The sequence below is a fragment of the Rhizobium sp. 10N414 genome, from assembly GCF_056394785.1.
Genome location: NZ_JBFTIN010000048.1, coordinates 1 through 42,144, shown reverse-complemented (window position 1 = coordinate 42,144; position 42,144 = coordinate 1). Strand labels below are relative to the sequence as shown.

The following is a 42,144-nucleotide window of genomic DNA, read 5'->3' as shown; positions in this document are numbered from 1 at the left end:
CGACGGCAGGACGGAAACCCTGCACCAGGGAGGCAGCTTCATCGTTCCCCCCGATCTGGTGCATGGGGTCAAGGCTCTCGAGAAGGGCCGCCTGATCGATACGTTTACGCCACATCGCGCCGAGTTTCTGAAGTGAGCCTGCTATGACCATGTTCGATCTTTCCGGGCAGGTGGCGGTCGTCACCGGTGCGAATACCGGCCTTGGCCAGGCAATCGCCGTGGCGCTGGCGGCGGCCGGCGCCTCGATCGTTGCCGTTGGCCGCTCATCGATGGACGAAACCGAGGCTGCAGTTCGCGAGATCGGTGCTGGCTTTCACGCCATCAAGGCCGATCTTGGATCGATCGAACCGACAAAGGCAATCGTCGACGAAACGGTAGCGACCTTTGGCAAGCTCGACATCCTGGTCAACAATGCCGGCATCATCCGCCGTGCCGATGCCATCGACTTCACGGAGGCCGATTGGGATGCGGTCATGGACATCAACCTGAAGAGCGTCTTCTTTCTGTCGCAGGCTGCCGCCCGGCATATGCTCGCGAGTGGCAGGGGCAAGATCATCAATATCGCCTCGCTATTGTCATTCCAGGGCGGCATCCGCATTCCCTCCTACACGGCCTCGAAGAGCGGGCTTGCCGGACTGACGCGTCTCTTGGCCTGCGAATGGGCGGGCAAAGGCATCAATGTCAATGCCATTGCTCCGGGCTATTTCGTGACCAACAACACGACCGCGCTTCGCGAGGATCGTGAGCGCAGCGCCGGCATTCTTGCCCGCATTCCGGCCGGCCATTGGGGCGATCCCGCGCAACTCGGTGGCGCAGCCGTGTTCCTGGCATCACAGGCGTCCGACTATGTCCACGGCATCGTCTTGCCTGTCGATGGCGGATGGCTGGCGAGATGACCGCACGACGTCCTTCGTGCAACTCACTGATCGGAGCGCTACGAGCGCGTCGACACGGACCTTAAAAGGTGTTCGAAAATTAGGGATCGCGGAGTTCCTTCCGATCGCTCGGTATAGTGGCGCCGATGCCGTCGAAGCCAGCGCGCCCGTTGACCGTAAGGTTGAAGCTGGTGGAAACGGCTGCGGTTTGATCGTCGGAGACCAATTCAGTTGCGAGAGTAATTCTATAGCTCCGACAACTCGAAAGCGTGTTAACTTCGCCCAATTGCAGTGATCCGAAGTTTCCGAGGAAGCCAACTTGCGGCGAAATGGAATTTTAGCGATTGCGTTCGGGCTGGCAATTTGCGCCGGAGCATTACCGCTATTGGCGGCCTTTTATATTTCTCGGGAACGCGCATTCGCACTGGAGCGCCAACACTTGGCCGATTACGCCGACTGGACGCTGCAGCGCGGTGACCTGAATATTTCCCGGGCTCGTGCAGCGTTGGACCTGCTCGCCTCTGAGCAGCGACAGACCTGCTCGCCTGATGACATCGCCCGCTTGCAGCAGTTGACGACGGATGCCCTCTCGGTGGAGGAAATCGCCATAACGAGCAGTGGGCGCGTGATCTGCAACACCTGGGGACTTGTTCGCAATGAGATGCGGCTCACTGAAAAGAGCATCCCACTGTCGGACGGATATTCCTTGCGTCTGAATGGAGGAGGCATCTCGACGCCCTCAAATGGCATGGTTGTTGTCAGCCACGGTGACTATCACGCACTGCTGAAGCGGGCACGACTGGTCGATGTCCTTCACGACACACCCATGCTGCTGGGTATTGCATCCCTGGACGGACAACCGATCGCTCTTTCTGGCGATGCCGACCCGGAACTTGTCTCGCGGCTGGTCAAAGAAGAAACCAGCGGCTTTAACGAAAGTGAAGTCTTTGCCTCCCGTCGAGGCAAGGATTTTGCCGCGTTTGCAATTTCCAACCGGAGCGTCGCCGACTGGCGTACCGACAGCGAACTCTGGAAGATGGTCCCGATCGGCGTCGGAATATCACTTGCTCTGATCGCTCTGATCGTTTGGGTATCGCGCCAGCGATTGTCACTCGCAGGCGAGCTTGCGACGGGTCTTCACAAGAAAGAGCTTCTCGCGCATTATCAACCAATCATCGAACTATCGAGTGGTCGATGCATCGGTGCTGAAGCCTTGGTACGGTGGCAAAAGCCCGATGGCACGTGGGTCAGACCAGACCTCTTCGTTCCTTTCGCAGAACAGAACGGAATGATCGGTCAAGTCACGGCGATCATGATCCAAAACGTCATCTTGAACATGAAAACGGCGCTCGCCGAGCATCGCGACATGCATGTTGCGATCAACATATCGCCGCAGGACCTGGAAAGCGGTCAGTTCCTGACATTGATCACCGACGAGATTCATGCGGCTGACGTGCAAGCGTCGCAGGTCTGGCTGGAGGTGACGGAGCGCGGCTTCATTCACGCCGACATTGCCCGGACCACCCTGGCGAAAGCGCGCGACGCCGGCCATGTGATCGCGATCGATGATTTCGGGACGGGATACTCCAGTCTGTCATTGCTCGAGAGCTTGCCCATCACGGTACTCAAAATTGACAAGTCCTTCGTCGACGCTATCGGTCGGAATGCCGCGACAAGCCTGGTTACACCTCATATCATCGAGATGGCCCATAGCCTGAAACTCAAGATGGTCGCGGAAGGTATCGAAACAGCTGAACAGGAAACGATCCTGCGTCAGTCCGGCGTTCAGTTCGGGCAAGGTTGGTTATACTCGAAAGCCCTCCCGTTCGAAGAATTCATTACATTCTATGAAAAGCGCAATGCCGGGCAAAAAACGGTGAGGAGATAAGTCACATGCGGCCGGGCGCACTTCGGCAGTAGATATCTCGCAGGCTGGAAAACCAAATCTGCGTATTTGAGTGCCGGCGGCGCGCGCCGACCGCGGCCAGTGACGCAGTCATCAAAAACGGCGGCGCCGCGCAGGTCACGGGCAGCGACACAAATTATGCTTGGATAGAAACGTCATTTTATGTTTGTTGATATCAGTGTCATCAATCATGGTTAGGTGATATCGATGCCGGCAGTTACTATTCACAATATTTCTGATGAAACACATCGCGGCCCACGCGTACGCGCGGCTCATCACGGACGCAGCACCGAGGCCGAAATTCGTGACATTATCGAGGCGGCGGTTCGCCCTTCTGAACGCATTAAGCTGGGCTCGCTATTAGCGGGCATTGGGCGCGACGCACCTCTCCAATTTGGACGTCGAAGCTCTGCAGCAGAATCGCGATGAGACACCTGCAGAACCGATGACTTTCGAATGATCCTGCTTGACACCAATGTGATATCGGAGCCTTGGAAGCCAGTTCCTGACCAGACCGTGGTTCGCTGAACTTCGTTTCGGTATCGCAGCCCCCGGGCAAACGGCAAACCATTCTTCACGATCCTCTCGAAGGTGAAGTGCTCCCGCATTTTTCCGCGCGTATCCTCCCCTTCGATCTCGCAACGTCGCAATTTACTCGGAACTGATGGTGCGGGCTCGAGTATCCGGAAAGGCTATCGCTAAGGCGGATCGATATATTGCAGCCACAGCAGCGGCCAACGGCCTTTCGGTTACAACACGCGATACAAGCACCTTCGAAGCCGTTGGATTGAAAGTTATTAATCCATGGCTTCGATAGAGATGCCGTAGCCTCGGGGGAACCCGTTCTATTCCCTTTAAGACCAAGATGCCTCGGGCAATAACAGCTTTGCGCCCCGATCTCAGCCGTTCAGACACTATGGTCAGTGTCCCAAAAGCCGCCATCGAGCTGAGCGCCATAAAACTCAAAGACGACAGCAACGCCAGCCATGCGGGCATGTCGATGGCGGCAGGTGTCACCCGGCACTGCCGGGTGACAGATCGTCCGGCCGACGTTGGGTGAAGGCCGCGGTCCGGTCGATGTCGTCAAGACCTGATGAACGCGAGCAGGTCGGGGTTGAGGACATCTGCATGTGTGGTCAGCATGCCATGGGGGTAGCCAGGATAGGTCTTCAGCGACCCGTTTTTGAGCAGGTCGACCGCACGCGGCACGGAACTTGCAAAGGGGACGACTTGATCGGCCTCACCATGCATCACCAACACCGGCACGGTGATCTTCTTGAGGTCTTCGGTATAATCTTCCAGCCAAGAGTCGACAGTCGCGTAGTGAGCCAGGGCACCACCGGCCATTCCCTGGCGCCACCAGTTCGCAATGATCGCCTCCGAAGGCTCGGCTCCGTCGAGGTTGTAACCGTAGAACGGGTTCTCAGGGACGAACCGGAAGAACTGCGACCGATTGCCCAGCACGCCCGCGCGGATCGCTTCGAACCACTCCGGCGGCTGACCGGACGGGTTTTCCTCGCTCCGGTACATGTTCGGGGTCAGGGAGGCGACCAGTATCGCCTTCGCGACGCGTTCCGGGTGGCGGGCGACATAGCGAGCCACCTCACCGCCACCTGTGGAGTGGCCGATGTGGATCGCCTCACGCAGGTTGAGGTGCTCGGTCAGGGCCGCGAGGTCGGCAACCCAGTGGTCCATGTCGTTGCCGGTGCCGGGCTGGTCGGACCGGCCGTGGCCGCGCCGGTCGTGGGCGATCACCCTGTAGCCGTGGCGAAGGAAGAAGGCCATCTGGGCGTCCCAGTCATCCGCCGACAGCGGCCAGCCGTGGCTGAAAACGATTGGCTGGCCTGAGCCCCAGTCCTTGTAGAAGATGTTTACGCCGTCCGTGGTAGTGATTGTAGGCATCGAGTCGCTCCATCTGCCCTGTTAAACATTCCTTTTTGGACACAGTTGATTGCGAAATACCTCCGGTGAGGCGCGTTCGATTATATCCCAAAATTGCGACGTTAATTAAATCTCCTTCTATCAAAGACAAATACCTTGTACGTTCGAGCTATGCCTTGAAGGTATAGCGAGGACCCGATGGAACTGAGGCATTTGCGCTATTTTGTTGCTGTTGCCGAGGAGGGAAGCTTATTGACCGCAGCCGAGCGAAGGCTACACACTTCCCAGCCCTCACTCAGCAGGCAAATTCGCGATCTGGAAACCGAAGTCGGTGTAAAACTGCTGGAACGGCAGCCGCGCGGCGTGACGCTTACCGCCGCCGGTAAAGTGTTTCTTGATCACGCACGGCTGGCGTTATTGCAAGTCGAGGCGGCTGCGGAAGGGGCTCGGCGGGCAGAACGGCCGGAAAAGCAGTCGTTCGTTATCGGTTTTCTCGCAGGACAAGAGGTCGTGTGGCTACCGCATGCATTGCGCATTATTCGTGAGGAAGCGCCGGAGGTTGAAATCATACTGTCCAGTCAGTCTTCCCCGGACCTTGCTCTGGCACTGATGCGTGGCAAGCTGGACGTCGCTTTCCTTCGCCCCGAGACGCAGAGTGTTGGTGTGTCCTTCAAGTTTTTAGCCAAGGAGCCACTGATCGCCGTACTGCCGGCGGACCATCGCTTGACGTCGCGCAAAAAGATCCGGCCGCAGGACCTTGCCCGCGAAACTTACGTCAGTTCGGCCAGAATTTCTCCCGTATTGCAATCCGTGATCCAAGACTACGCGTCGAACGTCGGGATCACCCTCAAGGCAGAGTACGAGGGTGACGGCCTACCTTCAGCAATGTCGCTCGTCGTGTCTACCGGTGGAATAACGCTTATTCCGCTTTATGCGCAAAATATGCTGACGCCAAATGTCGTCGCTAGAGCGCTAGAGGGTGTGCCTCCGACAATTGATCTCACCTTAGGATACAACGATTCAAATTCCTCACCTTTGCTCCGCCGATTTTTGTCTCGTTCTGATGAATTAGTCGCCAACGTACAAAATCAGAGCATCATCCGCTATGCCGAAGTTCCATAGCAGAGATCAAGCTCATGCGATTTCTTCTTCTTGGCGTGCTCGCGAATTTTTGGCTAATGTCTGCAATCAAAGGCGAGGCCGAACGTTCCGGCCATTCGGGAGGGCCCGCCCTGAGCAAGCTTTAGCGCAAATGCTCTGCATCGGCCGGGCCCTTGAGCTCGTCTGCGATCCATGTGAGCGAAGCTCCATGCGGGTCGGTCCAGGCTACAGGAGAGCGGTTCACAGATAGGAGGAAGCGCCCGGGTGGCCAGCTTGTTCCTGCTCGCGTGGCGATGGACGGGAATGCGCGGGGGAACTCGTTCGATACCCAATACGGAGCGAGACGCATCGCCTGTTCGGCGAAAGCCTCTCTGTCTGCGAGGCGGCCTGCAGATTGGCAAGCCGTTCCGTCTGCTCTGGCCAGACCAGCGTCTCAAGCCATGCGACTTGCGCAGGATCTGACGCATCGATCGGACTCAGGTCCAACCCCGCCCGCCAGACGACATGTGGTGCGGCCGTCGGCAATGGGGTCATCTCGCTGGCGGAGCAACGGAACACGGGCGGCTCCAAGGCCATCACGGGTGCGCGGATCGCCTTGTGGCCGTAGTCGTAGCCATAGAGGTCGGGCATGAGGCAGAGCCCTGCGGAGGTCCCGACTTCGAGGAGCGCCAGCGGCTGCGGCAATCGCGCCAGGACGGGGAGCAGCGAAGCGCACCTTCCTGGTTCGTTGGTTTGTGTCGAACGCCGGAGCATCAGCGAACGGACAGCGTCGGGATGGGCCAGGAGCACCTGTCGGAACTCGGTCCAGCCCGTCGGCGTGCCGAACAGGTGACGCACCGCCGCAAGCAGAAGGTTCGGTTGCCTTTTCATGTCCGGCAGGGTCGATAGGAAGCTGAGGGTCTCCCGGTCTGCCGCAACCGCACGAGCTAACGCCTCGTAGAGCGGCGAACGGCCGAGGGCTTCTGCGTCGGCGAAGCGAACATACCGAGCTGAGATCTCAGCCAAGCCCTCCTCGTCCATATCAGCTGATCCTCGATTTCGACGTCGGGCACAGTACATGACCTTCGGATCTAATGGCAGTCAAACATGGACTACCGATACGCGGCGGTCGAATGACCAAGGCTCTTCTCGTGTGCCTAAAGCCGCAAGGAAGTGTTCGCGCTAAAGGTGGAACCGCTATAAAGCCAGTTCCACTGGGACAGGCTGCGCTGTCGGCTGACTCACCCACCCCCCGACACGCGGCGGCATTGCGGCGGCGGCAGTGGGGAATTTTACTTTGACACTTAGGAGGTGCGGACGAATTCTTGGACCAACAGGAGATAGTTCATGTATTCGTACGAAGACCGTATGACGGCCGTGCAGCTCTACATCAAGCTTGGTAAACACGTGAAGGCCACGATCCGTCAGTTGGGCTGCCCGGCGAAGAATGCACTCAAGCATTGGTGTCGCGAGTACGAACGTGGTCACGACTTGCCGGCGGGCTATCTACGCACCAAACAACGGTATCCGGATGAGCAGAAGCGGATTGCCGTCGAGCACTATCTGAGCCATGGCCGTTGCCTGGCATGGACGATGAAGGCGCTTGGCTACCGTTGCAGTCGTCGAACAATCTTGAAAGCGTAGTCTTGCCTGAGCCATTTTCGCCGAACACGACATTGAAGCGCTCGAACGCGGGTAGCCCGGCGTCCCAGGCGTAGTCCGAGAAGACACCCAGGTTTTTGACGCGGTTGATCTTTAAAAACACTTCGCCTTCTTTTCGTCTTCTTCATCACGCGTGGCTTAGTACTCGCCGATTCCCAATACTGTTGCCAGTCGTTCGGTCAGTCTCGCTCTTGTACTACCATTGAGCTTATCAAGATTTTGTTGCTTGAATCTCACCGCCGGCAAGTCTGCCGCCCCGGCCAGTCCGAGTTTGTCCCAGTCTGGCGCGCCCTTTTTGAATCCGACCAAAAACTCGCGGTGCGGCATCGGCATTGCGCCGATTAGGGTTTCAACGAGTTGCGCGCGCGCATCGAGAAGGTCGGCGAGCGGAACATCATTCACGGCCATGCCTTCAAAATTCTTCTCGTATTCAGCCGTGATGTCCTTCTGGCCAGACGTGATCACTTCGGCGATGGGTCTCCCATGGCTGATGAGATAGACAATAAAGCCTTGGCGCAGTTCGTCGCTGATCCCTTCATTGACCAGCAAATCCCTGATATCGAAAAGATCGCGCGGATGCTGCCGGTCGAGAGCCGCCATTATCTYGCCGGCGTATAAGTCAGCGAACGAAACGACCTGGATTTCCGCAAAACCGAACTCCTCTTCGACTGCTGCTGACACAGTCCTCATCCCGGGCGCAAAGACGCAGCCGCGCAGAACGGGCGTGACTTCGATCTTGATCTGCGTACGGTTCCTGTCCTGAACGACAAGGCGCGTCAGGCTGCCGTCGTTCTGGCGGCTTTCAAAGACGCGCAGGCTTGCAACCGAATCTTCGACCCGTTTCTTGATCCGCAGGAGCGCGGATTCGATGGCGGCCAGCGATTCATCGCGCGGCATGACCGGCAGGAATGTAAGGTCGATATCGACCGAGAGGCGCGGCATATCGCGGACAAACAGATTGATGGCGGTGCCGCCCTTGAGGGCAAAGTCCTTTTCCTCGGCAACAGCAGGGATCGTCTGTACCAGCAGAGCGACCTGCTGGCGGTACCGTTCATTGACCGGCATACAATTCCTCCGGAACGGTGATTAGATAGGTCGGATCCAGGCGTCCGCCCGGCACGAGCATCCGCTTGCCGGTTCCCAGATTGATGGCCTCCTTATTGAGGTGCTTTCGCCACGGATGGTTATGGCGGTCCGCGAAGAAGAAGAACAGGCGCTTCACCTTGATGCTCTTGCAGTCAAGCAGCAGCTTTTGCAGTCTCCGGGGGCTGAGGGTTGTGAGCCCTTCCATGATTTTGTCGGCCCGATCAAAACTCTCGTGGCTTGGCAGTCCGTCCAGCATTTCAAGGACGGCCCGCTCGGGGGTTGATAGCGTCAGTGGCCAGTCCCACTGCCCCCACGGCATGACGCGGAATGACCGGCCCTGCGGGCTTTCGTCGCCGGTTTGGCTGCTGTCTTTCAGATTCCAGCCAAGACTTGTCAGTCCAAAATGGATCGGTTCATTGCGAAACAGCGCGCCACTATTGTGAGAGACGAATGCGATCTGCAGCGGCAGCTTGTTGAGCCAGGTGGGCGAGTCTTCCGGGCCGTATAGATGGACCTCTTGCTCGTCCCGTCTGAGATAATGGGAGAAGCCGTGAAGCGTGAGTGCCGTCCCACCACCGACCAGGAGGGGCTTCATGAGCAGGGTTTGCAGCGAAATGACGACGTGCTCCCACAGGAGTTTGCCGCCGGGCTTGCGATAGACGCCGTGCGTCAATCGCTCCAGCCAGCCATTCGTGACGTACTTGCGGCACAGCTGTGCGGAGTAGCCCCGTGCCTTCAGCCACGCCGAGTCCACGACAAGCCCCTCGGGTAACTCACGCTGCAGATGGTTTAGCTTTCCCGAAAAATCTTTACTCATGGTTTATATTATAGGCAATATCCAAACCATCAGTCAAGTTTAGATTTTCCCTGATTTATAAACCAAACGGCCTGCAGATTGGCAAGCCGTTCCGTCTGCTCTGGCCAGACCAGCGTCTCAAGCCATGCGACTTGCGCAGGATCTGACGCATCGATCGGACTCAGGTCCAACCCCGCCCGCCAGACGACATGTGGTGCGGCCGTCGGCAATGGGGTCCGTAGTCGTAGCCATAGAGATCGGGCATGAGGCAGAGCCCTGCGGAGGTCCCGACTTCGAGGAGCGCCAGCGGCTGTGGCAATCGCGCCAGGACGGGGAGTAGCGAAGCGCACCTTCCTGGTTCGTTGGTTTGTGTCGAACGCTCGAGCATCAGCGAACGAACAGCGTCGGGATGGGCCAGGAGCACCCGTCGGAACTCGGTCCAGCCCGTCGGCGTGCCGAACAGGTGACGCACCGCCGCAAGCAGAAGGTTCGGTTGCCTTTTCATGTCCGGGAGAGTCGATAGGAAGCCGAGGGTCTCCCGGTCTGCCGCAACCGCACGAGCTAACGCCTCGTAGAGCGGCGAACGGCCGAGGGCTTCTGCGTCGGCGAAGCGAACATACCGAGCTGAGATCTCAGCCAAGCCCTCCTCGTCCATGTCCGCTGATCCTCGATTTCGACGTTTGGCACAGTACACGGTCTTAGGATCTAATTGCAGGCAAATATGGACTTCGGATGCGCAAGGCAAAGGCCCGCCGGCTAAAAGATCGCCGATGCAAAAACTCCAGGTTCTTCGAAAAGGAGGTTTCCTACCTGATGTGATCGCCAGACTTGCTGCGCAGTTGGCGGGACGACTCCAGTCGGCGGCAGGCGAATTTTTGCAGGCTGTAGTGGCAACTGCTTCTAATCCTGCGGACACTCAGACGGCGATCGCGGTCGGAGACCGAAGTTACGGCAACGGCGACCGCTCGGATGGTGTCGCCGAGGATAAGTGCGCGACAACCGTTCAACACGCGTAACGCTCGGTCATCGAGGACGGTGTGGGTGCATAATTGGATTTAGAAGAGGACAACGTTCTTTCCGAATTCGAAGCGCTCGTCCGCCAAGCACGACAACTTGAAAGAAAGCAGCAACTCGAGGCTCAGAGCCATGGTGCTTGACGCATCTTATGAAGCATCCGTAAATCGGTAGTTCACTCTCGAGTAAATCTGTTCAAATCCGGTTGCGATGAGATTCGCGTGAGAGATGTTCGGCTCTTGGGCCGACGGCTGGGCGGTTTCGACGACGAATGTCTGGACGCCCTGACGGGCGCCATGATTTAGACGCGCAGCAATAAGAGCCTTCTGCGCGCCGCGATTACGAAATTCGGGAACTGTCGCGCCGCCGCCGAGCCATGCAAAGTTGCCTGACGCGTACATCGCACCTGTCGCTATCGGCTTGCCGCCTAGCTCAGCGAAAAAGCAAGTCCAACCTTCTTTCCCGACGATTGCAGACCAGAGCGGTATCAGCTTTACTGGAAAGTTAAATCCGGCACACATCATCGAACCGAAAATTTCGGCTTCGTCTATATTTACCTCTCGGGTGGTGACTTCTCCAGCGTGGGCGAGCGGAGCGGCTGGAGCTGCTCGTCGCAGCTTTGCCCATCCGTTCCCCTCAGGAAACAGGCCTCGTGTCCTTATCCAATCGAGTACCTGAAGAGGAACGACGTCGGTGTTCATTTGCAAATAGCGGCGGCCTGTCTTTTTGGTCATCCATTCGTAGGCCTTTTCGACGTCATCGAGCGCGGCAAGACCAAGAATGCGGTTGAGACCAATTGCGGGCGCTGAGGGCAGCGATATTGCGCAACCTGCACCCAGCTGCATGCAACAAAACTCAGCCTCGTCCACGACCGTCTGCGGTGCGATCATGAACAGGTCAACAAATGCTCTCACCTCAATGATATCTTCTTCGGGCACAAGTTGGCGCGAGTTTATTAGACGATCCATGGCAGTGTCCTTGAAAATTTCGATAAGACAGCGAGGAGGCGCCGCGGTTCGGCCAGGCTGGGGACGAACGCCGGCTACTGCAACGGCAGCTAGGTGAGGAAATTCACGATCGCAGCGGCGACTTCAAAGGCATGCGTCTCTAGTGCAAAATGCCCTGTATCGACGAAGCGAATCTCGGCATTCGGCAGGTCCCGTTTGAAGGCTTCTGCGCCGGCAGGTAGAAAGAATGGATCCTTGTCGCCCCAGATAGCCAAAAACTTCGGCTGGTTCTGGCGTAAATAGCGTTGGAACATCGGATATAGAGCGACATTGCTCGCGTAATCGAGTGCAATGTCGAGCTGGATTTCTTCAGCGTCCGGGCGCGCCATGAAGAAGGCATCGAGCGAATACCCGTCGGGAGACACCGTTGATAAGTCGGAAACGCCGTGTTCGTATTGCCAACGAATGGCGGGAGGTCTCATGATTTCCCGTAGTGCGTCCCGATTGGCCTCCGTCGGCTCGGACCAGTATCGCTTTATCGGGTTCCAGACGTCGCTCAACCCTTCTTCGTAGGCATTGCCATTTTGGGAGATAATCGCGGTCACCCGCTCGGGATACTCCATCGCGATGCGGAAGCCGATCGGTGCACCGATATCGAAAGCGTAGAGCGTAAATCGCTCGAAGCCCAAAACCTCAATGAACCTTTTTACGCAGTGGGCAAGATTGTCGAAGGTGTAGGCGAAATTTTCACGCGAGGGCGCCTGTGACTGACCGAACCCCGGTATATCCGGCGCGATCAAGTGGAACCGATCGGCGAGCAGTGGCATGAGATCACGAAACATGTGGCTTGAAGACGGAAAACCGTGCAGCAACAGCAGGATCGGTTTTGTTGGCTCCCCGGCTTGCCGATAGAACATCTCGCAACCGTCGATATTGATGCGGTGGTAGGTCGAACGCTTCATCTTGTCCTCGCTTTAAAAGCTAAAATCGCTGAGGCAGGGGTGTTCATCCGGTCGCCGGCCAAGCGGCCAGTGGAAGCGTCGATCCGCGGCAAGGATCGGCAAATCGTTGATGCAAGCGAAGCGTTTTTGCATGAGCCCATCGGCTCCGAACTCCCAATTTTCGTTCCCGTATGACCGAAACCAACTACCGCTGTCGTCATGCCATTCATAGGCAAAGCGAACCGCGATGCGATTGCCGGTAAAGGCCCAAAGCTCCTTGATCAGTCGATATTCGAGCTCGCGTTGCCATTTCCGGGTTAGAAAGCCAACGATCGCTTCGCGGCCGGTTACAAATTCCGAGCGGTTGCGCCACTGGCTGTCCTTGCTATAGGCCAGCGCTACCTTTTCGGGGTTGCTACTATTCCAGCCATCCTCGGCAAGTCGAACCTTTTCTGTTGCTGAAGCCGTTGAAAACGGAGGCAAAGGTGGACTTGTGGCGTCCATTATTTTTCTCCCAAGGCGGCGGCGAGCCGGGCACGCAGCTCTGTATTTTCCGATTCCAGTTGACCCAAACGCTCGCGCAACGGTGTCACCGCTTTCTCCACCTCGCCTTCGGTGTAGCGGGGGGTGATGTGCTGAGGGCAATTCCAGTCGAAAGCCTCCAGGCGTAGCCGTAAAATCCGCTCGGCCTTCGCCCGGTAGCCAGCATCGAAAACAAGGTCGGTCAGTGCCGGGTCGGCATCGAGTGCCAGCGTCTCGACATGCATATAGATCTTGAGACGGGCGCGTCGCGGATAATCGACTAAAAAGAGACAGGCCCGGTCGTTTGCGACAAAGTTGCCGGTGCTGATATATTGGCGGTTACCCCGGTAGTCGGCGAAAGCCAGCGTCTTGTTGTCGACGGCTTTGAGAAAGCCCTGCGGTCCACCGCGATGCTGGACATAGGGCCAGTCGGTTTCCGACACAGAGGCGATATAGAAGCTGTCTCGTGCGGCGATGAAGGCAAGTTCACTCTCGGTGAAACTATCAGACGCGCAATGGTGCTCGCCTAACCATATCTGATCAGCACCCATTTCAGCTTGGGCCTGCCGCACATTCGGAGTGATTGCAACTTCCAAAAAATGGTAAGGCATGGGTGCCTCCAAATTCGAAATATAGTATCCGCTATTCAGCGGTGCGACCTCGATTTGGCGGAGCTTCGGTCACGCCGCCGGCGACCATGGCTAGTCACTTCTTGGCGACGTTGCGATCCAGGAAGTCGTTGATAAGGGGAGCAGCGACATCCAACTTTTCTTCGAGCAAAAAATGACCTGAGTTCAGGATATGGATTTCTGCATCCGGTAGATCCTTGAGGTAAGGATGAGCGCCTGCCTCGGGAAAGATAAAATCGTTCTTGCCCCAGACGATGAGCGTGGGTGGCTTGCGCTCACGAAAGAAACGTTGGAAGTCAGGATACAGCGGCACGTTGGTTCGGTAATCGTACAGCATATCGAGCTGGATGTCCTTGTTCCCAGGGCGATCCAGAAGGGCTTGGTCGTGAACCCAGTTGTCCGGGCTAATGCGCGACACGTCTTCCATGCCGTCGGTGTACTGGAACTTGGTGGTTTCGAGCGTGAGCAAGCCGGAGAGCGCTTCGCGGCTCTTTGCTGATCCATCGGACCAGTAGGTCTTGATGGGATCCCAGAATTCCTTCAGTCCTTCATCATAGGCATTGCCGTTCTGGATGATCAGGCCGCTGACCCGTTCCGGATGCTTCAGCGCCAGGCGATAGCCGACGGGCGCACCATAATCCATGACGTACATCGCGTAGCTCTTGGCTTCCAGACGAACCATCAGCTTGTCGACGATGTCAACGGTCGCGGCAAACGTATAGGCATACGTACTGCGATCGGGAGTGGCGCTTTGCCCGTAGCCCGGATAATCCGGCGCGACGACATGGTACCGGTCTGCAAGAAGCGGAATCAGATTCCGGAACATATGAGACGATGTGGGAAAGCCATGAAGCAGCAGCACGACCGGAGCGTCGGCCGGACCGGCTTCCCGGTAGAAGATATCGAGGCCATCGATCTTTGCAGTTCGGTAGTGGATGGGAACCAGAGCCTCGCGAACATCTGTCGTGGCCTGCGCGGGAAACGCGGACACAACTGTTGCGGCAGTCATGCTGGCGGTCGCCAGCATCAGGCACATAATCAAGCTACGCATGATAGTCTCCTCATAAGTCGAGATGAAACGAAAATTCTGAATGAGGGTTGCTTTGGCCGTACTTGCCGAGCAATTGCCCGCGATAAACAACGTACCGGAGGCGACAGCCCCAGGTCGGACGTGTCAGTTGTGTGGAATTCGATGCACGTAAATCTTGGGTATGAACGCGCGGGCGGACCGGCCGTCGTCGTCGTTAATTAAGCGCCTCGATGGATAGGAGTAGGCTGGTTTTCGACTGCGCTCAATTGCGATCTAGGTCACTCGCAACTAGACAATGGCATTGCCGTCCTAGACCTTCGTCTATTGATTTGTCCTTACGCAACCCGCAGAAATCCCGTAACTATTTCCGGCGGACGATTGACCATCCTTCTACATTTCCTGACAGGAAGTCGTCCCGAACTCTGAACGGAGAGGGTTGTGGAACGAGAGCCGGAAACCGATCCCATTATCGACCTGATCCCCGCCATGGTGTGGTCAGCAACCTCGGAAGGCATGCTGGATTTTGCCAACCAGCATTTTCTCGAATTTATCGGTGCGCCGCTTGAGGAAATTTCCGGAGAGGGCTTCTACAAGTTGTTTCACCCTGACGACACGGCACATCTCGCTTCTGAATGGCATGCTATCATGGCCTCGAAGACTGCCAGAGAGGTCGTGGGGAGGCTCAAGCGCGCAGATGGCCAATATCGCTGGTGCACGCTTCGGCAGAAACCTCGGCTCGACGCCGAAGGAAATGTCACAAGATGGTATGGCGTCGTCCTGGATATCGAAGACCGCAAGCAGGCCGAAAACGCATTGAAGGAAACCAAGACTGCACTTGCGGCCAGCGAAGAGAACCTCAGCCTGATCATCAATTCGCTTCCGGTTCTCGTATGGTCTGCAAGACCGGATGGCAGCGCGGATTTTGTCAATAAAAGCTGGTTGGACTACGCAGGTCGCCCCGCTGATCAAATCCTCGAATGGGGTTTTTTGGACTTATATCATCCTGACGATATCCCAAGCATGGTGGACATTTGGAAGAGAGACCTTGAGCATTCCGACCACACCGTTCTGAAGGGACGCATCCGCGGAGCCGACGGCAACTACCGCTGGTTCTATTTCGCGGGCCGCAAGCTGGTTGATGCCAACGGAATCGTGCGTTGGTTCGGCTGCAATATCGATATCGAAGACCTACAACGTGCGGAGATTGCTCTCCGGGACAGCGAAGCTGCTCTTAGGGAAAGTGAGCATAAGCTGAATCTTATCATCAACACCATACCCGCGATGGCCTGGTCCTGCACCCCGGATGGACGGCTTGAATATTTCAATCGCAACTTGATCGATTATGTCGGTATGCCTTTTGATGAAATTGTCGGCTTCGGCTTCTATCGCATGTTTCATCCTGATGACGTCGAGCCGATGCGTGCGGCATGGGACGAGATTGTTGCTTCGAAAATAAGTCGCCCGGTCGATGCTCGTATCAGACGCGCCGATGGCGAATATCGATGGTTCAACTTGCGACAAAGCCCGCTGTTGGATGCAGACGGAAATGTTGTGAGATGGTACGGCGTCGTCGTTGATATCGAGGATCGCAAGCGGGCTGAAGAGTCCCTGCGGCAGAGCCAGAGTGACCTCGCGCACGTGACGCGGATGACGGCCACAGGGGAGCTTGCCGTTTCGATTGCCCATGAAGTCAACCAGCCACTGATGGCAATCGTCACGAGTGCTGGCACATGTCTGCGCTGGCTGCAACCGGGCCACACTGATCTGGAGCAGGCGCGGATGGCCGCCGAAAGGGTTGTTCGGGACGGACATCGCGCGGGCGATATTATCACGAGTATCCGCGCAATGGCTCAGAAATCACCAGCGCGAATGGAGCAGACGGATTTACAAGGTGCCCTGCATGAGGTGTTGAGTCTTTTGACGGGCGAACTGCAAAGGCGTGAGATAGAGGTCGGCCTCGATATGGGGGAATTGCCTATCGAAGTCGTAGGAGACCGGACGCAACTGCAACAGGTTGTTCTCAACCTGGTCATGAACAGCGCTGAAGCGATGACAGCTTCGCCAAGGGCAAAGCGCATCGCCATCAGATGTGCGGTTCAGAAACAGCGTGTAATCGTGAGTATCTCGGATACAGGCCGTGGGGTACCGGTCGGTGAGTTGGATCGGATTTTCGAAGCATTCTACAGCACGAAGGCCGATGGTATCGGAATGGGCTTGTCGATTTGCCGCTCCATCGTCGAAGCGCATGGTGGCCGGATCTGGGCTTCAGAGGCGGAAAATGGGGGAGGATCAGTGTTCTCATTCACCTTGCCAAGGGCGGAGGATACAGGCGCCGTATGATGGATGATCGCAAAAGAGGCCGGCCGACCGTCATCATCATCGATGATGACGAAAGTGTCCGCGAAGCTCTGAGAGGGCTTTTTGAATCTGTCGAATTGACCGCCGAAACCCATGGTTCGGTGACAGAGTTTCTTGCTGCGGATGATCCGGATCGGGCTGGCTGCATTGTTCTGGATATTCGCCTGCCGGGTCAAAGCGGACTGGAGTTTCAAGAGGCGCTCGCGAAAAGCCGACACCCCAGGTCTGTCGTGCTGATAAGTGCTCATGTCGACGTGGCGATGGCTGTCCGCGCCATGAAGGCCGGAGCAATCGATGTCCTTACCAAGCCAGTACGCGAACAGGACCTGCTCGAAGCCGTGAACCGCGCTTTGGCGAGTGATAGCGCCCGACGGGAAGAGGCAAATCAAACGGCAGCAGTGCGCCTGAGGTATTCCAAACTCACCGATCGAGAGCGGCAGATTATGACTTTGGTTGTTGCCGGGAAGCTGAACAAGCAGATCGCCGCTGAGGTTCAACTTGCCGAGGCCACCGTGAAGCTTCATCGCGGCCACATGATGCGGAAAATGCACGCATCCTCAGTTGCAGATCTGGTTAGGATCGCGAGAATTCTGGAGGGCTGAAATTAAGCTCTAGGAAAGAACGTGGGATAGACTGAAGGGGCCGCGGTCTTTCCTCAACTGGTGGCGATTGAATGATCTCGTCGAGGACGCCGTAAGCTGCCAGTCCGCCACCGGCCCCGTGAATTCTTGGGCTCACGCTTTTTCCTGAAGTGCAGCATGTTCGCTTTCCCTGCGTCGCTATCCAGAACTAGACGGTCTGAAGTCGGCCGGCCCCTTTGCTGCCGTTCGAGTTCGACCCGAGGAACGTGTGGGATATTCTAGAATGTGGTCCGAAGGCGGAAGGCGACAGACGCACACTGCGAGGGGCGCTGTAATCGCGCGCGCGCCATGAAAGGCCGCGATGGGAGATGGCTGATGACGGCCGGGCTGGTCCTTGTCCGCCAGAAGCCGGATTCGCGAAAGGTGTCATGTTCTTGACCATCGAGGACGAGGGCGGCCGGGCGAAGGTCGTCGTACTGGCAGCTTCGAGAAGCGCCGGCGCGTAGTGCTGGGATCTTCGATGGTGGCAATCAACGGCAAGATCCGGCGGGAAGGGGATGTCGTGCATCTCGTCGCGCAGCAGCTTTTCGATTTGTCGGGAGACCTGTCCGGTCAGGCGGATCGCGACATGTTCAAGCTGCCGACGGGCAGGGGTGACGAGTTCGCCCATGGTGGCGGGCCGGATCCACGCGACAAGCCGATGCCTGCGGTTCACCCTCGCGACATCTTCATGCGGTGGCACTACCGAAGGAGGCCGTCGATCCCGAACTCGTCCCATCCGATTAACCCGGTTGCGGCTTCATCGGGTCGTTCGGTTTTTTCTTTTTTCTTCAGCGAGCGCGTCAGCTTCGCCTGATACGCGGCCCGTCTGCGATTTTCCGCTTTAGCCGCAGCGTCGTCCTCGCGCCATTCGTCCACAGCGCTACGGTCGAGAAGATCTTCGACAACATGGGGGTCGAATACGTGAAAGGTGATCTTTCTTGCGCGCCCTTGCAGCCTGACCGTTCGTGTTCCAGCGCTGGGCAGGCGGCCGTCTTCGAGCCAGCGCTTCCGCTCTGATGCCGTGATGGTCAGGATATCCTCAATCTCCCTGGGAATGATCGGAAGGTCCGCGATGTCGTCGAGCGCCTTGGAAACGGCCGATGCCGTCGCTCTGAATGCTGTCTTCGAAGTCTCTGGCATGACAAGAATGAGCCCGCCTGCCTGCATGTCCAGCGATTTCCGGACTGGGGATGGTAGCCGGGAGCGGATTTCCTGTAGGATCCCTTTCACCCTGACACCAGATCCCAGGGTCGCCTCCACGGGAAGCGGCCACTCCCTGATCAGCTCGGGATCGTCGCTTTCCTTGTTTTTCGTCTTCGTCTTTTGCATCTCGCAGCAGATGGTGTCGAAAGGGGCGCGCGTCAACGGAACTTGGGATGATTTCCAACGTTCTCGAACGCGTCGCGATTGTCCCCACCCGCTGTCACATCTCCGGCAGGCCGGCCTTTCGGAACCCGTCGACAAAGTGGTCTCGTACGGATGCATCGCGCAGCGGCTGGGAGCTGAGCCAATGACCGATCGTGAAATGAGGGTGGGCGATCAGGAACAATTCTGCTTCTCGCCTTGCCTCCTCACTGTGGCCCAACTGCGCAAGCGCAGCAGCCAGGAATTTGCGTGAGTTGGTACGATACGTGTCTTCCCTGCGGAGTGTAGCGGTTGCCGCCTCATAGTCACGCGCGGCGTATTGCGCCTGCCCAAGATGACAAAGATACCAGCAGGTTGGGTAGGGATTGAGTCGCAAAGCTTTTTCGATCTGCGCTAGTCCGTCGGCAACCCTGCCGTCCAGCACGGACATGTCTGACATGGCGGCCCAGGTGTCGGCGTGGTTGGGGTCCAGCTCCAGGGCCTTGGCGAAGGCGGCCTCCGATTCCTCCCATCGCCGCTCATAAGCCAAAATGGTTCCCAGAACGTAACGGCAGCCGGCATCGTTGGGATCCAGGTCGACCGCCTTCTGCGCGAACGTCACCGCCATCCGACGGTTAGGATCTTCAGGCTCGCCGAAATGAGTCCAGGCAAGCCAACGGTTGTAGGCGAGCAGACCGAGCGCCTCGGCATATGATGGCTCGAGCTCAACCGCGCGTTGGAGCAGCATATAGGCCTCACGCTCAGTTTGCGGCGACTCTTCCGTCAGACGGCGGGCGCGCACACACAGATCGTAGGCCTCAAGGTTCTTCGGCCGATTGCGCTGCTTCGGGATGGTCAGCCGGCCGACGAGGGCTTCAACAATCTTGGCGTTAACTTCATCCTGTAACTCGAAAACATCTTCCACCGTCCTGTCAAACCGGTCGGCCCACAAGTGCTGGCCGCCAAGCGCATCGATCAATTGGGCCTTGATGCGGACACGGCCCCTCGCGCGTCTGGCGCTCCCCTCGAGGATGTAGCGGACGCCGAGTTCCTGGGCGACCAGCCGTACGTCAACCGGCCTGCCCTTGTAGCCGTTCACGGAATTGCGCGCGATGACGAACAGGCCAGCCGTACGGGAAAGGTCGATGATCAGGTCTTCGGTCAAGCCGTCGACGAAAGGCGCGTCCGCTTCGTCCCCACTCATATTCGTGAACGGCAATACAGCGATCGAGGGACATTCGGGCAGCGGCAATATGCTCTGCGGCACATCTGGCCAATGCCACACGTGGACCGGGCGAGTGAGGTTCTTTAGGTAGCGTTCGCCTCCATCAAAGAATTGGTCGCGGATCTTGCCGACGATCTCGCCGTGAACGTTTGCTGAAATGCAGATACCTCCCGGTGCGGCCTGCGTCTCGAGTCGCGCCGCGACATTGACGCCGTCGCCGAGGACGTCTGAACCGTCGTCAATGACATCTCCCAGATTGACGCCTACACGCAAAAGCAGGCGCCGGTCTCCGGGAGCCTCAACAGCAGTGGTGGCCCGTTGCATTTCCAACGCTGCTGCGACCGCGCCTACCGCGCTACTGAATTCGATTAAGAATCCGTCTCCCACGACCTTGAAGATGCGACCGTTGTGGCGCATCACAGCCGGCTCGATAACGCCAGAACGGAGTTCCCTGAGGTTCGCCAGCGTGGCGACTTCATCAGCCTCCATCAGGCGTGAATATCCCACCACGTCGGCAACGACGATGGCAGCAAGGCGACGCTGAAGAGATTGATCCGTCATAAGAGGACAAGCCTAACGACTGAGTTAGCAAGTTATTGTTCAACCGCGGGTGAGTCAACAAGTGCTAAGAGGTAGCGCCCTGGCGATCTCCATCTCCATCGAGCCGTCATCCTTCTTTCTACAGATGGCGCCGACGCGGACGACACGGAAATGACGATCCACGGAAAGCGGACGGTTCTTGGACGTCTGTGATCGCCGGCAAGCGGGGGGCTTCGGCGCCGGTTGAATTCGGACGCTCCGCTCAACCGAAATCGGGCAGGCTCCTGCGCTCGGGCAATAACCGCTATCGCATGCTGAATACATTGCAGATGTGGCCGGACATCCAGACCACGATGTCGGCTACTGGACGCACTATAGCAATACCGGAGAGCGCCAAGCCGCCAAGCGCTGGCAGCGGTCACGATGATGCAATTGCGATCGGCGCTACCGAATTGCGCGGGCGTTTGGCGTCGCATCATCTTCGGCGTCACCGGCGGATCCGAAGCCCAAACGGTGTTCGATCGATATCCTTGGTGTTCGGCGGTAGAATTCGCGCAATGATGCTACCTGTGGTCACCGAGCGCCATGCCGATTTGCCCATGAGGATCTTATACCGCGCACTGGCATACGAATCGGATGCGTGATCAAATCAAGTTAAGGACCGACGGTTCGATTCCGTTCAAGACCCTCATTCGTTTCCACATTGTCGCGATGGCTTTTCGTCAGGCACCAATGGGGGTTCTTGCTTCCTGCGCTTGCCTCTCGGCGTAAAGTCCACCAGCAGTGATTTGAGTTCCAGTTCACGAACCCGCCGGGCAGCTTCGTCCGGAGCAAGCCAGGCCATTTGCCGCTGCCCTTTTTCCTTGAACACGTTCTTCTGGTCCGTCACCTCAATTTGGAACAGGTCGACGATGATCGGCGCGATCTCGCCATCGTCGAGGAACTTGAGGTAGGTATAGCGGCCTACGGGTGTCTTGTGCACGACGCCATTGACGCCGGCCTCCTCCCAGGCCTCGATTTCAGCTGTCTCATATGGCTTCTTCCTTTTCATCGGCCAGCCCTTGGGCACAATCCATCGACCGGAATCCCGGGAGGAAATCAGGAGGACTTCAATGTTGCCGGTGTCATCGATGTAGCGGAAGCAGACTGCACCATATTGTTGCCGGAAGGCCGCAGAAAACAATTTTTCCGGTTCCCGCGCCAACTGCGCCAAGAGGGACGGACGGCTTCCCGGCGCTTCCACCTTCTGCTTTTTTCTCGGCATCAAATCGAGTTCCATGTTTTGTCAGACCCTAATAAGTCCTATCGGGTTAAGATAGGGTCGGAGGCGACGATCAGACGCTCGCCGAGTGTGCAAATGAACCTCTCACGTCGCGATTTCGTGGCCCGGATCGACACCGTGTAACACCGCGAACGCGTGAGCAAACCTGCAAGATATTTGACGGAGAATCCGTTTGGTGCCTTGCAAAACCATTATTGACGTATTTGCACGCGTGTGCAATATGAACGCGTGTGCAATTTGGAGGGCCTCATGCGCGAAGCCGAATTCTGTGAAGCTCAAGAACGCGTAGCGCTGTGCAAGACAGTGATCCGCTCAGCCGGCGAGCTTGTTCTGCAGGGCTTTCGAAAGCGGACGGCAACGTCGTCCATGAAGGGTCCTCAAGACTATCTGACCGAGACCGACGCCGCTTCCGAGGCGCATATCCGCGCAGTGATCGCCGAGCATTTTCCGGATGATCATTTTTTTGGTGAGGAAGGTGGCGGAGTAATTGGTGACAGGATCTGGGTGGTCGACCCGGTCGATGGTACTGCGAACTTTGCACGCGGGATTCCACATTTCTGCATTTCGATCGCCTACGTCGAGGCCGGGCAAACACAATTTGGCGCAATCTTCAATCCCGCGCTCGACGAACTTTACTTCGCCGAACGCGGCAAGGGCGCCACGCTGAACGACCGATCAATTGATACGGCCAGGACCAACAGGTTCGAGGCCGCCTCCATCGAGATGGGCTGGTCGACCAGGGTACCGAATGAGACCTACCTTGGTGTGATGGGCGAGCTGCTTGCGCTTGGCGCCAATGTGCGACGGGCAGGGTCAGGTGCCATGGCTCTCGCCTATGTCGCCGATGGCCGTTCCGACGGTTATGTCGAACTCCACATGAATGCCTGGGACTGCCTGGCAGGATTGCTGCTCGTCAGCGAAGCCGGCGGGGCCGTCTGCCCGTTTTTTGAAATTGGGACCCTGGAATTTGGTGGACCTGTGCTTGCGGCGGCGCCCGGGGTGGCCAGCGGCGTCAGCAATGCGGCCCGTATTCCGATTGCCGTTGCACCAACAGCTGACAGGCTGGCTGCCTCCGGCTGATGACAGTCACGAGGCGCCGGAACAAGCGTTAGCGTACCAACCAAAGGATTTCGAGATGGATGGACCAGTCTATTCGCGCCCGGCAATCAGCCTGATCACCGATGGCCTCGGCCCCCATGGCTCATCGCTTTACATCGGCGGCAGTGACGGGGCGAGCGATCTCGGTCTGCTTCGTCGGCATGGCATTACGACCGTTGTCAATTGCGCCGTCAATCTTGACATAAACTACGTGCGAGGTGAACCGGAGAGCGAAGACGTCAGGGCCTCAGGATATGGGGATATTCGCTACTACAAGGTCGGTCTGATCGACGGGGAGGGAAGTCCCGATACGATGATGCTCGGGGCTTATTACATCCTTGATGGTGCCCTGCGCCAGACCATGCCGAAGCGGCATACGTACCCCTTCGCTGATGGCGGAAACGTATTGGTCAACTGCAGGAGCGGCCGTAGCCGTTCTGTCGCGCTCGTGGCGCTTTGCATTTATAGGCAACAGCGCGACCTTTTCCCAACAATCGAGGACGCCATTTCCCACATTCGCGAGCGCCGTGAACTTCGCCCCGAAGAATGGTTCGAGACGCCCAAACCAATGCTTTTGGCGGCAGCGAAGCGAGCCTCGAACTGGATTGATACCATCGAACAAGGAGCGACCGGCGGATGAGCGTTCGCCGTTTCTCCGACATCGCGGTGATCGCAGACGCGCATTTCCATGAACTGAACAGCGATTTCTGTCTTTCAGGAGACACTGCGGACGGTGAAGGGATGTCCCTGCGCAGCTGGGCCGACACGCGTCAATCGACGCGTGTCTTCAATGAAAGTGCTGGCGCCTTAACAGCGGCACTTGACGAGGTCGCCAAGCGGCGTGTCCGCCACGTCGTTCTCCTTGGCGACTACACCGACGACGGGCAGAAAAGCACCACCGAAGCTTTGGCCAGCATCTTGAGACGGTACCGCGATGCTCATGGAACGGCATTCTACGCGTTGCCTGGTAATCACGACATCTTCGGGCCTTGCGGACGCCACCACACGAAGGAATTCTTGAAGGACAACGGCAATACCATCCTGATATCCAGCGACGAGACGCAGGCTGGACCGGGTACCGTGATCAACCGAGCCATGTATTGCGCCGGATATCCTGAAGGTCTCGGTCCGATGGCCGAGTTCGGCTACTTCAGGCGAGCGGAGTACCTCCACTGGGAAAGTCCCTTCGGGGGCTCCGACGCCTCGTGTGACCGTCTCTATGACGCTGCATCGCCTGACGGGCGGAATCAATACCGGCTGATGGATGCCTCCTATCTTGTCGAACCAGAAGACGGGCTTTGGCTCATGATGATTGACGCCAATGTGTTTGAGCCGCTGAATGGCGCGTTCGGGCGTGGAGTAGAGGCGGCATTTACCGACAGCACTGTCGGTGGCTGGAACGCAATGCTCCGCGCCAAGCCCTTCATCCTTTCCTGGATGAACGACGTCGCGCAACGCGCGCGGATGCTGGGCAAGACGCTCCTTACCTTTTCGCATTATCCGGCGCTGGATCCGTTCGACGGTGCGGCAGAGGCCGAGCGGTTCCTGTTCGGCGAGACGAATGTCGTGCGGCGCACACCTCGCCAGCCGGTCCAGGACGCGTTTTTCACAGTCGGCATAGAAGTTCATTTCAGTGGCCATCTCCATGTCGAGGGGCTGACCCGGAGGACACGCGCCAATCGAAACTTGACGAATGTCGCGGTTCCGTCGCTTGTTGCCTTTCCGCCTGCCTTCAAGGTCGTGACGCTCTCCAGCGACGAGATATCGGTCGCGGCCATCGAGCTGGCTTCCATTCCCGTCAATCCGGCAATCCTGGATGGATATGCAAGGGAAGTGGCATTTCGCGGGGAAGAGGTCGATCGATCGTTCGCCTCCAGCAGCTACGGTGAATTTTTGCGCGCGCACAAACAGGCGCTTGTCATCCATCGCTATCTTGCGAAGGAATGGCCGGCCCAGGTTGCGGCTTCAATTGCCGTCATGAACATTTGGGAAGCGGCCAAATGCGTGACAGACGCTCTGCCCGCTCTCGATCCTGCAACGATCGAACTCGCCAAAAGTGTTCCGATGACCGAGCTCATCGCTGATTGRTACTGCCTCAGGCAGGGCTCTTGCCTGGCCTTCGGTCATGTCGAGGCCGAGAGGCTCGCACTCTATCGCATCGTTGCGGCGTGCTGCGGGCAGCAACCGCAAGCCCATGACAAAACGACAGAGGGCTTCCTGGCGATCTTCTTCGGTGCATTGGGATCCTTCCTCGATCGCGCTCAGAATGCCGGTAAATCGGTTACGATAAAGTTTGACGACGTCATGGACAGAATGCCCGCTTGAGCGAGGCAAAAGTCCGAAGCGGGTGGGCGGCGTTAAGTGGCCGCCGCGGAAATAGTGAGTGATGCTAATGGAATCGGCGATTGTCAGCGTCAATCTCTTTGGCGCAGTTGCGCTCCTGCTCTTTGGCCTCAGCCAGGTCAAGGACGGGATGACACGTGCCTTCGGCGCGAAGCTTAGGGTTGGCCTGGCAAGGGGAACGCGCAGCGGCTTTCGCTCGTTGGTCGCCGGCTTCATTGCGACAATTGCCCTTCAGAGTTCGACCGCAACCGCGCTCATGGTAGCATCATTCGTCGAGCGTGACCTGATTGTCCCGGCAATGGCCCAGATCGTTCTGCTCGGAGCCAATATCGGCACGGCTGCCACAGCCTGGATCGTGGCGCTTGGTCTTGAGTGGCTGTCACCGCTCCTTCTTCTTGTCGGTGCTGTCCTGATGCGCCGGCGCTCGACGGCGGTGCAGGGGACCGGCGTTGCTTTGATCGGCGTCGGCCTGATGCTCTTGTCGCTTCATTTGCTTTCAGCAGCGACGGAACCCTTGCGCCAATCGCCGGCGCTGAGCGTCTTCATCAGGATGCTTGGAAACGCGTGGCCCGTCGCTTTGCTGTTTTCAGCATTCCTTGCCATCCTGGCATCATCGAGCCTTGCGGTCGTCGTGCTCATCCTGTCGCTCTCGGCAAGCGGTCAGGTCGACACCGGTCTAGTCATCGTGCTGATCCTTGGAGCCAATCTTGGCGGCGCCGTTCCCCCCGTGCTAGCAACGCTGAAAGCGCCTCCAAGCGCAAGGCGGGTCGCGGTTGGCAATCTGATCGTGCGCGCTGCGGGTGTCTGCCTTGCTCTGCCATTGGCAGGCTACGGTGCGTTGCTGTTGGAGGCGTCGCCGCTTCCACATCCGAATTTTGCAGTCGATGCGCACCTTGCCTTCAATCTCGCCCTTGCGCTTGTAGCCTGGCCCTTGTCGAGGGTACTCCTCAAGGCGACGAGCTCCCTATTGCCCGACCCGAAGATGGATGACAGCCAGACCAGTTTTCTAGATCGCAGCAACCTCTCGCATCCAGTCGCCGCCATGGCGGGCGCAAGCCGTGAAGCGATGGCGGTCGGAGACCTTGTCGAGCGAATGCTGTCGCAGGCAGCCAGCGCAAATACGCGCAATGACCAGGCAGAGCTCGCAGGCATCATCAAGCTTGAAGGACAGGTCGACCGCATACAGCATGACATCAAGGTCTACATCGCAAAGCTTGGTCACGATGGCCTGAGTACGGCCGAGCATCGGCAGTCGATGGATATCGTGGAATATGCAATCAATCTGGAGCATATCGGCGACATCATCGAAAAGGGGATCGCTCCTGAAATCGCCAAGAAGATCGACCGCGGTCTGCAGTTTTCTGAAGAGGGACACCGCGAGATAACGGCTTTATTCGCCCTGACACTCGACAGTCTTCGCATGGCACAGGCTGTCTTTTCCACGCGCGATCCGGATCTTGCCCGGCGCCTTGTCGAGGTCAAGGAAGAGGTGCGTCGTCTGGAGAAGCAATCTGCTGAACGCCATTTGCAACGACTTCGTGAAGGCCGGCTCGATAGCGTGCAGACAAGCTCGCTGCATCTCGATCTGTTGCGCGACCTCAAGCGGATACATGCGCATCTGGCATCGGTTGCGCATCCCATTCTCGACGATAGCGGCCTTTTGATCGAAAGCCGCATTCGCCAGGGAGTCTAGCGTGCCGTCGTGCGTTCTACCATTGTTACGGAAACGACTTGTAGCCTCGTTTCCGCCTCATCATTGTCCAGGGCGCCAAGCACTTTGTCTGTCAGTTCCTCGAGCGACTGGGCGACAGTTGTGAGCTGGTATCCCTTCCAGCCGGCTTGTGGAATGTCATCAAAGCCGATAATCGAGACCTCCTCGGGAACCCTGCGGCCCATCTCAAGGCGAGCAGCATCGAGAAAGCCCAGAGCAAGCAAGTCGGTAACACAGAAAGCACCGTCGATCGCCGTATCGGTGAGTAGTTCGCAACCGGCCCTATATCCGCTCTCGTAACTCGTCGGGCCATCGGACCAGGCCACGACCTCGATGCCTTCAATACCCATTCGCTGGCTAAAGGCATGGGCTCGCCGTGTCTGTGCCGGTGTCTGGCTGCTGCCGGAGACAACGGCAACCTTCTTGCATCCCGCCTCAACCAGACGCATGGCCGCGAGGTCCGCCCCATGTGAATCGTCGCTGAGAACCATGTTGGTGTCCGTGCGATCGAGCCTCTGATTGATGAGAATCAGTCGGACACCATTGGCAATGCACTCATCAACAATCGATGCGGGCGGCTCGCCGGACAGGACCACGATCGCCTGCACCCTGAACTCAAACAACAGCTCAATCAGCGGCGCGATGTCCTTGCGAGCATCGGCAGCATTTAGAAGCAAGCATTGCAGCCCGCGGCGCAAAAGCCCGATACTCAGAAGATCGAGCTGCTTCGAAATGAATGGAGAGCCGAGATTGGCACCGACAACACCGATCAGATTTGACCGATCGCTGTTAAGGCCCTGGGCCAGGCGATTGACCCGATAGCCGAGTTCCCGCGCGGCTTTCAGAACCTTTCGCCTGACAAGCTTCGAGACGCTCCCACCTGGAGTGAACGTCCGCGACACGGCGGAGCGGGAAACACCCGCCCGCTTGGCTACATCTTCAGCTGTTACAAACGTTGTTGCCATATGCCACTTTCAACAAATCAGCGCGGTTATCACAGGCCACAAAGCTTCGACTTTTCCAACCGGAAAATTTCTCGACCGGTTCGCGCTGCAAAAAGTCGGGATTCGCAGGCGGCTCCAGCTTTGGTGCGGAGAAGATGCATGCGGTCGAAACGGAGCGTTTATTCCATCGCTCAATCGATTGACTGCAAGCCCGTTCGAAAAATATCATATACAGCAAAAAAGAAGCATGAAAAAACAACGACATAGACGTTGCGCACGTGTGCAATTTTCTGTTGACAAATATGCCGATTACGTGGATCATGCATTCTATAAGCAGGAGAATATGGAATATTTATTCTGTATTCTCCTGTGACAAGCACGCCGGAAGGAGCTGGCCTGCTTGGTGGGAGGCGGATCGCGACGGTCCACCTTCGGAGGACATTTTCGTAACCCTTGCTGGGCGAGACCGTGGTGTTACCGCGGACGGCTTGTTGCGCCCGAAGTGCTGGCCGACCAGCTTGGGCTGCGAACATGACGCGATGGGAGGAACGGTTGAGTTTTTACAGTGAAGCCATGAAAGCAGAAGCGTCTCATAAGAACGCACTCGCAGCACCGTCCAACTGGCAGCGGTGGCGGTACCGTCTGAAGATTGCCTTGCGCGAGCCAACGACCCTCGTCGGCATTTTTGTGGCTCTGCTCTTTACCTACCTCATAGTCGTGCCGATCATATCGATCGTGCTCGACGCGGTTAGGGTGCAGTTTGGTCACGAGCGCCGCCTCGGCAAGGAGGTTGGAGACCTAACCCTTTACTATCTCGACCGGGCATTCTTCTCGCCGGTTGCCTCCGACCTCTTCTGGTACCCGCTTTTCAATACGCTGACAGTTGCGCTTGGCGCGATCGCCCTGTCTCTTGTGATCGGGACGATGCTTGCCTGGCTGATCAGCAGGACGGATATGTTCGGCCGCCGATGGTTTGCGACCGCGCTCATCGTGCCTTACATGCTTCCCGCCTGGACATTCGCGCTTGCCTGGACGACCTTGTTCAAAAATCGCACCATCGGCGGCACGCCCGGCTGGTTCGAAGCGATGGGTATGACCCCACCCGACTGGGTCGCCTATGGACGCTTCCCGATCACGATCATCCTGGCCCTTCACTATACCCCGTTCGTCATCCTGCTTTTTGGTTCGGCCCTGCGTCGGTTCGATTCACAACTTGAAGACTCGGCCCGCATCCTTGGCGCCCGCCGGTATCAGGTCGCAATCCAGGTCATCCTCCCGCTGATGCGCCCGGCACTTCTCTCGTCGATGGTTCTGATCTTCGCGAAATGCCTGGGCGAATTCGGCGTCCCCTATGTGCTCGGCCTGCCCGTGAAGTTCGAGGTGCTCTCGACGTCGCTTTTTCGCAGCATCGCGTCACGCCAGACAGGTGTCGCCGGCGTTGTGGCTGCCTCGATTATGGTCATCGGCATCATCACGCTCATGATCGATGCGCGCCTGGTGAGGGAAGCCCGGCGGTTCGTCACCATCGGATCGAAAGGGTCGATGAACCGGCAAAGCCGGCTCGGCAACATGCGCATCCCGGCAACCGCATTTGCTGCGGCGATCTTCGTTCTGAGCGTCGGCTTGCCGATCCTGACCCTTGCGCTCTCTACAGTCATGAAGATCCCCGCGCAGTTCACCTTCGATAATTTCACGCTGGACTACTGGATCGGCACGAACCTTGACACCGTGGCGTTGCAGAGCGGCATCCTGCTAAGCCCAGACCTTTGGGCGGCGGCCAAGAATACCATGATGATTGTCGGGCTTGCCTCGCTGACATCGGGAATTCTTGGCCTCTTCGTTGGCTATGTCGTGATCCGCACACCGGTGCGTGCACTCTCCGTGTACCTTCGCCAGGTCACTTTCCTCCCATACCTTGTTCCCGGCATCGCATTTGCAGCCGCTTATCTCTCGCTCTTCGCAGTGCCTCGGGGCCCGATGCCGGCGCTTTATGGAACAGTGACCATTCTTGTGCTCGCCCTCATTGCCGACCAGATGCCCTATGCCTCGCGTGCTGGCATTTCGGCGATGACGCAGCTTGGAAAGGACCCCGAAGAGGCCGCGCAGATCGCCGGCGCCGGTTGGCTGCGACGCATGGTTTCGATCGTTATCCCGATCCAGAAGGGGTCGCTGGTAACAGGTGTCCTCCTGCCGTTCATATCAGGCATCAAGGGCCTCAGCCTCTTTGTCATTCTCGCTGTGCCAAGCACTGACGTCCTTACGACCTACTCGCTCCGACTGGTCGATTACCACTACACGCAGGCCGCCAATGCGGTGGTCCTCATCATCGCCGGCATCGCCTATTTCGGCACGCTGCTCGCTCAGAAACTCACGCGCACAAATCTTGCAGAAGGACTTGGAAGCTGATGCCCACTATCAACCTGCGCGGTGCGCAAAAGAACTACGGCATGAACTCGGCAAATGCTGTTTCCAATCTCGATCTGGAAATCCGTGATGGCGAATTCATGTGTCTCCTTGGCCCTTCTGGCTGCGGCAAGACCACGACATTGCGAATGATCGCGGGGCTGGAAAACCTCTCCGGCGGCGAGATCATGGTTGGCGAGCGCGTGATCGACTCCGTGGCCGAGGGGATATTCGTTCCGCCGGAAAAGCGGGAGATGGGCCTCGTCTTTCAGAGCTACGCACTCTGGCCCCACCTGACAATCGAGCGCAACACCGATTTCGGCCTGCGCTTGCGAAAGCTGCCGAAGGCAGAGCGTGAGGCGCGTGTCGAGAAGGTGATGCAGGCTCTCGACATTGCCAAGTACCGCGACCGCTACCCCTCGCAACTTTCTGGAGGGCAGCAGCAGCGCGTGGCGCTCGCCCGCATGCTTGCGGTCAACCCGGGTGTTCTGCTTCTTGACGAACCTTTGTCGAACCTTGATGCGAGGCTTCGTCTCGAGATGCGCGCAGAGCTCAAGCGGCTGCACAAGGAGTTCAAGACAACCATCGTCTTCGTCACTCATGATCAATGGGAAGCGATGACGCTCGCGACAACGATCGCCGTGATGAACGAGGGCACCCTTCAGCAGATGGGAACCCCGAACGACATCTATGACAAGCCGGCCAACCGCTTCGTTGCCGAGTTTGTCGGAAGTCCTCCGATCAATATCCTGACCTTCGGCAAACCCGGTGCCTCCGATATTGCCGACAAGGCCGAAGCCTATTTTTCTGCACGCTACTCAGCTTTGCGGGGCATCGGTTCGGTTGGCGTCAGGCCGGAGGCAATGGGCTACGTCACCAGGATCGAGGACGTGCCTCAAGGTGAATTTTCCGCAGAAATGACGGTTACCGGCGTCCTGCCGACGGGGGGCAGCTGGATCCTTGAACTGAGAAGCGACAACCACACGCTCTTTTTGACCACCCACGCATTGCCGCGTCTCGAAGGAGGCGAGCGCGTGTTTTTCCACGCCCCGCCAGAAGCGCTCCATGTCTTCGACGCGCAGGGAGATCGTCTCGTCGAGGCAGACATATTGCTGCGCGTTGGCGTTTTGAACTGACTGAATAACGTTCTTACTGAAGGAGGAGCAGTATGAGGCGCATGATGAAAGACAGTGCTCGCAGGTTGCTTTGCGCGGCATCAATCGTTGCGACAACGGCGGGAGCTGCAGGCGCGGGCGATGGTTTTGACCTCGACGGGCTCGTTGCAGCCGCAAAGAAGGAAAAGCCGATAACGGTTTACGACAGCACCGGCAAGATCGTGGAGATGGCGAAGAACTTCGCCAAGAAATACGGTCTTGAGGCGGAAGGTTCGAAGGTGAAGGCGTCGGCCCAGCTTGAGATGATTATCCGTGAAGCACGTGCCAACAACATTCAAGGTGACGTATCGATCATCAGCGACGCGCCTGCCGCCGTCGCCCAGCTTATCCCGCAGGGTTTTGCGGAAAGCTGGCTGCCGCCCGACCTTGCCGCCAAGATTCCCGTCGAATACCAGGATCCCTTGACCGTGGTCACAAGCGCCAATGTTTGGTCCTACAACACGGCGCTTTTCGACAGTTGTCCAGTCAGTAATATTTGGGAGCTCACCGAGCCGAAGTGGAAGGCTAAGGTGGCGATGCAGGATCCGCTCGGAAAAGCCTCCTATGTCGACTGGTTCAACCAGATGGCAAAGCACGGGGACGAAGAGGTCAGGGCGGCCTACAAGGCGCGCTACGGAAAGGATCTGCAAACAAATGAGACAAGCGCCACTGCGGCCTGGGTCAAGGCGCTCGCCGCAAACGCGCCGCTTCTGACTGATGCCGATGCCGCCGCTGCCGATGCGGTAGGCGCTCCAGGTCAGTCGCAGCCTTTCATGGGGTTGATCAGCTCTGCCAAGTTTCGCGACAATGCCGACAAGGGCATGAAACTCGGTCTCTGCAAGGACCTGAAGCCATGGCTCGGCTGGCTTTACCCGGGCGTCGGTCTGATTACCAAGGGTACTGACAGCCCGAACGCGGCCAAGCTCTTCGTCCACTTCATCATGACAGAAGAAGGCATCACCCCACAGGCGATCGACGGAAAAATGTCGACGAACAAGGATGTCAAGCTGCCGGCGGACGAGCCTTCGGGAATTGGCGCCGCGTTGAACCAGCTCCTGCCCTATTCCATGGCGACGAGCCTTGACGACTGGGATGCTCGTGAGACGTGGCAGGACTTCTGGCGAATGAACTACCAAAAATAAAACGGGTACGGGAGGAAATACATGACGAACTTGAAGAAGGTCAGGGCTGCCGGACTTGCCTATGTTGCAGCAATCTCCGTCGCTTCCATGGCCAGCGAAGCGGCCCGAGCCGCCGACGCGTTCGATCTCGGCGCAATGATCGAGGCCGCCAGACAAGAGCCGCCGATCACCGTCTACGCCGTGACCGGCAAGATTGTTGATACCGCGCAAGCCTTTACCAAGAAATATGGGGTTCAGGCGAGCGGCAAGAAGGTCAATGAGGCGACACAGGTCGAACTGTTGATCCGCGAGCGCCAGGCGGGCAATGTCGTCGGTGATGTCAGTGTTGCAACGGATGTCGCTTCTGCAATGGGCGAACTGTTGCCCGAAGGAATTGTGACGAGCTGGACGCCTCCGGACATCGAGGCAGATATCCCTGAAAAGCTTCGCAATCCGCTGACGGTCGTGTCCGACGCACATGTTTGGACCTACAATACAGAAAAATACGCTAAGTGCCCTGTCACCAACATCTGGCAGCTGACCGAACCGCAATGGAAGGGAAAGCTCGCCATGCTCGACCTTTTCGACAAGCCGCTCTACGCTGACTGGTTCAATCAGATCGAGATGCATCACGACGCCGAAGTGGCCAAGGCATACGAAGACCTCTACGGCAAGAAGCTGGATACCGGCGGTGCGACCGCCACTGCCGCCTGGGTGAAAGCTTTCGCCGAAAACGGGCCGCTTCTTTCGGATTCGACGACGGTCGCCGATGCTGCCGGCGCGCCAGGGCAAGCCGATCCGTTCTTCGTCATTACCTCGACAGCGAAGTACCGGGACAACGAGGCCAAGGGTCTGAAGCTCGGACTGTGCGCCGGGATCAAGCCATTTTCCGGCTTTCTCTATCCGGGTTTCGGTCTGATCGCCACCCAGACCAAAAGCCCGAATGCGGCCAGGCTCTTCGTCCACTATCTGATGACCGAGGAGGGAATTGCACCACAGACTGTCGACGGGAAAATCTCTGGCAATTCGAAGATCAACCTGCCGCTCGACGAGCCGTCTGGTGTTTCACGGCATATCGACGAGCTCATGGCATTCGATTCATCCACGGCGGCGGCCGATCTCGACAAGCGCGAGAGCTGGCAAGACTTCTGGCGGACGAATTACCGCAAGTAAACGCCGGTCAGAGTCAACGGGGGAGGAAAGCAATGAGAAGCATGTCAAATCTGAAGTGTGTGGTGATTGCCGCCCTCGCGGCCGCCTCAGCAATTCCGGTCGCAGCGGCCGACGAATTCGACCTTGAAGCTCTGGTTCAAGCGGCAAAAGCCGAAAAGCCAATCAACGTCTATGACAGCACCGGCAAGATCGTCGAGATGGCGGAAAACTTCACGAGGAAGTACGGCATCAAGGCAACAGGAATGAAGGTCTCGGCAAATAGCCAGCTGGAGATGATCATTCGCGAGAGCCAAGCCAACAATGTGCAAGGCGATGTCGTCCTGATCACCGATGCGCCGGCAGCGCTCGCGCAGCTTCTGCCCGAGAAATTCGTCGAAAACTTTGTCCCGGCCGACAAGGCATCGACGATACCTCCACAGTTCCAGAATCCATTGGCGATATCGACCAATGCCAATGTCTGGGCCTACAATACCGAGACCTATGAAAAGTGCCCGGTCACCAACATCTGGGAACTGACGGAGCCCAAGTGGAAGGGCAAGGTTGCGGTCATCGATCCGTTGACGAAAGGCAACTATACCGACTGGTTCAATCAACTACAGGCCCACGGCAGCGAGGCCGTGGCCGCAGCATACAAGGCTCAATTCGGCAAGGAGCTGGAAACTGGCGAGAAGAGTGCCGCTGCGGCCTGGATCAAGGCTTTCGCTCAAAACGGGCCACTTGCAACGGATAGCGATGACAAGGTCTCGGAAGCAGTTGGCGCGCCGGGTCAGAAGGACCCGTTCTTCGGGCTTTTGAGTTCGGCGAAGTTTCGCGACAACCAGGACAAGGGATACAAGCTCGGCATTTGCACCACACTCGAGCCTTGGGTGGGTTGGAACTACGTCAAGCTTGGGCTGATTGCGGCGAAGACGCAGAGTCCGAACGCCGCCAAGCTCTTCATCCACTACATCCTGACAGAAGAAGGCATCGCGCCGCAGATGAAGGACGGCAAGCTCCCGACAAGCACGGCAATCAAGATGCCCGACGATGAGCCATCCGGGTTGATGAGGATCTCGACCAAGCTGCAGGCCTACGATTCCTCCACAGGGCTCGACGATTTCGACCGGCGCGAGGAATGGCAGGATTTCTGGCGGGTGAATTACACGAAATAGCTGGAATTGGCGCCGTCTTGCCGGCGCCAGCCGACATTAGCCTCGCACATCAAGTGGATTACAGAAGATGAAAAACCGTGCCCATGGCGATCCGCCGCATTTGGACGAAAAGACAATTGCCCGATCAAAAAAGCTCACCGAGATTGCCAAGGGCGCGGCACTTGCCGTTCACGATCCCCTCATCAAGGCATTCCGTTCAAACGTTGCTGTCGACTACAAGGTCGATCTCCACGACGTCGTTACTGTCCATGACAAGCAGGCGGAAAACACGATCCGGAATTTTATCCTGGAGCACGAACCGGATTCCGCAATTATGGGCGAGGAGGGCGGACAAACCGGTTCGGGCCACATTCAATGGTATGTCGATCCGATCGATGGAACCTCCAACTTTGCAAGAGGGCTCGCATTCTGGTGCGTCTCGGTCGCTGCAGTCATCGAGGGCCGCGTTGTGGCCGGCGCTATCTACGATCCCGTGACAGAGTTCATGTTTTCCGCGGATCTGAGCCGGTCCTATCTCAATGGCAAAATCTTGCAGTCTCGCTCCATCCCGGATGAGACACATGCGACCTTGATAACCGGCTATCCGGTTTCACGAGACTTCCGGATTGACGGTCGGGATGCAGCCCTCGCCAATCTGGGGGAACTGGTCGAGACATTTTCGACATTGCGCCGTCCCGGCAGCGCGGCGCTCAGTATCGCCCATGTCGCCGCCGGCTGGGCCGATGCTGCGGCGGGGTTCGGCGTCAACGCTTGGGACGTGGCGGCAGCAACGCTGGTTCTCAGGAACGCGGGAGGCCGATACTATCCCCTGACCCTCGGGAAAGTTCCGGCCGGTTCGACGGAGTTCCTATGTCCAGGATACGTCGCGACCGGGCAGGGTGCGATATATCCGACATTGGAGCGCGTTGCGCGTCAAATCAGCGAAACAAGAATTGCCCGGGCCGCTGCCTAGCTAACACCGTGCGCGAGATCGGGGTTGCCCGTTTTCCAGGCGCAGGTTCAAACATCCAGCGGTCAAATGGAGAAAAAATGACCCTAACAGAACGCACCAGTGAAGCAGCCGCGGATACCCTTCCAAAGCTCAGTCTAATATACGAAGCCCACCCACTCTATGGCGTAGACCTTTTCATTTCCGGGAAAGAAGGAGCGAGCGATCTTGAACTTTTGAGAAGCAGGGGGATCACGACCGTCGTCAATTGCGCCGTTAATCTAGACTTCAATTTTGTCGAGAAGTCCAACCTTGTTTCGGATCATCAGGGAAGCATCTACGGGCCGGGCGAAATCCGCTACTACAAGATCGGGTTGATCGACGGGGCTGGGAATCCGGATACGCAAATGGTCGCCGCTCATTATATCTTGCGTGCTGCACTCGAGCAGGTGTTGCCTGACAAGCCGTCCTATCCGCGACGAGAGAAAGGCAGTGTCCTCATCAACTGCCGTGGCGGCCGGTCAGGTTCGGTCGCGGTCGTCTCGCTATTTCTGCACCTGACATTGCCGTCGCAATTTCCGACGCTAAAGGACGCGATCGCCTTCGTTCGGTTGCGCCGTGAGCTTCCCGTCGAAGAATACTACAAGGCGCCGAAGCCGGTGCTTGCCGAGGCAGCGGAGCGCGCAGCCGGCTGGATCAAGATGATCGAAACGGCGTCGTCGCAGGCATCGAATTGAAACAACGATCGCAACCAAAAATGTTGTCAGCATATGGTTAGGGCACAAAGTCGGCTCTGTGCCCCAAAAGATCTCGAGGCATTCAGGCAGATGATTGCTACGCGCCTGATCGTCTTTCCGGACCGGTCGGAACGGGTGGCAAGGCTTGCTCTCGACAGGCCAGAGGCTATCGCCTTTGGAACGCTGCAATCGGTGGCACGGGAATGTGCAGTCGCAAACACCACCGTCTTTCGAGCTGCTCAAGCCGCCGGTTTTGACGGATTTGCCGATTTCCGGATGATGTTCATTCGACATGTCCGGTCAAGGCATAAGGAAAAATAATGCTTTAGTCCGGAGCGATACGCCCCACACAACGAGTGCCAGGATTGGACACATCGCCACGGCCAGCCATCCAGGTGTCACACCGGCACTCCACAGCGTCCCGAAAACTCAAGGACACTCCAAGAGCCAGCTTCAAAATTCCTATCCCACAACCAAATTGCAACAGGAGTGTTGGTTCGAGAATGCAGGACGCAAATCTTATCGTGTCATCGCCCTTGATGAGCGCAATACGTGGATCACCAAGTTGCGCAGAGCCCGGAGGGATAGCAGGCTCTCACTGGGCCAGGCTGACGCCATGTCACGTGGAATCTCATGACCTGTGAATGCAAAAGGCTCGATCGAAACCTGCGCATGAGGTGTGTTCGCGAAGTAGCGGTGCCCCCGGATTGCGCCGGGCTTGTTTCAAGTCGCGTCGATGTGATCGGGGGCAACTGCCCGAACCTGCAGGATGCGGTCGATAAGGCCCCATTCCAATGCCTCTTCCGCCGTCATGAAGCGGTCGCGATCCATCGCTTGCTCGAATTCTTCGTAGGTGCGGCCGCAATGCTCGGCATAGAGCCTTGTCATGCGATGCTTTGTCTTCTGCATTTCCTCGGCATGGATCAGCATGTCCGATGCCTGTCCTTGGAATCCGCCTAGCGGCTGATGAATATGGATACTGGCATTGGGAAGCGCAGTGCGTTCGCCCGGCTGGCCGGACATCAACAAGAACGAGCCCATCGAGCGGGCGGTTCCCATACACAGCGTATGCACTGGGGCGTGAATGTAACGCATCGTATCGTACATCGCGAGACCGCTGGTTACGACGCCACCTGGTGAATTGATGTAGAGATGGATTGGCCTTTTGGGGCTTTCGGCTTCGAGAAACAGCAATTGTGCGCAGACAAGCGCCGAGACCGTGTCGTTCACCTCCCCGTTGAGGAAGATGATCCGCTCACGAAGCAGACGGGAATAGATGTCGAAAGACCGCTCTCCTCTGCTGGATTGTTCGACGACCATAGGGACGAGTTGCATTGCTTCGCGCATCGGCGAACTCCAATCATTCGAGATTTTTCGGAGGCTTGCCGCGTCAGGCGGCGAGCATGAGGGGCGGGCTGTTGCCGTTGGCGACCGTTTTCGCCAGCCGCTCGAAGGTCGCGCCGGTCAGCTCGTGGAGGATCCGCAGGCTGGTTCCGCCCGATCCATTCGGGGCAATCGTGAAGGTGACGGTGCTTTCGAGATGGGGCGGGGTATCGTCGCGCAATTTGTAGCGGATTTCCTTGCCCGGCGTTTCAGAGAGCGACTGTGGCTCGGCAAGCGCCTCCCTCGGCAGCCACTTCTCCCGGAATTCCGCGATGCTGATCGCCCGCCAGACTTTCTCCGGCGACGCGTCCAGTTCGTATCTCTGCTCGAAACCGCTTTCCGGCACTTTCGCCTGCACTTTGGCCTTCACGTCGTTCATTGATCCATATCCTTCAGCAAGAGCTTGAGAGCGTCGATGCGCGCCGGCCAGTAGGCGCGGTATTTCGCCAGCCATTGCGCGATAAGGGCCAGCCCGTCCGGATCGACTTCATAGTTCACGAAGCGGCCCTCCTTTTGTTCACGCACCAGCCTTGCCGCTCGCAAGACCGCGAGATGTTGGGACATCGCCGGCTGGCTGATATCCATGCCCTGGCGCAGCGTAGTGGCGTTCATGCTGCCGTTCGCGAGCTTTTCGAAAATCGTGCGGCGGGTCGGATCCGCCAGAGCACGGAAAATATCATGTTCGATCATGATTACACATAAGCACACACTTATGCGATTCGCAAGCCTGCCTGGAGCAGTTTGCAGTTTTATGGCAGGCTTGCCTGTCTGGTCCATGCCGAGTGACGATACTCAAACGCATGAGATTCCTGAGCGGCGGGCCAAATGAACAACTGTGTAGCCGGGGGGATTCGTTATGATGGACAGGAGGAAGGGACACTCCTTCACGTCAAACCTGTCAAATTTGGATCCGCCTGTATCATTGCGACAAGCTCCAAGCCTCGTTTGTATTTCACGGGATCTGATCCTACCACGTTGGCCTGCTGCAAATTGTCTTGGAGATCGGCGATCTTTACAGGGCAGGCGATCTTGTTTTCGACTGCTCGAATAACAAACTGATCGTCGGTTTCGTCTTTGCGGCGGGTCAGAGCGTTCACCGCATCAATGACGCCATTGCTGAAGCCCAATTGTTGAACACGTTCGAGGTTCCACCCGTCGCACTTCTCCACGATATCGTGAAGGAAAGCGACTGTCTTTTCTTTTGCACTTTCGACGCGATCAGCCACTCGCTCGCAGTGGCTGATGTACGGATTGCCGGTCTTGTCCATCTGCCCCTCGTGAGCTTCGGACGAAACCTGTTGCGCCAACTCGAGTTCAGATACCTCGTCTTTTGAAATCTCGCCATGTTTTGACATCGAGCACGTCCTCCGCAGCGAAAACGCAACGGCTGTCTTCGCGGTTCCGCCAGCAGGCGCCGACATCGTCGCAGTCAACAAACAGTCAGATGACAGTTTGAAGCCCGAGTTCCACTACTCTGCCACTGGGAAGGCCGAAGTAATCGGTGGCGTTGCCTGCGTTCTGCGCGAGAACGATGAACAGCCGATCCTGCCAGAAGGGCATTCCGCCCTTCTTCGAAGGAAGGATGGTCCGGCGTGACAGGAAGAACGACGTCGACATGATATCGAACTTCAGTCCGAGCTTACGCACAAGCACCAAGGCGCGCGGAATGTTAGGCGTCTCCATGTATCCGAACGTAATCACCAGTCGGCTGAACAGAGGACTGAAACTCTCGAGAAAGATCTTCTCTTCGTCAGGCACGAACGGCTCCGTCGCGGTGACGACGCTGAGGATGACATTGTGCTCATGGAGGACCTTGTAGTGCTTCAGGCTGTGCAGCAACGCCGTGGGCGCGCCTTCGACGTCGCTCGTCAGAAAGACGGCCGTTCCGTGCACAGTGGGAGGCGGCCGCTTGGCAAGCCTGTGGATGATACCCTCGAGCGGAACTTCATCGGCACGCGTGCGGGCGGCCAACAGTCGGCGTCCCGCCATCCACGTCTGCATGATAAGGCCCATGGTGCATGCCACAGTGACCGGAACCCATCCTCCCTCAGGAAACTTGGCGATATTTGCGACGAAGAACCCGGCGTCAATGAGAAAGAGCGGGACGATGACGGCTGCAGTGGTCGCGGTCGTCCATCTCCAGATGTGCTTCATCACGACGAAGAGCAGCACGCTGGTGATGAGCATCTCGCCGGTAACCGCGATACCGTATGCGGCGGAAAGTCCGCTCGAACTCCTGAAATACAGAACGAGTGCTACGACGAATACGAAAAGGAACGCGTTCACTTGCGGCATGAAGATCTGACCGGAGTGTGTTTCCGAGGTGTGCAGGATCTGGAGACGCGGTAGCACATTGAGGTGCATTGCCTGACGAACAAGGGAATATGCCCCCGAGATAACTGCTTGGCTCGCAATGACCGTGGCCGCGGTTGCCATACACACGATCGGCACCCGCGCCCATTCCGGATGCATGTCAAAAAAGGGATGTTTCGTCATATCCGGGTTTGCAAGCACGAACGCGCCCTGTCCGAAGTAGTTCAGAAGCAGGCTGGGGAAGACGAGAAAAAACCATGCCGTCACGATCGGCCGTCGGCCGAAATGGCCCAGGTCCACATAGAGCGCCTCCGCCCCTGTGACCGCAAGAAACACTGCTCCTAGGACAGCGATCGCGTGCCCGACATTGCTCGAGGCATATAGAATGCCATGAAGCGGGTTGATGGCGCTGAAGATTTCTAAGTCGTCGAGAATATGGATGCCGCCGCTTATTCCTAGAATCAGAAACCAGACTGCCATGATGGGGCCGAACACCGATGCAACTCCGCCTGTCCCGAAGCGCTGTACGAAGAACAGCACGGCAATGATGGTGACGGTGATCGGCACGATCCATCCGGAGAGCCCGGGGGCCACGACCTGGATTCCTTCGACGGCGGACAACACGGAGATTGCAGGCGTTATGATCGCGTCGCCGAGAAACAGGGAAGCGCCTGCGACGCCCAGAACGAGGATCCATGCTGGCTTCCCAGCGAAACTCTGGCGTGCAAGCGTCATTAAGGAGAGCGTCCCGCCTTCGCCTCGATTGTCGGCCCTCAGAACGAACGTTACGTACTTCACCGTGACGACGATCGTCAGAGCCCATACAATCAGCGAAAGAATGCCGAGCACGTTCTCCCGGTGCGATCCCGATCCTGCTGTCGCATGCAGAGCCTCGCGAAACGCATAGAGCGGACTGGTCCCGATATCGCCGTAAACGACACCAAGCGCTGCCAAAACCAAAGCGGGTAACCCGCTTCGTGTCTCAATCGCCAGTTCCGGGTCTTCGGATCGGAGTTGCGGATAGGTCACCGGGCAGTCCTGATGGGAGTGAGTATCTTTTCGAGGTTACGACTAATGATCTCGTTGAACGTCCGACAGTTCGATTGGTTCGAAGGGGTGAACCACACCGCTGTTTGATCCGTCATTTTCTCCGACCGGCGCAGAATCGTGCTTGTCTTGCGGTCCAAGCCCTACCAAATGCTCGGAGCGTTAGCTCGCGGCACGCGCGAGAACGTCAAAGCCCGGTCGCCATGGTACCAATAAACTCGTTCTCCTGACGCTGCGCCTGCCAGGATTGCGCGATACCTTACCACAGAGGTTCGCGATATTGCACAGAACCTACGCCAGAATGTTTGATTTTCAGGGACTTAAGTTGGGTTGATCGCGTGACGCCGGTTCAATTCCGACGCTACACTCAACCGAAATCGGGCAGGACCTCCGGGTTTCACTGGTCCTTGGAATGCACCAGTGCGCAGCTCTCATTCGCGTGCGCTGCAAAGCCATTCCGGTTCGCGGCATCGCCACTCGGTCGATGCGAGCTCGCAGGGAGTGTTAACCATCGTATATCGCGTCCCGCAATCAGCGTCCCAACGTTGTTCAGAGTCCCACTCCCATTTGCGCATGACCTGAACTCCAGACTCCTAGAGTCCGCCACGCGCTACAGGCTGCAACCGGGATATTTGTAGAGGTCGGCTTGGGACAGATCGGGCGGGCATTTCACGGCGCCTGTGGCCTTCTGGCCGCATGACGATGCCTTAATCTGCGATATCGATGCATAACGCCCCTGAGAGACGCGAACCTTGACGCACTGCTTCTTGTCGGCGTTCCACCAGGTATTGTTGCCGCCCACGTCAACATAGCCCCGCGCCTGCATTTCGCTCTCGGCGCCAGCGGCTCGCGAGCCCACGAGGTCGGCGCGAGGTCGGCGATATCGGATGGCGATTT

General features: G+C 57.6%; 37 protein-coding genes and 5 pseudogenes. 22 read left to right on the top strand and 20 right to left on the bottom strand.

What is annotated here, in order from left to right; genetic code table 11:
- The 5 genes and pseudogenes from AC1DE4_RS27790 to AC1DE4_RS27770 form a co-directional block, all read left to right on the top strand.
- On the top strand, positions 1-136 hold a 136-nt coding region (locus AC1DE4_RS27790), incomplete at its 5' end, for a cupin domain-containing protein (RefSeq protein ID WP_477884029.1).
- Positions 137-143: 7 nt separating this feature from the next.
- Positions 144-896 (top strand): 2-dehydro-3-deoxy-D-gluconate 5-dehydrogenase KduD, encoded by a 753-nt coding sequence (gene kduD, locus AC1DE4_RS27785; RefSeq protein ID WP_169681943.1) that lies wholly within the window; start codon positions 144-146, stop codon positions 894-896.
- A 418-nt stretch (positions 897-1,314) separates the two neighbouring features.
- On the top strand, positions 1,315-2,763 hold the full coding sequence (locus tag AC1DE4_RS27780; protein WP_169681945.1) for an EAL domain-containing protein: 1,449 nt from the start codon (positions 1,315-1,317) through the stop codon (positions 2,761-2,763).
- 225 nt (positions 2,764-2,988) lie between these two features.
- Positions 2,989-3,241, top strand: a pseudogene (locus tag AC1DE4_RS27775) (FitA-like ribbon-helix-helix domain-containing protein).
- A pseudogene (locus AC1DE4_RS27770) lies at positions 3,238-3,598 on the top strand (PIN domain-containing protein). The pseudogenes AC1DE4_RS27775 and AC1DE4_RS27770 overlap by 4 nt, the downstream one beginning before the upstream one ends.
- A 266-nt stretch (positions 3,599-3,864) precedes the next feature.
- Here the strand turns inward: AC1DE4_RS27770 and AC1DE4_RS27765 are convergent.
- Positions 3,865-4,683 carry an alpha/beta fold hydrolase gene (locus AC1DE4_RS27765; protein WP_169681947.1) on the bottom strand — a complete coding sequence of 273 codons (819 nt, stop codon included), beginning with the start codon at positions 4,681-4,683 and terminating at the stop codon, positions 3,865-3,867.
- A gap of 177 nt (positions 4,684-4,860) precedes the next feature.
- On the opposite strand from AC1DE4_RS27765, the gene AC1DE4_RS27760 reads away from it, so the two are divergent.
- Positions 4,861-5,784 carry a LysR family transcriptional regulator gene (locus tag AC1DE4_RS27760; protein WP_169681949.1) on the top strand — a complete coding sequence of 308 codons (924 nt, stop codon included), beginning with the start codon at positions 4,861-4,863 and terminating at the stop codon, positions 5,782-5,784.
- A gap of 219 nt (positions 5,785-6,003) precedes the next feature.
- On the opposite strand, the gene AC1DE4_RS27755 is transcribed toward AC1DE4_RS27760, so the two are convergent.
- Positions 6,004-6,768, bottom strand: coding sequence for a DUF2332 family protein (locus tag AC1DE4_RS27755; RefSeq protein WP_477884021.1), 765 nt, complete (start codon positions 6,766-6,768; stop codon positions 6,004-6,006).
- Positions 6,769-7,089: 321 nt separating this feature from the next.
- Here AC1DE4_RS27755 and AC1DE4_RS27750 point away from each other — a divergent pair.
- Positions 7,090-7,353, top strand: a pseudogene (locus tag AC1DE4_RS27750) (IS3 family transposase); the annotation flags it as partial.
- A 189-nt stretch (positions 7,354-7,542) separates the two neighbouring features.
- Here the strand turns inward: AC1DE4_RS27750 and AC1DE4_RS27745 are convergent.
- The 8 genes and pseudogenes from AC1DE4_RS27745 to AC1DE4_RS27710 form a co-directional block, all read right to left on the bottom strand.
- Positions 7,543-8,469, bottom strand: coding sequence for a nucleotidyl transferase AbiEii/AbiGii toxin family protein (locus tag AC1DE4_RS27745; RefSeq protein ID WP_477884019.1), 927 nt, complete (start codon positions 8,467-8,469; stop codon positions 7,543-7,545).
- Positions 8,456-9,307: a type IV toxin-antitoxin system AbiEi family antitoxin domain-containing protein gene (locus AC1DE4_RS27740; protein WP_169681956.1), complete on the bottom strand. Its 852-nt coding sequence runs from the start codon at positions 9,305-9,307 to the stop codon at positions 8,456-8,458. The genes AC1DE4_RS27745 and AC1DE4_RS27740 overlap by 14 nt, the downstream gene beginning before the upstream one ends.
- Before the next feature lie 29 nt (positions 9,308-9,336).
- A pseudogene (locus AC1DE4_RS27735) lies at positions 9,337-9,941 on the bottom strand (DUF2332 family protein).
- A gap of 508 nt (positions 9,942-10,449) precedes the next feature.
- On the bottom strand, positions 10,450-11,268 hold the full coding sequence (locus AC1DE4_RS27730) for a GNAT family N-acetyltransferase (protein ID WP_169681957.1): 819 nt from the start codon (positions 11,266-11,268) through the stop codon (positions 10,450-10,452).
- Between the two features lie 89 nt (positions 11,269-11,357).
- Positions 11,358-12,209 carry an alpha/beta fold hydrolase gene (locus AC1DE4_RS27725; protein ID WP_169681958.1) on the bottom strand — a complete coding sequence of 284 codons (852 nt, stop codon included), beginning with the start codon at positions 12,207-12,209 and terminating at the stop codon, positions 11,358-11,360.
- 12 nt (positions 12,210-12,221) lie between these two features.
- Positions 12,222-12,692 (bottom strand): nuclear transport factor 2 family protein, encoded by a 471-nt coding sequence (locus AC1DE4_RS27720; protein WP_169681960.1) that lies wholly within the window; start codon positions 12,690-12,692, stop codon positions 12,222-12,224.
- Positions 12,692-13,321 (bottom strand): pyridoxamine 5'-phosphate oxidase family protein, encoded by a 630-nt coding sequence (locus AC1DE4_RS27715; RefSeq protein ID WP_169681962.1) that lies wholly within the window; start codon positions 13,319-13,321, stop codon positions 12,692-12,694. The genes AC1DE4_RS27720 and AC1DE4_RS27715 overlap by 1 nt, the downstream gene beginning before the upstream one ends.
- Before the next feature lie 94 nt (positions 13,322-13,415).
- Positions 13,416-14,390, bottom strand: coding sequence for an alpha/beta fold hydrolase (locus AC1DE4_RS27710; protein WP_169682067.1), 975 nt, complete (start codon positions 14,388-14,390; stop codon positions 13,416-13,418).
- Positions 14,391-14,807: 417 nt separating this feature from the next.
- Here AC1DE4_RS27710 and AC1DE4_RS27705 point away from each other — a divergent pair, with 417 nt between their 5' ends.
- The 3 genes and pseudogenes from AC1DE4_RS27705 to AC1DE4_RS27695 form a co-directional block, all read left to right on the top strand.
- Positions 14,808-16,709 (top strand): PAS domain-containing sensor histidine kinase, encoded by a 1,902-nt coding sequence (locus AC1DE4_RS27705; protein WP_018859102.1) that lies wholly within the window; start codon positions 14,808-14,810, stop codon positions 16,707-16,709.
- Entirely contained in the window at positions 16,706-17,329 is a 624-nt protein-coding gene (locus tag AC1DE4_RS27700) for a response regulator transcription factor (protein WP_018859103.1), read from the top strand. Before AC1DE4_RS27705 ends, AC1DE4_RS27700 begins: the two co-directional genes overlap by 4 nt.
- Positions 17,330-17,647: 318 nt before the next feature.
- A pseudogene (locus tag AC1DE4_RS27695) lies at positions 17,648-18,164 on the top strand (hypothetical protein); the annotation flags it as partial.
- On the opposite strand, the gene AC1DE4_RS27690 reads toward AC1DE4_RS27695, so the two are convergent.
- The 3 genes from AC1DE4_RS27690 to AC1DE4_RS27680 form a co-directional block, all read right to left on the bottom strand.
- A complete protein-coding gene (locus AC1DE4_RS27690; protein ID WP_169682068.1) occupies positions 18,050-18,679 on the bottom strand; it encodes a hypothetical protein in 630 nt (209 codons plus the stop codon). The pseudogene AC1DE4_RS27695 and the gene AC1DE4_RS27690 sit on opposite strands and share 115 nt — an antisense overlap.
- 94 nt (positions 18,680-18,773) lie before the next feature.
- Positions 18,774-20,480, bottom strand: coding sequence for an adenylate/guanylate cyclase domain-containing protein (locus AC1DE4_RS27685; protein ID WP_018859106.1), 1,707 nt, complete (start codon positions 20,478-20,480; stop codon positions 18,774-18,776).
- Positions 20,481-21,147: 667 nt separating this feature from the next.
- Positions 21,148-21,738 (bottom strand): NUDIX hydrolase, encoded by a 591-nt coding sequence (locus tag AC1DE4_RS27680; protein ID WP_246733667.1) that lies wholly within the window; start codon positions 21,736-21,738, stop codon positions 21,148-21,150.
- A gap of 252 nt (positions 21,739-21,990) precedes the next feature.
- Between AC1DE4_RS27680 and AC1DE4_RS27675 the strand changes: the two genes are divergently transcribed.
- The 4 genes from AC1DE4_RS27675 to AC1DE4_RS27660 all read left to right on the top strand — a co-directional run bounded on the left by AC1DE4_RS27675 (position 21,991) and on the right by AC1DE4_RS27660 (position 26,875).
- Entirely contained in the window at positions 21,991-22,821 is an 831-nt protein-coding gene (locus AC1DE4_RS27675) for an inositol monophosphatase family protein (RefSeq protein WP_192306458.1), read from the top strand.
- Positions 22,822-22,876: 55 nt separating this feature from the next.
- Positions 22,877-23,479, top strand: coding sequence for a dual specificity protein phosphatase family protein (locus AC1DE4_RS27670; protein ID WP_169681978.1), 603 nt, complete (start codon positions 22,877-22,879; stop codon positions 23,477-23,479).
- Positions 23,476-25,164, top strand: a complete 1,689-nt coding sequence (locus AC1DE4_RS27665; RefSeq protein ID WP_477884013.1) for a metallophosphoesterase — start codon at positions 23,476-23,478, stop codon at positions 25,162-25,164. Before AC1DE4_RS27670 ends, AC1DE4_RS27665 begins: the two co-directional genes overlap by 4 nt.
- A gap of 67 nt (positions 25,165-25,231) precedes the next feature.
- Positions 25,232-26,875 carry a Na/Pi cotransporter family protein gene (locus AC1DE4_RS27660; protein WP_169682071.1) on the top strand — a complete coding sequence of 548 codons (1,644 nt, stop codon included), beginning with the start codon at positions 25,232-25,234 and terminating at the stop codon, positions 26,873-26,875.
- On the opposite strand, the gene AC1DE4_RS27655 is transcribed toward AC1DE4_RS27660, so the two are convergent.
- A complete protein-coding gene (locus tag AC1DE4_RS27655; protein WP_169681982.1) occupies positions 26,872-27,858 on the bottom strand; it encodes a LacI family DNA-binding transcriptional regulator in 987 nt (328 codons plus the stop codon). The two genes, AC1DE4_RS27660 and AC1DE4_RS27655, sit on opposite strands and share 4 nt — an antisense overlap.
- Before the next feature lie 552 nt (positions 27,859-28,410).
- Here AC1DE4_RS27655 and AC1DE4_RS27650 point away from each other — a divergent pair.
- The 8 genes from AC1DE4_RS27650 to AC1DE4_RS27615 all read left to right on the top strand — a co-directional run bounded on the left by AC1DE4_RS27650 (position 28,411) and on the right by AC1DE4_RS27615 (position 36,825).
- Positions 28,411-30,243: an ABC transporter permease gene (locus AC1DE4_RS27650; RefSeq protein WP_169682073.1), complete on the top strand. Its 1,833-nt coding sequence runs from the start codon at positions 28,411-28,413 to the stop codon at positions 30,241-30,243.
- A complete protein-coding gene (locus AC1DE4_RS27645; protein ID WP_169681983.1) occupies positions 30,243-31,376 on the top strand; it encodes an ABC transporter ATP-binding protein in 1,134 nt (377 codons plus the stop codon). The genes AC1DE4_RS27650 and AC1DE4_RS27645 overlap by 1 nt, the downstream gene beginning before the upstream one ends.
- A gap of 41 nt (positions 31,377-31,417) precedes the next feature.
- Positions 31,418-32,536, top strand: coding sequence for an ABC transporter substrate-binding protein (locus AC1DE4_RS27640; RefSeq protein WP_477884026.1), 1,119 nt, complete (start codon positions 31,418-31,420; stop codon positions 32,534-32,536).
- A gap of 87 nt (positions 32,537-32,623) precedes the next feature.
- Complete coding sequence (locus AC1DE4_RS27635) at positions 32,624-33,688, top strand: ABC transporter substrate-binding protein (RefSeq protein WP_477884024.1); 1,065 nt, start codon at positions 32,624-32,626, stop codon at positions 33,686-33,688.
- A gap of 41 nt (positions 33,689-33,729) precedes the next feature.
- On the top strand, positions 33,730-34,839 hold the full coding sequence (locus AC1DE4_RS27630) for an ABC transporter substrate-binding protein (RefSeq protein ID WP_246733682.1): 1,110 nt from the start codon (positions 33,730-33,732) through the stop codon (positions 34,837-34,839).
- Between the two features lie 67 nt (positions 34,840-34,906).
- Positions 34,907-35,791 (top strand): inositol monophosphatase family protein, encoded by an 885-nt coding sequence (locus tag AC1DE4_RS27625; protein WP_169681987.1) that lies wholly within the window; start codon positions 34,907-34,909, stop codon positions 35,789-35,791.
- A 77-nt stretch (positions 35,792-35,868) separates the two neighbouring features.
- The gene (locus tag AC1DE4_RS27620) at positions 35,869-36,504 is read left to right on the top strand and encodes a dual specificity protein phosphatase family protein (RefSeq protein WP_477884010.1); all 636 of its coding nucleotides are present in this window, start codon (positions 35,869-35,871) and stop codon (positions 36,502-36,504) included.
- A 33-nt stretch (positions 36,505-36,537) separates the two neighbouring features.
- The gene (locus tag AC1DE4_RS27615; protein ID WP_477884008.1) at positions 36,538-36,825 is read left to right on the top strand and encodes a MurR/RpiR family transcriptional regulator; all 288 of its coding nucleotides are present in this window, start codon (positions 36,538-36,540) and stop codon (positions 36,823-36,825) included.
- Positions 36,826-37,227: 402 nt separating this feature from the next.
- On the opposite strand, the gene AC1DE4_RS27610 is transcribed toward AC1DE4_RS27615, so the two are convergent.
- The 6 genes from AC1DE4_RS27610 to AC1DE4_RS27585 all read right to left on the bottom strand — a co-directional run.
- Positions 37,228-37,851, bottom strand: coding sequence for an ATP-dependent Clp protease proteolytic subunit (locus AC1DE4_RS27610; protein ID WP_169681990.1), 624 nt, complete (start codon positions 37,849-37,851; stop codon positions 37,228-37,230).
- Positions 37,852-37,894: 43 nt separating this feature from the next.
- Entirely contained in the window at positions 37,895-38,266 is a 372-nt protein-coding gene (locus tag AC1DE4_RS27605) for an SRPBCC family protein (RefSeq protein ID WP_169681991.1), read from the bottom strand.
- Positions 38,263-38,577, bottom strand: a complete 315-nt coding sequence (locus AC1DE4_RS27600; RefSeq protein WP_018859114.1) for an ArsR/SmtB family transcription factor — start codon at positions 38,575-38,577, stop codon at positions 38,263-38,265. The genes AC1DE4_RS27605 and AC1DE4_RS27600 overlap by 4 nt, the downstream gene beginning before the upstream one ends.
- A 194-nt stretch (positions 38,578-38,771) precedes the next feature.
- A complete protein-coding gene (locus AC1DE4_RS27595; RefSeq protein WP_169681992.1) occupies positions 38,772-39,242 on the bottom strand; it encodes a hypothetical protein in 471 nt (156 codons plus the stop codon).
- An 85-nt stretch (positions 39,243-39,327) separates the two neighbouring features.
- Positions 39,328-41,229 (bottom strand): KUP/HAK/KT family potassium transporter, encoded by a 1,902-nt coding sequence (locus tag AC1DE4_RS27590; protein ID WP_169681993.1) that lies wholly within the window; start codon positions 41,227-41,229, stop codon positions 39,328-39,330.
- A gap of 628 nt (positions 41,230-41,857) precedes the next feature.
- On the bottom strand, positions 41,858-42,144 hold a 287-nt coding region (locus AC1DE4_RS27585; RefSeq protein ID WP_477884005.1), incomplete at its 5' end, for a hypothetical protein.

What these genes read in the sequence shown, in the direction of transcription:
- AC1DE4_RS27610 (WP_169681990.1), bottom strand. Translation starts at nt 37,851, where the DNA reads ATGCGCGAAGCAATGCAACTCGTCCCTATGGTCGTCGAACAATCCAGC.
- AC1DE4_RS27625 (WP_169681987.1), top strand. Translation starts at nt 34,907, where the DNA reads ATGAAAAACCGTGCCCATGGCGATCCGCCGCATTTGGACGAAAAGACA.
- AC1DE4_RS27645 (WP_169681983.1), top strand. Translation starts at nt 30,243, where the DNA reads ATGCCCACTATCAACCTGCGCGGTGCGCAAAAGAACTACGGCATGAAC.
- AC1DE4_RS27620 (WP_477884010.1), top strand. Translation starts at nt 35,869, where the DNA reads ATGACCCTAACAGAACGCACCAGTGAAGCAGCCGCGGATACCCTTCCA.
- AC1DE4_RS27765 (WP_169681947.1), bottom strand. Translation starts at nt 4,683, where the DNA reads ATGCCTACAATCACTACCACGGACGGCGTAAACATCTTCTACAAGGAC.
- AC1DE4_RS27700 (WP_018859103.1), top strand. Translation starts at nt 16,706, where the DNA reads ATGATGGATGATCGCAAAAGAGGCCGGCCGACCGTCATCATCATCGAT.
- AC1DE4_RS27605 (WP_169681991.1), bottom strand. Translation starts at nt 38,266, where the DNA reads ATGAACGACGTGAAGGCCAAAGTGCAGGCGAAAGTGCCGGAAAGCGGT.
- AC1DE4_RS27680 (WP_246733667.1), bottom strand. Translation starts at nt 21,738, where the DNA reads ATGGAACTCGATTTGATGCCGAGAAAAAAGCAGAAGGTGGAAGCGCCG.
- AC1DE4_RS27730 (WP_169681957.1), bottom strand. Translation starts at nt 11,268, where the DNA reads ATGGATCGTCTAATAAACTCGCGCCAACTTGTGCCCGAAGAAGATATC.
- AC1DE4_RS27595 (WP_169681992.1), bottom strand. Translation starts at nt 39,242, where the DNA reads ATGTCAAAACATGGCGAGATTTCAAAAGACGAGGTATCTGAACTCGAG.
- AC1DE4_RS27685 (WP_018859106.1), bottom strand. Translation starts at nt 20,480, where the DNA reads ATGACGGATCAATCTCTTCAGCGTCGCCTTGCTGCCATCGTCGTTGCC.
- AC1DE4_RS27615 (WP_477884008.1), top strand. Translation starts at nt 36,538, where the DNA reads ATGGTTAGGGCACAAAGTCGGCTCTGTGCCCCAAAAGATCTCGAGGCA.
- AC1DE4_RS27640 (WP_477884026.1), top strand. Translation starts at nt 31,418, where the DNA reads ATGATGAAAGACAGTGCTCGCAGGTTGCTTTGCGCGGCATCAATCGTT.
- AC1DE4_RS27690 (WP_169682068.1), bottom strand. Translation starts at nt 18,679, where the DNA reads ATGCAAAAGACGAAGACGAAAAACAAGGAAAGCGACGATCCCGAGCTG.
- AC1DE4_RS27630 (WP_246733682.1), top strand. Translation starts at nt 33,730, where the DNA reads ATGTCAAATCTGAAGTGTGTGGTGATTGCCGCCCTCGCGGCCGCCTCA.
- AC1DE4_RS27650 (WP_169682073.1), top strand. Translation starts at nt 28,411, where the DNA reads ATGAAAGCAGAAGCGTCTCATAAGAACGCACTCGCAGCACCGTCCAAC.
- AC1DE4_RS27635 (WP_477884024.1), top strand. Translation starts at nt 32,624, where the DNA reads ATGGCCAGCGAAGCGGCCCGAGCCGCCGACGCGTTCGATCTCGGCGCA.
- AC1DE4_RS27715 (WP_169681962.1), bottom strand. Translation starts at nt 13,321, where the DNA reads ATGCCTTACCATTTTTTGGAAGTTGCAATCACTCCGAATGTGCGGCAG.
- kduD (WP_169681943.1), top strand. Translation starts at nt 144, where the DNA reads ATGACCATGTTCGATCTTTCCGGGCAGGTGGCGGTCGTCACCGGTGCG.
- AC1DE4_RS27740 (WP_169681956.1), bottom strand. Translation starts at nt 9,307, where the DNA reads ATGAGTAAAGATTTTTCGGGAAAGCTAAACCATCTGCAGCGTGAGTTA.
- AC1DE4_RS27655 (WP_169681982.1), bottom strand. Translation starts at nt 27,858, where the DNA reads ATGGCAACAACGTTTGTAACAGCTGAAGATGTAGCCAAGCGGGCGGGT.
- AC1DE4_RS27760 (WP_169681949.1), top strand. Translation starts at nt 4,861, where the DNA reads ATGGAACTGAGGCATTTGCGCTATTTTGTTGCTGTTGCCGAGGAGGGA.
- AC1DE4_RS27670 (WP_169681978.1), top strand. Translation starts at nt 22,877, where the DNA reads ATGGATGGACCAGTCTATTCGCGCCCGGCAATCAGCCTGATCACCGAT.
- AC1DE4_RS27675 (WP_192306458.1), top strand. Translation starts at nt 21,991, where the DNA reads ATGCGCGAAGCCGAATTCTGTGAAGCTCAAGAACGCGTAGCGCTGTGC.
- AC1DE4_RS27600 (WP_018859114.1), bottom strand. Translation starts at nt 38,577, where the DNA reads ATGATCGAACATGATATTTTCCGTGCTCTGGCGGATCCGACCCGCCGC.
- AC1DE4_RS27720 (WP_169681960.1), bottom strand. Translation starts at nt 12,692, where the DNA reads ATGGACGCCACAAGTCCACCTTTGCCTCCGTTTTCAACGGCTTCAGCA.
- AC1DE4_RS27725 (WP_169681958.1), bottom strand. Translation starts at nt 12,209, where the DNA reads ATGAAGCGTTCGACCTACCACCGCATCAATATCGACGGTTGCGAGATG.
- AC1DE4_RS27660 (WP_169682071.1), top strand. Translation starts at nt 25,232, where the DNA reads ATGGAATCGGCGATTGTCAGCGTCAATCTCTTTGGCGCAGTTGCGCTC.
- AC1DE4_RS27710 (WP_169682067.1), bottom strand. Translation starts at nt 14,390, where the DNA reads ATGCGTAGCTTGATTATGTGCCTGATGCTGGCGACCGCCAGCATGACT.